This window comes from Streptomyces sp. NBC_00986 (assembly GCF_045162565.1).
GTDB lineage: Bacteria > Actinomycetota > Actinomycetes > Streptomycetales > Streptomycetaceae > Streptomyces.
Genome location: NZ_CP108733.1, coordinates 10,569,737 through 10,627,407, shown reverse-complemented (window position 1 = coordinate 10,627,407; position 57,671 = coordinate 10,569,737). Strand labels below are relative to the sequence as shown.

The 57,671-nt window shown below is 70.1% G+C and carries 44 protein-coding genes and 1 pseudogene (1 of these 45 cut by a window edge); 17 read left to right on the top strand and 28 right to left on the bottom strand.

Annotated features, from left to right (window positions below; genetic code table 11):
- The first annotated feature begins 12 nt into the window (after window positions 1-12).
- Both OG504_RS47880 and OG504_RS47875 read left to right on the top strand, forming a co-directional pair.
- Window positions 13-1,158: an aminoglycoside phosphotransferase family protein gene (locus OG504_RS47880; RefSeq protein WP_405995449.1), complete on the top strand. Its 1,146-nt coding sequence runs from the start codon at window positions 13-15 to the stop codon at window positions 1,156-1,158.
- 313 nt (window positions 1,159-1,471) lie between these two features.
- Window positions 1,472-3,442, top strand: a complete 1,971-nt coding sequence (locus tag OG504_RS47875) for an N-acetylmuramoyl-L-alanine amidase (protein WP_405995448.1) — start codon at window positions 1,472-1,474, stop codon at window positions 3,440-3,442.
- An 8-nt stretch (window positions 3,443-3,450) separates the two neighbouring features.
- Here OG504_RS47875 and OG504_RS47870 read toward each other — a convergent pair whose 3' ends face one another.
- Window positions 3,451-3,948, bottom strand: a complete 498-nt coding sequence (locus OG504_RS47870) for a hypothetical protein (RefSeq protein ID WP_033280692.1) — start codon at window positions 3,946-3,948, stop codon at window positions 3,451-3,453.
- 111 nt (window positions 3,949-4,059) lie between these two features.
- Window positions 4,060-6,972 carry an ATP-binding protein gene (locus OG504_RS47865; RefSeq protein WP_405995447.1) on the bottom strand — a complete coding sequence of 971 codons (2,913 nt, stop codon included), beginning with the start codon at window positions 6,970-6,972 and terminating at the stop codon, window positions 4,060-4,062.
- Between the two features lie 236 nt (window positions 6,973-7,208).
- Between OG504_RS47865 and OG504_RS47860 the strand changes: the two genes are divergently transcribed.
- Entirely contained in the window at window positions 7,209-7,862 is a 654-nt protein-coding gene (locus OG504_RS47860) for a pyridoxal 5'-phosphate synthase (protein WP_405995446.1), read from the top strand.
- Window positions 7,863-7,938: 76 nt separating this feature from the next.
- Here OG504_RS47860 and OG504_RS47855 read toward each other — a convergent pair whose 3' ends face one another.
- From OG504_RS47855 to OG504_RS47845, 3 genes are all read right to left on the bottom strand, one after another.
- Window positions 7,939-8,844, bottom strand: coding sequence for a universal stress protein (locus tag OG504_RS47855; RefSeq protein WP_405995445.1), 906 nt, complete (start codon window positions 8,842-8,844; stop codon window positions 7,939-7,941).
- Window positions 8,845-8,974: 130 nt separating this feature from the next.
- A complete protein-coding gene (locus OG504_RS47850) occupies window positions 8,975-9,376 on the bottom strand; it encodes a PPOX class F420-dependent oxidoreductase (protein ID WP_405995444.1) in 402 nt (133 codons plus the stop codon).
- 33 nt (window positions 9,377-9,409) lie between these two features.
- Window positions 9,410-10,012 (bottom strand): TetR/AcrR family transcriptional regulator, encoded by a 603-nt coding sequence (locus OG504_RS47845; RefSeq protein ID WP_405995443.1) that lies wholly within the window; start codon window positions 10,010-10,012, stop codon window positions 9,410-9,412.
- Between the two features lie 131 nt (window positions 10,013-10,143).
- Here OG504_RS47845 and OG504_RS47840 point away from each other — a divergent pair, with 131 nt between their 5' ends.
- Window positions 10,144-11,085: an oxidoreductase gene (locus tag OG504_RS47840; RefSeq protein WP_405995442.1), complete on the top strand. Its 942-nt coding sequence runs from the start codon at window positions 10,144-10,146 to the stop codon at window positions 11,083-11,085.
- A 140-nt stretch (window positions 11,086-11,225) separates the two neighbouring features.
- On the opposite strand, the gene OG504_RS47835 is transcribed toward OG504_RS47840, so the two are convergent.
- The 5 genes from OG504_RS47835 to OG504_RS47815 form a co-directional block, all read right to left on the bottom strand.
- Complete coding sequence (locus tag OG504_RS47835; RefSeq protein WP_019057879.1) at window positions 11,226-11,468, bottom strand: DUF397 domain-containing protein; 243 nt, start codon at window positions 11,466-11,468, stop codon at window positions 11,226-11,228.
- Window positions 11,469-11,550: 82 nt separating this feature from the next.
- Complete coding sequence (locus tag OG504_RS47830; protein ID WP_019057880.1) at window positions 11,551-12,717, bottom strand: thiolase domain-containing protein; 1,167 nt, start codon at window positions 12,715-12,717, stop codon at window positions 11,551-11,553.
- Window positions 12,714-13,778: a thiolase domain-containing protein gene (locus OG504_RS47825; protein ID WP_405995441.1), complete on the bottom strand. Its 1,065-nt coding sequence runs from the start codon at window positions 13,776-13,778 to the stop codon at window positions 12,714-12,716. Before OG504_RS47825 ends, OG504_RS47830 begins: the two co-directional genes overlap by 4 nt.
- Window positions 13,778-14,728 (bottom strand): Zn-ribbon domain-containing OB-fold protein, encoded by a 951-nt coding sequence (locus OG504_RS47820; protein ID WP_405995440.1) that lies wholly within the window; start codon window positions 14,726-14,728, stop codon window positions 13,778-13,780. Before OG504_RS47820 ends, OG504_RS47825 begins: the two co-directional genes overlap by 1 nt.
- 114 nt (window positions 14,729-14,842) lie before the next feature.
- Window positions 14,843-15,643: a crotonase/enoyl-CoA hydratase family protein gene (locus OG504_RS47815; RefSeq protein ID WP_405995439.1), complete on the bottom strand. Its 801-nt coding sequence runs from the start codon at window positions 15,641-15,643 to the stop codon at window positions 14,843-14,845.
- 167 nt (window positions 15,644-15,810) lie between these two features.
- Between OG504_RS47815 and OG504_RS47810 the strand changes: the two genes are divergently transcribed.
- Window positions 15,811-17,430, top strand: coding sequence for an acyl-CoA synthetase (locus tag OG504_RS47810; protein ID WP_405995438.1), 1,620 nt, complete (start codon window positions 15,811-15,813; stop codon window positions 17,428-17,430).
- 1,007 nt (window positions 17,431-18,437) lie between these two features.
- Entirely contained in the window at window positions 18,438-20,027 is a 1,590-nt protein-coding gene (locus tag OG504_RS47805) for a sulfatase (protein ID WP_405995437.1), read from the top strand.
- Here the strand turns inward: OG504_RS47805 and OG504_RS47800 are convergent.
- Together OG504_RS47800 and OG504_RS47795 are read right to left on the bottom strand one after the other, a co-directional pair.
- On the bottom strand, window positions 20,005-20,757 hold the full coding sequence (locus OG504_RS47800; RefSeq protein WP_405995436.1) for an alpha/beta fold hydrolase: 753 nt from the start codon (window positions 20,755-20,757) through the stop codon (window positions 20,005-20,007). The genes OG504_RS47805 and OG504_RS47800 overlap by 23 nt on opposite strands.
- A gap of 37 nt (window positions 20,758-20,794) precedes the next feature.
- Window positions 20,795-21,658, bottom strand: a complete 864-nt coding sequence (locus OG504_RS47795; protein WP_405995435.1) for an alpha/beta fold hydrolase — start codon at window positions 21,656-21,658, stop codon at window positions 20,795-20,797.
- 270 nt (window positions 21,659-21,928) lie between these two features.
- Here OG504_RS47795 and paaK point away from each other — a divergent pair, with 270 nt between their 5' ends.
- Complete coding sequence (paaK, locus tag OG504_RS47790) at window positions 21,929-23,227, top strand: phenylacetate--CoA ligase PaaK (protein WP_405995434.1); 1,299 nt, start codon at window positions 21,929-21,931, stop codon at window positions 23,225-23,227.
- 40 nt (window positions 23,228-23,267) lie between these two features.
- Here paaK and OG504_RS47785 read toward each other — a convergent pair whose 3' ends face one another.
- Complete coding sequence (locus OG504_RS47785; protein WP_405995433.1) at window positions 23,268-24,053, bottom strand: amidohydrolase family protein; 786 nt, start codon at window positions 24,051-24,053, stop codon at window positions 23,268-23,270.
- A gap of 105 nt (window positions 24,054-24,158) precedes the next feature.
- Between OG504_RS47785 and OG504_RS47780 the strand changes: the two genes are divergently transcribed.
- Complete coding sequence (locus tag OG504_RS47780) at window positions 24,159-24,566, top strand: MerR family transcriptional regulator (protein ID WP_405995432.1); 408 nt, start codon at window positions 24,159-24,161, stop codon at window positions 24,564-24,566.
- Window positions 24,567-24,572: 6 nt separating this feature from the next.
- Here the strand turns inward: OG504_RS47780 and OG504_RS47775 are convergent, their stop codons facing one another.
- The 6 genes from OG504_RS47775 to OG504_RS47750 form a co-directional block, all read right to left on the bottom strand.
- Window positions 24,573-26,069: an acyl-CoA synthetase gene (locus tag OG504_RS47775; protein WP_405995431.1), complete on the bottom strand. Its 1,497-nt coding sequence runs from the start codon at window positions 26,067-26,069 to the stop codon at window positions 24,573-24,575.
- Window positions 26,070-26,202: 133 nt separating this feature from the next.
- The gene (locus OG504_RS47770) at window positions 26,203-27,753 is read right to left on the bottom strand and encodes an acyl-CoA synthetase (RefSeq protein WP_405995430.1); all 1,551 of its coding nucleotides are present in this window, start codon (window positions 27,751-27,753) and stop codon (window positions 26,203-26,205) included.
- A gap of 131 nt (window positions 27,754-27,884) precedes the next feature.
- Window positions 27,885-28,997, bottom strand: a complete 1,113-nt coding sequence (locus tag OG504_RS47765) for an NAD(P)H-dependent flavin oxidoreductase (RefSeq protein ID WP_405995429.1) — start codon at window positions 28,995-28,997, stop codon at window positions 27,885-27,887.
- 54 nt (window positions 28,998-29,051) lie between these two features.
- Window positions 29,052-29,852 carry a class I SAM-dependent methyltransferase gene (locus tag OG504_RS47760; RefSeq protein ID WP_405995428.1) on the bottom strand — a complete coding sequence of 267 codons (801 nt, stop codon included), beginning with the start codon at window positions 29,850-29,852 and terminating at the stop codon, window positions 29,052-29,054.
- A gap of 44 nt (window positions 29,853-29,896) precedes the next feature.
- Window positions 29,897-31,471: a phytoene desaturase family protein gene (locus OG504_RS47755; RefSeq protein ID WP_405995427.1), complete on the bottom strand. Its 1,575-nt coding sequence runs from the start codon at window positions 31,469-31,471 to the stop codon at window positions 29,897-29,899.
- A gap of 401 nt (window positions 31,472-31,872) precedes the next feature.
- Window positions 31,873-34,134 carry a tetratricopeptide repeat protein gene (locus OG504_RS47750; RefSeq protein ID WP_405995426.1) on the bottom strand — a complete coding sequence of 754 codons (2,262 nt, stop codon included), beginning with the start codon at window positions 34,132-34,134 and terminating at the stop codon, window positions 31,873-31,875.
- Window positions 34,135-34,631: 497 nt separating this feature from the next.
- Between OG504_RS47750 and OG504_RS47745 the strand changes: the two genes are divergently transcribed.
- Together OG504_RS47745 and OG504_RS47740 are read left to right on the top strand one after the other, a co-directional pair.
- Window positions 34,632-34,994: a hypothetical protein gene (locus tag OG504_RS47745; protein WP_405995425.1), complete on the top strand. Its 363-nt coding sequence runs from the start codon at window positions 34,632-34,634 to the stop codon at window positions 34,992-34,994.
- Between the two features lie 516 nt (window positions 34,995-35,510).
- Complete coding sequence (locus tag OG504_RS47740) at window positions 35,511-36,377, top strand: hypothetical protein (protein WP_405996651.1); 867 nt, start codon at window positions 35,511-35,513, stop codon at window positions 36,375-36,377.
- A gap of 683 nt (window positions 36,378-37,060) precedes the next feature.
- Here OG504_RS47740 and OG504_RS47735 read toward each other — a convergent pair.
- Window positions 37,061-37,216, bottom strand: a pseudogene (locus OG504_RS47735) (helix-turn-helix domain-containing protein); the annotation flags it as partial.
- Window positions 37,217-37,302: 86 nt separating this feature from the next.
- Between OG504_RS47735 and OG504_RS47730 the strand changes: the two are divergent.
- The 4 genes from OG504_RS47730 to OG504_RS47715 all read left to right on the top strand — a co-directional run bounded on the left by OG504_RS47730 (window position 37,303) and on the right by OG504_RS47715 (window position 40,864).
- Entirely contained in the window at window positions 37,303-38,259 is a 957-nt protein-coding gene (locus OG504_RS47730; RefSeq protein WP_405995424.1) for an SDR family NAD(P)-dependent oxidoreductase, read from the top strand.
- Window positions 38,256-39,704 carry an aldehyde dehydrogenase gene (locus tag OG504_RS47725; RefSeq protein WP_405995423.1) on the top strand — a complete coding sequence of 483 codons (1,449 nt, stop codon included), beginning with the start codon at window positions 38,256-38,258 and terminating at the stop codon, window positions 39,702-39,704. The genes OG504_RS47730 and OG504_RS47725 overlap by 4 nt, the downstream gene beginning before the upstream one ends.
- A gap of 178 nt (window positions 39,705-39,882) precedes the next feature.
- On the top strand, window positions 39,883-40,176 hold the full coding sequence (locus OG504_RS47720; protein ID WP_405995422.1) for an aldo/keto reductase: 294 nt from the start codon (window positions 39,883-39,885) through the stop codon (window positions 40,174-40,176).
- A complete protein-coding gene (locus tag OG504_RS47715) occupies window positions 40,163-40,864 on the top strand; it encodes an aldo/keto reductase (protein WP_405995421.1) in 702 nt (233 codons plus the stop codon). The genes OG504_RS47720 and OG504_RS47715 overlap by 14 nt, the downstream gene beginning before the upstream one ends.
- A 117-nt stretch (window positions 40,865-40,981) precedes the next feature.
- Here OG504_RS47715 and OG504_RS47710 read toward each other — a convergent pair whose 3' ends face one another.
- Window positions 40,982-41,560, bottom strand: coding sequence for a hypothetical protein (locus OG504_RS47710; protein ID WP_405995420.1), 579 nt, complete (start codon window positions 41,558-41,560; stop codon window positions 40,982-40,984).
- A gap of 485 nt (window positions 41,561-42,045) precedes the next feature.
- Here OG504_RS47710 and OG504_RS47705 point away from each other — a divergent pair, with 485 nt between their 5' ends.
- Entirely contained in the window at window positions 42,046-43,437 is a 1,392-nt protein-coding gene (locus OG504_RS47705; RefSeq protein WP_405995419.1) for a hypothetical protein, read from the top strand.
- 1,338 nt (window positions 43,438-44,775) lie between these two features.
- Here OG504_RS47705 and OG504_RS47700 read toward each other — a convergent pair.
- The 5 genes from OG504_RS47700 to OG504_RS47680 form a co-directional block, all read right to left on the bottom strand.
- Window positions 44,776-47,091: a beta-glucosidase gene (locus OG504_RS47700; RefSeq protein ID WP_405995418.1), complete on the bottom strand. Its 2,316-nt coding sequence runs from the start codon at window positions 47,089-47,091 to the stop codon at window positions 44,776-44,778.
- Between the two features lie 229 nt (window positions 47,092-47,320).
- A complete protein-coding gene (locus OG504_RS47695) occupies window positions 47,321-48,139 on the bottom strand; it encodes a carbohydrate ABC transporter permease (protein ID WP_405855423.1) in 819 nt (272 codons plus the stop codon).
- The gene (locus tag OG504_RS47690) at window positions 48,136-49,068 is read right to left on the bottom strand and encodes a carbohydrate ABC transporter permease (protein ID WP_405995417.1); all 933 of its coding nucleotides are present in this window, start codon (window positions 49,066-49,068) and stop codon (window positions 48,136-48,138) included. The genes OG504_RS47695 and OG504_RS47690 overlap by 4 nt, the downstream gene beginning before the upstream one ends.
- 14 nt (window positions 49,069-49,082) lie before the next feature.
- Complete coding sequence (locus OG504_RS47685; RefSeq protein ID WP_405995416.1) at window positions 49,083-50,366, bottom strand: ABC transporter substrate-binding protein; 1,284 nt, start codon at window positions 50,364-50,366, stop codon at window positions 49,083-49,085.
- Window positions 50,367-50,635: 269 nt separating this feature from the next.
- Complete coding sequence (locus OG504_RS47680) at window positions 50,636-51,670, bottom strand: LacI family DNA-binding transcriptional regulator (RefSeq protein ID WP_405995415.1); 1,035 nt, start codon at window positions 51,668-51,670, stop codon at window positions 50,636-50,638.
- Between the two features lie 237 nt (window positions 51,671-51,907).
- Here OG504_RS47680 and OG504_RS47675 point away from each other — a divergent pair, with 237 nt between their 5' ends.
- Window positions 51,908-54,175 carry a glycosyl hydrolase family 95 catalytic domain-containing protein gene (locus OG504_RS47675; protein ID WP_405995414.1) on the top strand — a complete coding sequence of 756 codons (2,268 nt, stop codon included), beginning with the start codon at window positions 51,908-51,910 and terminating at the stop codon, window positions 54,173-54,175.
- A 78-nt stretch (window positions 54,176-54,253) separates the two neighbouring features.
- Here the strand turns inward: OG504_RS47675 and OG504_RS47670 are convergent, their stop codons facing one another.
- Window positions 54,254-55,294 (bottom strand): LacI family DNA-binding transcriptional regulator, encoded by a 1,041-nt coding sequence (locus OG504_RS47670; RefSeq protein ID WP_405995413.1) that lies wholly within the window; start codon window positions 55,292-55,294, stop codon window positions 54,254-54,256.
- 321 nt (window positions 55,295-55,615) lie between these two features.
- Entirely contained in the window at window positions 55,616-57,136 is a 1,521-nt protein-coding gene (locus OG504_RS47665) for a carboxylesterase/lipase family protein (protein ID WP_405995412.1), read from the bottom strand.
- Between the two features lie 264 nt (window positions 57,137-57,400).
- Here OG504_RS47665 and OG504_RS47660 point away from each other — a divergent pair, with 264 nt between their 5' ends.
- Window positions 57,401-57,671, top strand: the 5' portion of a protein-coding gene (locus OG504_RS47660; RefSeq protein WP_405995411.1) for a PadR family transcriptional regulator. The gene runs 260 nt beyond the window's last position; 271 of the gene's 531 nt are visible here — the first part of the coding sequence; the start codon lies at window positions 57,401-57,403; the stop codon falls past the right edge of the window.

Here is a 57,671-nt window from a genome sequence, read left to right as displayed (position 1 = left end):
TCTGTATCTCCCATGTACACAGCATCGTCCTCCGTGTCCGCCCCGCCCCGGTCGCTGCACCCCCGCCCGGGAGCCGGCGGCCCCTACCTCGACCCGGCGCGGCCGGCGGCCGCCCCCGTGCTCGGTGCGGGCAGGCCGCGGCGCGTTCCCGGGCTCGGCCCCCAACCCCTCAGCGGGAGACTCGACTTGTCCGGCCCTCAGGGCGCCCAGCTGCGTACGGCGATCGCGTCGGTGCACCGGATCTGCCCGGAGTTCGCTCCGGTGCAGGTGCTACGCCGCAACGGGCGCTCCGTGCTCCTGGTCGGAACGACCGGACGCAGCACCGCCGTAGCGAAGTGTTTACTGGACCACTCCCCCGCGTGGGCCGAGCGGATCCGGCACGAGATAGCCGCATACCGTTCGTTCGTCCGGCACCGCCCGCCGGTGCGGGTGCCGCGGCTGATCGCGGCGGACCCGGACAACTGCACGCTGGTCATCGAGCGGATGCCGGGCCGGGTGGCGGCGCTGCACCGGCACCCGGCGGAGGCCCCGCCGCGGGCGGACATCCGGGCGGCGCTCGGCTCGATCTGCCGGCTGAACGCCTGGCGGCCGCCGGCGGGCACGTTCGACGCCCCGCTGGACTACGCGGCCCGTATCTCCCGCTATCACGAGCTGGGGCTGCTCACCGACCGGGACATGGGAGACCTGCAGAAGCTGCTGCACGGCATCGCGCACTCGGCGGGCCGCGGCGGGATGGGCCAGTTCTGTCACGGTGACGCCCTGCTGTCCAACATCCTTCTCTCACCGGCCGGTCCAGTGCTGGTGGACTGGGAGCACGCGGGCTGGTACCTGCCGGGCTACGACCTGGCCACGCTGTGGGCGGTCCTCGGGGACGCGCCGGTGGCACGGCGGCAGATCAGCCAGATCGCGCAGTCGGCGGGACCGGCGTCGCGTGACGCGTTCCTGGTGAACCTGATGCTGGTGCTGACCCGGGAGATCCGTACCTACGAGATGGCCGTGCAGCGTTCGATGCACGACTCGACCCCGGCGGCACCGGGAGTGGTGGCCCACCCGGGTGCTGCGCCGTCCGGCGAGGAACAACGGCTGCTGCTGAGGCGGCTGCACGACGACTGCCAGATGGCCCGCCGGGCCGTGCGTGCGGCGGTCGGCACTCGCTGACGGGGACGAAGGTCCGCGGTACGCCCTGCAGCGGCGTACCGCGGACCTTCGTGTGTCCGGCCGACATATGGCGGACCCCTATGTGCCCGGCCTACATATATCTGCCCGGGCCCCGCCGCACTCCCCCATTGGTGTACTCCACTGACGCCCCGCAGGCCCGGACACCACCGCCACGAAACTCCCCGCATCCCCCGTTGACATGGGAAATCGCCTTCCTCTGGGCATGATTGACGGATCGTCGGCCAGCCGGTACCACTGACGCACGCCCGGCCCCGCGCGGTTCATGACAATCCCACCGTCCCAGGAGGCTGCATTGCGAGGATCCTCGACCGACCCCACCCGCTCTCCCGGACACAGACGCGCGCGCCGGTCCGCCGGCGCGCTCGCCACCGCCGCCCTGCTGCTTCCCCTGCTGGGCGCGGCCCCCTCGGAGAACGCCCCCGACTCCTCCACCGCCACCCTCCAGCGGGCGTTCGCGTCGGCGTCCGCCCAGTACCACGTGCCGCAGACGGTCCTGCTGGCCGTCTCCTACCTCCAGTCCCGCTGGGACACGCACGGCGGGGCGCCGAGCGTGACCGGCGGCTACGGCCCGATGCACCTCACGGACGCCCGCACCGCCCTCGCCGCGACGGAGCACCTGAGCGAGGGCACCGAGGACGCCCGCGGCGACAGCGCCCGGCCGGCCCTGCACCCCACCACGCAGATCCCGGCGGACTCCCAACTCCCGGCCCGGCTCAAGACGTTGACGAAGGCGGCCGAGCTGACCGGTCTTCCGGCAACCGACCTCCGTACCGACGAGACCGCCAATGTGGCCGGCGGCGCCGCACTGCTGGCCGACGCCCAGAAGAACCTCGGTGAGTCGCTCAGCGCGGACCCGGCTGGCTGGTACGGCGCGGTCGCGCGCTTCTCCGGCGCCGACGACACGGCGACGGCGGCCGCGTATGCCAACGATGTCTACGACGTCATCCACACCGGCGAGACGCGCACCACGGACGCCGGGCAGCAGGTCGCGCTGGCCGCCCAGCCGGACCTCGCGCCCGACACCGCGCAGCTGAAGGAGACCGGCCTGCGCACGGTCTCCGCCGACGGTACGGAGTGCCCGAAGAAGGTGTCCTGCGAGTGGATCCCGGCGCCGTACTCCCAGTTCGGGGACGACGACTACGGCAACCACGACCTGGGCGACCGGCCCGCGTCGCAGAGCATCAAGTACATCGTCATCCATGACACGGAAGGCCAGTGGGCCGGTGTCCTGAACCTGGTCCAGGACCCCACCTATGTGTCCTGGAACTACACGATCCGCTCCACCGACGGTCTCATCGCCCAGCATGTGAAGGCCAAGGACGTGGCCTGGCACGCGGGCAACTGGTACATCAACGCCAAGTCGATCGGCATCGAGCACGAGGGCTTCCTCGCGGCGCCGGACGCCTGGTACACGGAGGCGATGTACCGCTCGTCGGCGCGGCTGGTGTCGTACCTGACCAAGAAGTACGGCATCCCGCTGGACCGGCAGCACATCCTCGGCCACGACAACGTGCCGGGCCCGACCACGTCCACGGTCCCCGGGATGCACACCGACCCGGGCCCGTACTGGGACTGGGCGCACTACTTCGACCTGCTGGGCCACCCGGTCAAGCAGACCGCGAAGAAGGGCGGCGGCCTGGTCACGATCCGCCCCGACTACGCCCGCAACCAGCCGGTGTACACGGGCTGCGTCACCGCGGGCCAGCCGTGCGCGGTGCACGGGTCGAGCGAGGTCCGGCTGTACTCGGGGCCGGGTGAGACCTACCCCCTGATCAAGGACATCGGCCTCGGGACGACCCCGACCACCGGCGTCAACGACCTCTCCTCACGGGTGTCCACCGGGCAGCAGTACGCGGTGGCCGACCGTTCCGGGGACTGGACGGCGATCTGGTACCTGGGTCAGGAGGCCTGGTTCAAGAACCCGGCGAAGCACCCCACCGCGGTGAAGGCGGCGGGTCTGGTCGTGACGCCGAAGGAGGGCGTGGACAGCGTCCCGGTGTACGGCCGCGCCTACCCGGAGGCCTCGGCCTATCCGGCGGGAGTGCCCGCCCAGGCGATCTCCCCGCTGCCGTACAAGCTGCTCAAGGGCCAGAAATACGTGGTCGGTGACACGGTGCCCGGCGAGTACTACTACGCGGTCACCTTCACCACCGACTCGCACAAGGTCGTCGTAGGAAAGGATCTCTACTACGAGATCCAGTACGGCCACCGGGTTGAGTTCGTGCGCGCCGCCGACGTGACGGTGGAGCGGGCCAGCCGGTAGCCGGTGCCTCAGCCCTGCTGGAACAGTTCCGCCGGGAGCGGTTTCAGCAGGGCGTAGAGGTCGTCCGTGATGGGGCGGTCCCAGGCGGCGATGGTGACCAGGACGTTGTCGCTGCGGTCGAACTGGACGCAGGAGATCCGGCTCTCGGAGAGCTTGAGGCGGCGCACGATCAGCAGGTTGTCGCCCTGCATCACCGGCATGTCCTCGACGCCCACGACGGTCACCTCCTCGTCGTTCTCCAGCGCGAGGAGCAGTTGCGCGACCTCGAACGGGATCTCGTCCTCGGCGACGTCACGGGCGGGCGAGCCCTCCGGCAGGTTGCCGATGACCATCGCGGGGCCGCGGCCGCCGAAGAGGTCGTACCGCAGGAACACGCCCTGGCAGGTGCCGTCGGGCGCGGGCAGCAGACCGGCACCGAGGTTCCCGGGCCAGTCGCCCGGGTCCATGGCCAGCACATCGAATTCGGGGCCGGCGGGGGTGGCGCTGCGGCGGCGGAGGAACGACATGTCGCAATGGTACGGGGTGCCGTTCGGCGATGTGGCCGTGGCCGGGTGCCGGGTGCGGCTCGTCGTTCGGGTGCGGGTACGTCGTGGCTTGTCGCGCAGTTCCCCGCGCCCCTAGGGAGTTCGGCCCGCCGTTGGTTGAATCAGAGCCGTTTCCAGGCCTGCGCGGTCTGTGCCCAGTTTTCGGTGGGCCGCTGACAGGAGGCGTACCGCCGTTTGTTCGTCCGTGTGGAGTTCTACGGCTATCTCCGCGTCCGTGTGGCCTTCTGCGGCCAGGGTCGCGGCGGTGCGTTCTTGGGTCGTGAGGGTGTCGGTCTCTGTGCTGTGGAGGCGGCGGGGGCGTAGGCCCGCTGCCGCCAGTTCGGCTCGGGTGACGTCCGCGAGGCCGTCGGCGCCGCATTGGACGGCTGCGTCGAGGCCTCGGTAGAGGTGGTCGCCGGCTTCCTTGGACCTGCCCACGCGGCGGAGTTCGGTGCCCAGGGCGACGAGGGCGCAGGCCAACTCGTAGGCGGCCGGGGAGCGTTCGAGGTGGGTGACGGATTCTTCGAGGAGTTTGGCGCGGGCCGAGCCGGTGGAGACCTCGGCGGCGGTGCGCAGGGTCTGGCCGATGGCGGACGGGGTGCCGAACTGGCGGGCGCGGGCGACCGCTTCGTGGGCGGTGACGACGGCGCGCTCCGGAGTTTCGTGGCGTTCGGCGCGGGCGAGGTGGAGCTGCCAGGGGCACCAGGCTGGGTTGCGGATGCCGCGCGGGTCCAACCGGCGGCCGGCGGCGGCCAGTTCGGCTGCGGCCTCCTTGGCGAGGCCTCGGGCCAGGAGCAGTTCGCCGTAGACGGTCTGGGCGTCCGGGAAGACGACGGCGGCCGGGAAGGGTTCCTCGAAGGCGTGGTCCTCGGCGAGTTGTACGGCCTCGGCGACCCGGCCGCGGGCCAGGAGGACCTCGATGAGGATGCCGGTGCCGTACCAGTAGACGGGGGTACCGGGTCCGACGCGTTCGGCGAGGCGCAGGCCCGCGCGGGCGAAGTCCTCGGCCTCGGCGAGGCGGCCGCGCCGGTAGCGGAGGTAGCCGAGGAAGGTGTAGCCGAAGGACAAGTGGGCGCCGCGCCAGCCCTGTTGCTCGAAGTCGGCGATGCCGGTGGCGAAGAGTTCCTCCGCGCGGCCCGGTCGGTCGCAGTACATGAAGGTGAGGGCGACCAGCACCGGCACCTCGAAGCCGCGGTCGGCCTCGGCCCAGCCGAGCCCACCACTCAATGCGCGCTCGGCATGGTGAAGGGCCACATGTGCGGGTTCACCACGGAGTACGGCGTCCCAGGTGCGCAGGCCGATGATGTACCGCTCGGTGAGGTCGCGGCCCTTGAGACGGTCGGCGAGTTTGGTGAGGCGGCGGGAGCGCGCGGGGTGGTCGGGTTCGTCGGCGCGGAAGGCGTCCCACATGAACTGCTCGGAGAGCATGCGCAGTTTCACCCGGGCGTCGTCGGTCACGCGGATCTCACGGGCGAGGGTGTCGGAGGCCTCGGCGAGGCGGTCGCTGTGGGCGAGGACCTGGGAGAGCCGGTAGACGATGTGCTGCCGCAGGCCGGCGTCGCTGATCGGCTCTTCGAGGGCGGCCCGTAGATGGTTGACCGTTGTCGCCGGCTCGGTGAGCAGGGAGGCGCTGCCCAGTTCGTACAGGACGGCGGCCCGGTCGTCGAAGGGCGGGGGCTCGCGCAGAGCGCGGGCGAGATAGCTGCGGGCCGTGTCGGGGGCGCCCGCGCGCAGGGTCTCACCGGCGGCCGCGCGGAGTTGCTGGACCACCCAGTTGTCGCCGTCGGGGTGGGTCTCCATGAGGTGGCGGGCGGCGACGGAGGGACCCTGGCCCTCGTTGATGACGGACCAGGCGGCCTGGCCGTGCAGGGCCACGCGGACGCCGGCGGGGATGGCCCGGTAGACGGCGGTGGCGATGAGCGGGTGGACGAATTCGAGGGTGCCCGCGGTGGTCAACGTACCGGTGAGGATGCGGGCGCCGCGCAGTGCGTCGACGGCGTCGGCGGCCTCCTCGTGGCCGAGTCCGGCGACGGCTGCGGCGAGCATCGGATGGGGCTCGGTGCCGAGGACCGCGCAGGCCCAGGCGTAGCGGACGGTCGAGGTGCCGAGGCGTTCGAGGCGGGTGGTGAGGCCGCTGCCCTTGACGGCGGCGGCGAGGTCGCGCAGTTGGTAGGCCCCGGCCTCGGTGGGGGTCAGGCCACGGTCGTGGATCTTGGCGGTGAGTTCGACGGTCTCGAAGGGGTTCCCCGCGGTGACGGCCCAGCACTCGTGGCAGAACGCGTCGTCGGCGTGCTCGCCGAGCGTCTCCCGCACCAGGTCCGCCACGGCGGCGACGCTGAGCGGTTCGAGGTCGAGGGGGCGTCCGCCGGCCCGGCCGGGCAGTCCCCTCAACGACTCGGCGTGATCGGGGAGTTCGTCGGGCCGGTAGGCGACCACGACCAGCAGCGGGAGTTGTTCGGCGCGGGGCGCGAACGCGGCCAGCCAGCCCAGGGATTCGGGGTCGGCCCAGTGCGCGTCGTCGAGGACGAGGACCATCGGGGCACGCTTCACCGCGAGGTGGGTGAGCACCCAGTCGAGGCCGTCGCGCAGACCCTGCTGGTCCGGCGGGGAGCCTTCGGTGGGCGCGCACAGACCGAGGGCGGGGCCGACGATGTCGTACCAACTCCCCAGCGAGGTACGGAGATCGGCGTCGGCCGAGCCGGCGAACTGCGGTTGCAGCAGTTGGCGGGCGACGTGGAAGGCGACGCGCTGTTCCTGGTCGCCGCCCCGCGCGGAGAGCACGGTGCAGCCCTTGGTGGCGGCGCGACGGCGCGCTTCGGAGAGCAGGGTGGTCTTGCCGATGCCGGCCCGCCCCGCGAAGGCGAGCAGGGCGCCGCGCGGCCGGTCACCCGGCTCGCCGCCGTCCGTGCGCAGACCTGTCAGCTCGCCCAACGCCTCGTCCACGGCGGCGAGTTCACTCTCCCGTTCGAAGAGTGTCCTTCTGCTGCGTGCACTCCGCTGCCCCATGCCATACCCCCTGCCACGGTGGCGCGCCCGCGCGGGAGCGAACGCGCACCGTGAGCTACAGGGACCTCAGCGTACGCTTCCCGGAGGTCGCGCGACCCGGTAGTCGACGAAGGCGTACCGGCCGGTTCTCCTGGGTCGCCGGTGACGGCGGAGGCGCGGCCCCCGCTTGATCGAATCCCGCCCGAGACAGACGATGGGATCACTGCTCTGCCCCTCAGGCTCGGAGGCGAACGTCGATGAAGGATCTACGGCAACTGCTGCGCGACATCGAGGTATTCGCCGGTGAACTGCCGATCTTCGACCCCCTGTTGGCCCCGGACACCCCGTCCGAGCTGTTCACCGAGTGGCTGCTGGGGGCGCTGGAGGCCGGGGTGCGCGAGCCGCACGCGATGACGGTCTCGACAGCGGGCGCCGACGGCAATCCGACGGCAAGGACCTTGATCCTCAAGGGCGTTGGGCCCGACGGCTGGCGGTTCGCGTCGGACGGCGGCAGCGTCAAGGCCCGCGATCTCGCCCGACGGCCGTTCGCCGCCCTGACGTTCTACTGGTCGCCGCTCGCCCGCCAGATCCGCGTGCGCGGTCCCGTCGTGGCGGCGGGCGCCGAGGACAGCGCGGCGGACTTCCTGGCCCGGAGCACCGGCGCCCGCGCGGAGGCCCTCGTCGGCCGCCAGTCACAGCCCCTCGTGGACCTCGCCGAACGGGACGCGGCGGTGAAGGAGTCACTGGAGCGTCTTGAGGACGAGCCCGACCTCGTGGCCCCGGGCTGGACTCTGCACACCGTGCGGCCCGAGTCGGTCGAGTTCTGGCAGGGCGACAAGGAACGTCGGCACACGCGGCTCGTGTATGTCCGCGAGGGCGAGGGGTGGCGCAAGCAGTTGCTGTGGCCGTGATCGCCGACCTGCTTGCCGATACGGCACCTACGGCGTGACACCGCCGAGCAAGTCGCCGTAGAAACAAGGGACTTGCTCACTCCTCCAACGGCTTCGGCGGCACCACCGCCACCGGGCTCGTCGCGTGCAGCAGGACTGCCTGGGTGACCGAGCCGAGGAGTCGGGCCGGGGACAGCAGGCGGCGGCGGTGGCGGCCCACGACGACGAGGTCGGCGTCCTTGGAGGCGGCGACGAGGTGGCCGGCCGCGTCGCCCGGGGCGACGTACGGCTCGGTGGGGACGTCCGGGTGGTGTTCGCGGTGCGGGGCGAGGAGCGCCTCGGTGAGGGTGCGGGTCTCGTTCTCGATGGCGTCCTGGTCGATGACCGGCGGGACGAGTTCGCCGGGGGAGGCCCAGACCTGCGGCGGCCACGGGTAGGCGGCGACGACCTGGAGGCGGGCTCCGCGCAGGGCGGCCTCGGCGAAGGCGAAGGAGAGGGTGGTCTCGTCGGGGCTGTCCACGTGCAGACCGACGACCACGCGGGGTCCGGGTTCGGCCGGAATCCCGCCATGGACCTCGCGGCCAGGCTGGGGCACCACGACGACGGGGCAGTCGGCGTCGCGGGCGGCGGCCATGCCGTTCGAGCCGAGCAGCAGACTGGCGAAGCCGCCGCGGCCACGCGAGCCGAGCACCAACAGCTGCGCTGTGGAACCGAGTTCGGGCAGTACGGCGCCCGGTGCGCCCTGCAGCCCGAGGTACTCCATGACCGGCCGGTCGGCACGCCCTTCGACGTACGTACGGACCTGGTCGAGCACCTCGTCCTCGTCCGGCTCCGGTGGTCCGGCGACCAGGACGCCGGGCGGTGTCCACGCGGCGGCGTACTGCCACACGTGAACGACCCGCAACGGCGCCCCGCGTCCACGGGCCGCGTCGAGGGCCCAGTCCAGGGCGCGCAGGCTGTCGTCCGAACCGTCGACCGCCGCGATGACCGGCAGGGTGCTCATGGGGTTCCTCACCTCCGGAGTAACGGGACCTTCCCTCTCCGGGGCCAGCCTGGCTCAGGCACCGGCTCCGGAAGGGTTCTCACGGTCGCGTGTCCGGAAAATCGCGTGGGACACCCTTCCGGAGCGGCGGTTATTGCCGGACGGCGATGGCGACGAGTCGGCGTTCGCGGCGGAGGACCCGGTCGAGGAGGTGCACCAGGCGGTACATGAAGAAGCGTCGCCTCATCATCTCCTCGACGCGGGCGGTCTCCGCGGGATCCAGGAGCCGGGCGGTCGCCCGCACCGCGGGTACGCCGGCGGGGACGGTGCCCTTCATGTTGCAGGGGGCGATGGTCACTTGAGGGTTGTTGCGGATCCGCTTGACCTTCCCGGTGTCCGGCGGTGTCAGGGCGTAGAGGGTGCCGTCCCGTACGAGGCCGCCGACGGGGGTGGGGACGGCCTGGCCGTTGCGGCGGAAGGTGGTCAGGCTGACGTGACTGCCTCCGCCGATGCGGTCGAGGGCCTGGTCGAAGTCGCTGCGCGGGGTGGTCATGCGGGTCTCCAGAGCTAGCGGGCTTTCCGGGGGCTAGCGGGTTCTCCCGCCGGCGAGGGCACGGGCGGTCCGCGCGGCCTGTTCCTCGACGGAGGACCGGGTGTTCCAGGGGTCGGGCAGCATGTCCTGCTGCTGGAACAGGGCCAGACCGTGGGCTGCCGCGGCGATCTGGACGAGCAGGTCGAACGCCTCGTCCGGGTCGGGGGCGATCCGGCTGGTGACGGGCATCAGATCGTCGTGCAAAGCACCACCCGCCGCGGCCAGTTCGGGGTGCCGGCTCTTGTCGAGGCCCGCCAGGAAGGTGATGTCGAAGAGGGCGCGCTCCTCGGCGGCGAACCGTACATAGGCGGTCGCGAAGGCCGCCAACTGCTCGACCGGATCCGCGTGCGCGGCGAGCGCGGTGCGGTAGCGGCGCCGCTGCTCCTGGTAGCCCTTCAGAGCCAGCGAGGCCAGCAGTGCCTCCCGGTCGCTGAAGTGCTTGTAGGGGGCCGACACGCTCACCCCGGCCCTCCGGCAGGCCTCGGCGAGCGTGAACCCGTGCGGGCCGCGCTCGCCGACCAGGGCGAGGGCCGCCTCCTCCAGCGCGTTGCGCAGATCTCCGTGATGGGTGCCGGTGGGGCGCCGTTTGACTGCCATGGCACCAAGGTTAACACTATTCACCATAGGTAAATGGCGTTCACCTATGAGGACGAACAGACGGGCAGGCAGGCAGGCCACGGTCGCCCTCTCGCGGCCGCCGAGTCCCCGTACGACTTCTGGAGGAACCAATGACCGGATCAAAGCCCGCAGCGCACTGGACGGCCCGGGACATCCCCGACCAGCACGGCCGTACCGCCGTGATCACAGGTGCCAACACCGGCATCGGGTTCGAGACAGCCAAGGCCCTCGCCCTGCGCGGGGCAGCAGTCGTCCTGGCCGTTCGGGACACCGACAAGGGCAAGCGCGCGGCGGAGGAAATCACTCTCGCCGTGCCCACGGCGCGGGTGCACGTCCAGCGACTCGACCTGAGTTCACTCGCCTCGGTCCGCGAGACGGCTGGGGAACTACAAGATAGCCACGCCCGGATCGACATGCTGATCAACAACGCCGGCGTGATGTACACCCCGTACCGGACGACCTCGGACGGCTACGAGCTCCAGTTCGGAACCAACCACCTGGGCCACTTCGCCCTGACCGGGCTCCTGTTGGACCTGTTGCCGGCCTCGCCCGCCTCCCGCGTCGTCACGGTCAGCAGTGCGGGCCACCGCATGGGCGGCCCCATCGATCTCGACGATCTCGACTGGCGCAGGCGCCCGTACGACCGGACCGCCGCGTACGGGCACTCCAAGCTGGCCAACCTGCTGTTCACCTACGAGCTCGACCGCAGACTGCCGACCGGCGGGCCACTGGCCGTCGCCGCGCATCCCGGCGGCGCCGACACCGCCGGTTCCCGGAGCGCGATGTCGCACTCCTCCGCCCTCACCCGCGCGGCCTTCGCGGCGGTCCGGCCGCTGCTCCTGCAGTCCCCCGAGAGGGGAGCACTGCCTGTGCTGCGCGCCGCGACCGACCCGGACGTACGGGGCGGTGAGTACTACGGCCCCCGCGGATTCCAGCAGAGCAAGGGGTACCCCAAGGTGGTCCGCTCCAGCCCGCAGTCGTACGACACGTCGCTGCAACGCCGTCTGTGGGCGCTCTCCCAGGACATGACCGGCGTCGAGTTTCCCGCGTAGGGCCTCGCAGGCAGCGCATGGAAACCGACCGGGGACAGCCGCGTGCGGCACGCAGCCCGGCCGCCACCCTCACGAGTGAAGGCCGGGCTGAAGACGCCTGTGCGCACTTCCCCCGATGACTCGCCGGGGAACTCTCACCGTCAGGTGAGGTCGAACTCCCCTTCCCGCGCCCCCGACACGAACGCGCCCCATTCCGCGGGCGTGAAGATCAAGGAAGGGCTTTCCGGGCGGCCGCTGTTGCGCATCGCGATGAATCCCTCGACAAAAGCGATCTGGACATCCCCCAGTCCACGGCTGCCTGAGTGCCAATCGGCGTCACTGAGGTCCAGCTCCGGCTTGTCCCAGCCCGCAAGCGGGTGCTGCTGGATGGTGCTCTCGGCCACGTCCGTGCTCCTCCCGATTCGTCGTCCGCGGCCAGCCTAGCGATCGGTTTCTGATGCCAACAGGCCACGTGAGGGGGACCTTTCAGGAGGCGGGGGGTTCGCTGCCCACGAGCCACATCGAGAAGAACTGCGATCCGCCGCCATAGGCGTGCCCGAGAACCCGCCGAGCCCCCTCCACCTGGTGTTCTCCGGCCTGCCCGCGAACCTGGAGGGCGGCCTCCGCAAAGCGGATCATGCCCGAGGCGCCGATCGGATTGGTGGAAAGCACACCACCTGACATGTTCACGGGAAGATCGCCGTCCAGCTCGGTCACCCCGGATTCGGTGAGTTTCCACCCCTCCCCCTCCTCGGCGAATCCGAGATTCTCCAGCCACATGGGCTCGTACCAGGAGAACGGCACATACATCTCCACCGCGTCGATGTCCCGGCGCGGATCGGCGATGCCCGCCTGCCGGTACACATCGGCCGCGCAGTCCTTTCCGGCCTGCGGCGACACACAGTCCTTTCCGGCGAACAGTGTGGGTTCGCTACGCATGGCGCCCCCATGCATCCAGGCCGCCGGACGTGGTGCGCGAGCCGCTCCCGCCCGGTCGGTGAGTACCATCGCGCAGGCACCGTCCGAGGACGGACAGGTCTCCGAATACCGGATCGGGTCCCACAGCATCGGCGAGGCCTGGACCTTCTCCAGCGTGATGTCGTGCTCGTGGAGATGCGCGTACGGGTTCTTCAGCGCGTTGCGCCGATCCTTGTACGCCACCAGCGAGCCGACGGTGTCGGGCGCTCCGGTCCGCCGCATATAGGCACGCACATGCGGCGCGAAGAACCCGCCCGCACCGGCGAGCAACGGCTGCTGGAAGGGAATCGGCAGGGAAAGCCCCCACATGGCGTTCGACTCGGACTGCTTCTCGAAGGCCAGCGTGAGGACAGTGCCGTGCACCCGGGCGGCAACGAGATTCGCGGCGACCAGCGCGGTCGACCCGCCCACCGACCCGGCGGTGTGCACCCGCAGCATGGGCTTCCCCACGGCGCCCAGCGCGTCGGCGAGATAGAGCTCGGGCATCATGACGCCCTCGAAGAAGTCGGGCGCCTTCCCGATGACCACGGCGTCGATGTCGGCCCACGTCAACTCGGCGTCGTCCAGCGCCCGTTGAGCCGCCTCCCGCACCAGCCCGGCAATCGACACGTCCCGCCGCGCGGCGACATGCTTGGTCTGGCCGATCCCTACGACGGCCACGGGCTCCTTGCTCATCGCGGATCCCCTTCGAGTACGGCGACCAGGTTCTGTTGCAGACAGGGACCGGAGGTGGCGTGCGCGAGGGCCCGGTCGGACTCGCCCCGGTGAATACGGGCAGCGGCCTCGCCGATACGGATGAGCCCGGCGGCCATGACGGGATTGGCGGCGAGGGCACCCCCGGACGGATTGACGCGCACGTCGTCACCGAGGCGCAGCGCCTTGCGCAGGACGACCTCCTGCGCGGTGAACGGCGCATGCAACTCGGCGGTGTCGACGGCCCGTTCGAAAGCGCCGGCCTTCTCGGCGGCGAGCCGCGTGGACGGTGAGTCGGTCAACTCCCGTACGCCCAGCCCATGCGCTTCGATGCGGTGGTCAATCCCCCTGATCCAGGCGGGCCGTTGGCACAACTCACGGGCCCGGTCCCCGGCCGCGAGGATCACGGCGGCGGCGCCGTCACCGACCGGCGGACAGTCGCCGGTGCGCAGCGGTCGTACGACATAGTCGCCCTGCGGCACCGAACCCCTCACCTGCGCATGGGAGTTGGCGCTCGCGTCGGTCCGGCTGCGGGCCGCGACGGCGGCGAGGGCGGGTTCGTCGGTGTCGCCCGCGTCGATGAGGGCCTGGGCCTGGAGGGCGGCCAGGGCGACGGAGTCCGGCCAGAGGGGGGCGACGTAGTACGGGTCCAACTGCCGGGTCAGGACGTCGCGTACGGAGCCGGGGGACGACTTGCCGTACGAGTAGACGAGCGCGGTGTCGGCGTCGCCGGTGAGCAATTTGACCCAGGCCTCGTAGAGCGCCCAGGCGCCGTCCATCTCCACGTGCGACTCGGAGATCGGCGGCCAGGCGCCGACGCCGTCGAGGGCGAGGGTGAAGGAGAAGGCGCGGCCGGCGAGGTAGTCGCTGGAGCCGGAGCAGGTGAAGTCGATGTCGGCGGTCTTGAGGCCGGTCTGTTCGAGGACCCCGTGCAGGACCGGCATCAGCATCTCCACCTCGGAGAGCTCGTCGGTGGTGCGCCGGTGGTCGGTCTGCGCGAAGGCGACGACGGCGATCTCCCGCATCGCAGCAGCTCCTTGCATCACAGCAGCTCCTTGTAGACGTCGTAGTCCGCGTCGGGTTCGCCGGTCGGCCGGTAGTGGTCCGGATAGCGCCCGCCCTCGCTCCACACCGCCTCGACACGCAACCCCATGCGCACCTGGTCGTACGGGATCCCGCCGATGCGTCCGTGCAGCGCGAGGTCGGCGCCGTCCAGGGCGATGTGCGCGTAGACGTACGGCACCTCGATGTCGAGGTTCTTCGCCTTGATGTTGACGATGCAGAACGTGGTGACGGTGCCGCGCGGCCCCACTTCGACGTGCTCCGATGTGGCGACCCCACATGTGGGGCACGCACCCCTCGGCGGGACGTACACCTTGTGGCAGGAGGGGCAGCGTTCGCCGACGGTGCGTTGCCCGGAGAGCGCACGGATGTAGTCGGTCTGGGCACGCCCGGGCGAGTAGACGTAGTCCAGGCGGGCGGGGGCCACGATGCCGGTGACCATGTCCTCGAACTCACCACTGTGGGCGGAGGGTTGATGCCCCTCTTGGCCTTCGCTCTCGTACGGCTCGAAGCAGGCGATGTCGGTGATGGCGCCGGTACGTTCCTCGGCCCAGCGAACACGCACGCGCATACCGGTGCGGACGGCGTCGGGGCCGGAGGCGTCGAGGGCATGCAGGAGGGCGGTGTCCGCACCGTCGAGGCGAACCAGCACCCAGGCGAAGGGGGTGTCGAGCGGCTGGCCGCGCCGGGGGTCATGGTTCCAGGCCCAGGTGGTGACCGTACCGATCGCGCCGACCTCGACGAGATCGCGGATCTCCTCGGCGGTAACGGGGTCGTACTCGACGGGAGGGACAAGGGTCCGGCCATCGCTGGTCTTCACCCCGAGGACTACGCGCTCGCGCAGCCCGGTGAGGAACGCGCTCTGAACGGGGCCAAGGGATCGGGTGAAGGGAAATTCGAGGACGAGGGGAGCTTTAAGCACTTCAGTCACGACACTCTCCTAACTGAACAGTTGGGCCCCCGCATCCCCACCCGGGGGCGCGGGGAACTGCGCGACCAGCCACAACGAACCCGCAGACATGAACTAACCGACCCAACGGAGCACCTACGCCCGCCGATAAACAGCCGCCCGCTTCTCCGCAAAGGCACGGGCCCCTTCCTTCGCATCGGCGGTATCGAAGATCGGCCAGCCGCGCTTGAGTTCGGCGGCAAGCCCCTCCGTCTCGGTCATCTCGGCGCTCTCATACACCGACGCCTTGACCGCCTCGACCGCCAACGGCCCACACCCATTCACGAGTTCGGCAATCTCCAGGGCCTTGTCGAGAGCTGCGCCGTCGGGAACGACATGTCCGACCAGACCGACGTCCGCCGCCTCCCGCGCGCTGTACGGCCGCCCGGTGAGCAACATCTCCAGCGCATGCGTACGCGGAATCTGCCGCTGAAGCCGCACAGTTGACCCCCCGATCGGGAACAACCCACGCTTCACCTCGAACAACCCAAAGGTCGCCGACTCCCCCGCGACCCGAATATCGGTGCCCTGCAAGATCTCCGTACCGCCGGCCACGCAGTACCCCTCAACCGCGGCGATCACCGGCTTCCGCGGCCGGTGATGCCGCAGCATCGCCTTCCAGTGCAGATCCGGATCAGCCGTGAGCCGATCCCGATACCGCTGCCCTTCCATCCCCTTGCCGGCCAGCGCCTTGAGGTCCATGCCCGCGCAGAACGCACCCCCCGCCCCGGTCAGCACGATCGAGCGAATCGCGTCGTCCGCGTCTGCCTCGACCCAGCCGTCGTACAGCCCGACCAGCATCGGCAACGAGAGCGCGTTCTTGGCCTCGGGCCTGTTGAGCGTGAGCACCAGCGTGGCGCCCTCGCGCCGCACGGTCAGGTGTTCCGTACCGCTCATGGTCGTCCTCCCGTCGCCGTACCGCCTCCGGAACGAGAACAGGTTGCAGGAGCCGCCCTGCCAGTACAAGGGGTTTCTGACACTCAGTCAGATTTCTTCTGCGCGGACCCTTCACAGTTGCCGCGCCCTTTGCTCTGATGACCGGCGAACCGACGTCAGGAGGAGTGGTGGAGTACAACATTGCCGACCTGTTCGAGTCGGTCGTCGACGTGGTCCCGGACCGCGAGGCGCTCGTGTACATCGACCACCCGGGCACGGGCGCGGAACGCCGCCTGACCTACGCGGAGTTGGACACGGCCGCGAACCGTGTCGCCCATCACCTGATCGACACCGGGATACGCCCGGGTGAGCATCTCGGGCTCCATCTCTACAACGGCGTCGAGTACTTGCAGACGGTGCTGGGCTGCCTCAAGGCGCGGGTCGTACCGGTCAACGTCAACTACCGCTACGTAGAAGAGGAGTTGGTGTACCTCTACCGGGACGCCGATCTCGTGGCGCTGGTCTTCGACACGGAGTTCACCGAGCGGGTGGCGGCCGCACTGCCGCGTGCGGAGCAACTCCGGCACCTGGTACGGGTGGGAGCGGCGCCGGAGGACGGGCCGGACGTGTCCGCCGTGGACTTCACGGACGCCGAAGCCGCCGGGTCTCCCGAGCGCGGGTTCCCGGCGCGGTCGGCGGACGACCAGTTCATCATCTACACCGGCGGCACGACCGGGATGCCCAAGGGTGTGATGTGGCGCCAGGAGGACCTGTTCTTCTCGGGGCTCGGTGGCGGCGCGCCGACCGGTGAGCCGGTCAAGACACCCGAGGAGTTGGCCGAGCGGGTCGCGGCCGGCGGGGCGGGGATCACGTTCTTCCCCACTCCCCCGCTGATGCACGGCACCTCCACGCTGACTGCGTTCATCGGCTTCAACTTCGGTCAACGCATCGTGATCCACCGGAAGTTCGTGCCGGAGGAGGTGCTGCGGACCATCGAGAAGGAGAAGGTCACCAGCATGTCCCTGGTCGGCGACGCGATGCTGCGCCCGCTGATCGACGCGCTCAACGGGCCCATGAAAGGCACCGATTGCTCGTCCATGTTCAGCGTGTCGTCCTCGGGCGCGATCATGTCGGAGACGGTGCGCAGGCAGTTCCAGGAGCTGCTCCCGAACACGATGCTGCTGAACAACTACGGTTCGTCCGAGTCGGGCTTCAACGGCACGGCGACGGCCGACTCCGGGGCCGGGAAGTCGTTCCGCATCCGCGTCAACTCCCGTACCCAGGTGGTAGATCCGGCTACGCACGAGCCGGTCGCCGTCGGTGAGATCGGCCGGGTCGCCCAGTGCGGTCACGTACCGCTCGGCTACTACAACGACGTGAGGAAAACCGCCGAGACCTTCTTCGAGAAGAACGGCCAGCGGTGGGTCCTGCTCGGCGACATGGCGACCGTGGACGAGGAGGGCGTCGTCACGGTCCTCGGCCGTGGCTCGCAGTGCATCAACACCGGTGGGGAGAAGGTGTATCCGGAGGAGGTCGAGCAGGCGCTGAAGTCGCATCCGGACGTCTACGACGCACTGGTGGCCGGGGTGCCGGACGCGAAGTGGGGCAACCATGTCGCCGCCGTCGTACAACTGCGCCCGGGTGCGGAACGGCCGTCGCTGGACGAGATCCAGACGCACTGTCGCACCCATCTCGCCGGCTACAAGATCCCGCGCCAGTTGGTGATCGCGGACTCCATCCAGCGGTCGCCGAGCGGCAAGGCGGACTACCGGTGGGCGCGGGAGGTGGCGGTCTCCGCAGATCAGTGAGTCAACAGTGGGTCAACGCGCAGGCCGGATTGAACTGACGGTAGCGTGCGGCCGTACTGGTGGTGACGGATGTGGTGGCCCGGGCCAGGTCCGCCATGCCGTCACCGGGCTCAGCACGGAAGGACGTTCGGGTGCCGCTCTTCACTCGCTCTCACCCATCGGCGCAGCAGAAAGCCACCGGGGAGACCGACCCGACAGCGGCGACGGAGGCCGCGGAATCGCCCGAACCACAGGAGCCACCCGAGCCACGCACATCGGTCGAGGCAACCGAGGCAACCGAGGCACGGGAATCGACTGACGCGACCGGGTCGACGGAGTCGGCTGAGGCGACCGACCCGGGTGAAACGGCCGACGCGACCGAGGCAGCTGCCCGAGCCGATGCGGCTGACTCGGCTGACCTGGCCGACGCGACCAACGCGGCTGGCTCCGCCGACGCGGACAGTTCGTCCGACGCCCCCGAGTCGGCCAAGCCCGCCGAGCCTGCTGAATCCGCCGCGTCCGCAGGGTCCGACGAGCCCGCTGAGCACGCACGGTCCGCTAAGCCGGCCGACTCCGCCCAGCGCGCCGAGCCCGTACAGCCCAGCGAGGTCGCAGAGTCCGTCGAGCACGCTGACTCCACCGCGCCTGCCGAACCCGGCGAGTCCGCAGCGCCCGCGGAGTCCACGACGCCCAGCGAATCCTCACATTCCGGCAACTCCGCGGAATCCGCAGACCTCGCAGAGTCCGCCGAACCCGGCGAGAGCGCAAAGACCGGCGGCCCAGCAGAATCCTCCGCGCCCGGCGATTCTGCGGAGTCCGCTGCACCCGCCGAGTCCGCTGACCCCGCAGAGTCCACCGCACCCGCCGAGACCAGTGACTCTGCAAAGTCCGCTGCGTCCGCTGAGCCCGCGGAGTCCGCCGCGCCCACCGACCCAACCGACCCCACCGAGCGATCGTCCCAACTCCCCCTCCGTGCCGGTCTGTTCGGCTGGCGCCGCCGTTACCCCCGCACCGCACGTGCCGTAGGGGTGGGTACCAGCGTGCTGGCCGGAACGCTGCTGCTCGTCGCGCTGGTCGTGCCCGACCGGCTCGACCGGATGACGTTCCAGTCGTTCCTCCGGCTGCCCGTGGAGCTGATCGTCCTCGCGGTCGTGCTTCTCGCGCTGCCGTCGCGGGCCCGGCGGATCACCGCCGTCGTGCTGGGTGCGTTCGTCGGGCTGTCCACCGTCCTGAAGTGCCTCGACATGGGCTTCTACGAGACCCTGGCGCGGCCGTTCGACCTGGTCTTCGACTGGGTCCTGCTGAGCGACGCGGCGGACTGGATGAAGGACTCGTTCGGTCACTCGGGCGAGGTGCTCGCGATCATCGGCGTGATCGTCCTGCTCATCGCCGTGCTCGCGGGCAGCGCGCTCGCGATGGTGCGGCTGGCGGATGTGATGGCCAGGCACCGCCCCACGGCCGTACGCACCACACTTGTCCTCGGTGTCGTGTGGATCATGTGCTTCACCCTGAGCGTGCAGGTCGGCGGTGTCACGCTCGCCACCAAGGGCTACAGCCAGTTCCTCACCAACCGTGTGAAGTACGTCCGCGAGGGTCTCGGTGACGCCGACGTCTTCAAGAAGCAGCTCACCGTCGACGCCTTCGCGAAGACCCCGCCCAACCAACTGCTCACCGGACTCCGCGGCAAGGACGTGCTGTTCACCTTCATCGAGAGCTACGGCCGGGTCGCCCTCGACGACCCGACGATGGCACCGGAGATGGACAAGACGCTCACGGCGGGCGACGCCCGGCTCAAGGCGGCCGGCTTCTCGTCGCGCAGCGCGTGGCTCAGGTCGCCCGTGACCGGCGCCGGCAGCTGGCTCGCCCACTCGACGTTCCTGTCCGGCCTGTGGATCAAGAACCAGCAGCGGTACCGGACGGTTACCACGAGCACCCGCGCGACCCTCACCAGCTACTTCCAGAAGACCGGCGCCTGGCGCACGGTCGGCATCGTCCCCGGTGTGCGCAAGTCCTGGCCCGAGGGCAAGTACTTCGGCCTCGACAACATCTACGACTCCACGCACCTCGGCTACAACGGCCCGTACTTCAGCTGGACGCCGGTGCCGGACCAGTTCAGCCTGGAGTCCTTCGAGAAGCTGGAGTACGGCAAGAAGAACCGCGACCCGATCATGGCGGAGATCATCCTGGCCTCCAGCCACAACCCCTGGTCGCCCATCGCCCACACGATCCCCTGGAACCAGCTCGGCGACGGCACGATCTTCAACCAGATCAAGAAGGAGGGCACGAACCCGACGGAGGTCTGGAAGAGCGCGAAGCGCGTGCGGACCGAGTACCGCAAGGCCATCCAGTACTCCGTGGACAGCCTGACCCAGTGGGTCCAGCGCTACGGCAACAAGAACACCGTGCTCGTCTTCCTCGGCGACCACCAGCCCGTCCCGACGGTCACCGGGGGCACCGCCGACCGGGACGTGCCGATCACCATCGTGGCCCACGACCCGAAGGTGCTGGACAAGATCTCCAGTTGGGGCTGGACGGACGGCCTCAAGCCCGCCGACAGCGCACCGGTGCTGGGCATGGACAAGTTCCGGGACCGCTTCATGACGGCCTACGCGAAGTGACCTGCTCCCCAACCAGGAACGCCACCACGACGGCGAGGAACTCCTCCGGCCGGTTCTCGTGCACGAGATGTCCGGCGTCGACGGTCACCAGCCGCGCGTCGGGGATCCGTTCGGCGACCACGACGACCCGGTCCTGAGGAACTCCACTGGTGGGACCACCCGCAATCACCAGCGTGGGCATGGTGATCCGCCCCATGTGGTCCCACCACATGGGGTCGGGGTCGTTCGCTCTGGCGTCGGTGGCCTCGATCATGGCCCAGTCGAACGACAGCTCCCCCGCAGGTCGTTCGGTGGGCGGCCGGGGCGGGTCGAAGGCGATGGGCGCGGGCACATCCTCCAGAACGAGCCGCCGTACGACGTCGGGCGCCTCCTGCGCGAGCAGATACGCGACGATGCCGCCGAGGGAGTGCCCGATGACGTCGACGCGTTCGACACCGAGGGCGGTGAGAAGGGCGAGCATGTCGTCCCGCATCGACTCGTAGGCGTACGCCTCCGCCGTGGCCCCCGGTTCGGTACCGGGCCAGTCGCTGGTTCCGTGGCCGCGCAGGTCGGGGGCGTACACGCGGTACGGGACGGCTCCGGTGGCGAGCCGCTCGGCGATCGGCGTCCAGTCGGTCCCGTCTGCGCCCCGGCTGTGGAGCAGGAGGACGGGCGGCGCCCCTTCGGGGCCCCAGGCGCGGTAGGCGAGGGTGATGCCGTTCGCCTTGACGGTGCGGATCTCGGTGTCCATACCGGGAACGTAGCCGGTGGGCCGCCGGGCCATCCGCCTACTCTGCCGAGGGCAGAGACCCGCCGCTCCCCTCGAGGAACGCGGTGACACGGCGCACGAACCACTCCGGGTCGTCGAGCCACGGGTAGTGCCCGGCGCCCGGCTGGACCGCCGACTCGGCGTTGCGGAAGACGTCGGCGGCGCGGCGGGCGAGGCCGGGCCGGGGGCCGCCGTCCAGCTCGCCCGCGAGGACCAGGACGGGTGCGGGCAGGTCCGCGAGGGCGGCCCGGGTGGCGGGCGGGTCGAAGGCGCCTTCGGAGAAGTACAGGTCGGCGGCCTCGTCGTTGCACTGCTCGTCGGCGAGCGCGGAGTGTCTCTCGGCGGCGGCATCCCAACGGCCGTAGAAGAAGGGCTCGAAGACCGGGTCGAAGTCCTCCGTGCCCGCGAGCCATGCCTCGAACGCCGGGTACGCGGCCTCGAACCACGGCTCGCCCTTCCGCAGCCGCGCGGCAGCGAGCCGGTCCTCGACCGTGGCCGGCATGTCCAGCGCCCACGGGGTGGCGGTGATGAGCGCCAGCCGTGCCACTCGCTCGGGGTACCGGGCCGCGTACAGCATCGCGAGACTGCCGCCCGCCGAGTGCGCGAGCAGGTCCATGTGGTCCAACGCCATGTGGGCACGCAACACTTCGACGTCATCGACCAACCGGTCGCAGCGGTACGACCTCCGGCGGGCCGGCACCGCGGAGTCGCCGGTGCCCCGGAGGTCGAGCAGGATCAGCCGACGGTGTGCGGCCAGTCCGCCCAGGTCGCCGAGGTAGGCGGAGGCCTGCATGGGCCCTCCGGGCAGGACGACCAGCGGCTCGCCCTCGCCCCGGACGTGGTAGGCGAGTTCGGTGCCGTCGGTGGCGGTGAAGGTCGGCATGCGGCTGATCCTCACCGCCAACCGCGCCCCGACGCAAGGCAGTTCCTCACGTCCTCGGAGGGCGATGGGGCGACAGGTCAGCGCCGCGTCGACGATCTGCCCGGTGGAGGCGTCCGCGATCCGGCGCGTGGCCATGCTGCCGGGCGACGCGTCGAGAAAGTGGGGGCAGACCTCTTGCCCCGGTGGGCGGTTGGCTGGATTACTGATCCCACACACATCGACCGAATGATCGGTCGCCCGAAATAGCATGATTTACGGAGGAGTGCGCCGATGGCGGACGCGGCGGAGCTGCTCGACTCGGGGGAACAGCTCGACCAACACGCACTCAGGACACTGCAGTTGGAGCGGCTACGGGCCTCCCTCCGGCACGCCTACGCGAACGTGCCCTTCTACCGTCGGTCCTTCGACTCGGCCGGAATCCACCCGGACGACTGCCGTGCGCTCTCCGACCTCGCCCTCTTCCCGTTCACCACCAAGCTGGACCTGCGCGACAACTACCCGTACGGCATGTTCGCCGTCCCCGAGGACCGTATCCGCCGCATCCACGCGTCGAGCGGCACCACCGGACGCCCCACAGTGGTCGGCTACACAGAGAACGACCTTTCCATGTGGGCGGACGTGGTGGCTCGTTCCATCCGCGCGGCAGGCGGACGGCCCGGCGACAAGGTGCATGTGGCGTACGGCTATGGGCTGTTCACCGGTGGTCTGGGCGCCCACTATGGTGCCGAGCGACTGGGTTGTACGGTCATCCCCGCGTCCGGCGGTATGACGGCCCGCCAGGTGCAGATCATCCAGGACTTCAAGCCCGAGATCATCATGGTCACCCCGTCCTACATGCTCACCCTCCTCGACGAGTTCGAGCGGCAAGGGGTGGATCCGCGCGGTACCTCCCTGCGGGTCGGCATCTTCGGGGCGGAACCCTGGGCCGAGCAGATGCGGCTGGAGATCGAGGCGCGGTTCGCGATCGACGCGGTCGACATCTACGGGCTGTCGGAGGTGATCGGTCCGGGTGTCGCGCAGGAGTGCGTGGAGACGAAGGACGGGCTGCACATCTGGGAGGACCACTTCTTCCCCGAGGTCGTCGATCCGATCACGGGTGAAGTCCTACCGGAAGGCGAGAAGGGCGAGTTGGTGTTCACCTCCCTCACCAAGGAGGCCATGCCGGTGATCCGTTACCGCACCCGGGACCTGACCCGCCTCCTCCCCGGCACCGCCCGACCGGCCTTCCGGCGCATGGAGAAGGTCACCGGCCGCAGTGACGACATGGTGATCCTGCGCGGGGTGAACCTCTTCCCCACTCAGATCGAGGAGATCGTCCTGCGCACCGCGGGTGTCGCACCCCACTTCCAGCTCCGGCTCACCCGTGAGGGCCGCCTCGACGCCCTCACGGTACGGGCCGAGGCGCGCCCCGACGCCGGCCCCGAGACCCGGGACGCGGCGGCCCGCGCCATCACCACGGCCGTGAAGGACGGCATCGGCGTCTCCGTGGCGGTCGAGATCGTGGAACCGGAGTCACTGGAGCGCAGCGTGGGCAAGATCCGGCGCATCGTGGACCTGCGAACGCCCTGAGGCGACTCTCCCGCCCCAAGTCCCCGCCGGAAACGTGCAGTTACCCCAGCCGCAGCAACTCCGCCAGGTTCCCGCCCAGCACCCGGTCACGCACCTCGCCCGGAGACGTGACCCGTTCCACCGTCGTGCGCGCGACGACCGGGTCTCCGTAGGGCGCGTCGGAGCCGAAGAAGGTGCGGGTGGGGAGTTCACGGATGGCGAGGCGGACGGCGAAGACGATGTTCGCGGTGGCGAGTTCGAGGTGGAGGTTGGGGGTGGCGCGGGCGAGTTCGATGGCCACCATCCAGTGGGCTCCGGCCAGTTGGCTGATGACCAGCGGCACCTTCGGGTGGCGGGCGGCCAGTTCGGCGAGTGTGCGGACGTCCGCCGCAGTCGTGGGCGCGGCACCGTGCACGACCACGGGGAGTCCGGTGTGGTCGCGCGCCGCACGGAGCACCGGTTCGACGAGGGCCGCCCGGTCCGGGGGCAGGGTGAGTTCCCCGATGCCGTACAGCCCGCGGCCGGTCACGTCGCGCTCCACCCGGGCCGCCGTCTCGGCGTCGGGGCGGCCGAGGGGGACGGAGCCGAAGCCGAGGAAGCGGTCGGGGTGTGCGGCGAGGGCACCGTCCAACTCCCGTAGCGCCAGGGCGAATCCGTCGTCGTCGGAACCACCGGCCAACGCCCGTTCCAGGGCGCCCATTTCGTGGTGGAGGGAGTCCAGGTCGGTGGCCCGTTCCGGGTGCGCTCGGGTGGGGAACAGTACCGTGCGGCGCACGCCCGCGGCGTCGAGCGACGACAGGTGGGCATCGAGCGGGTCGTGGACATGGCTGTGGGCGTCGAGAATCATGTGCGCTCCCTGAGCGGGCCGGCCGCCCGGCGGAATGCGGGCGGCGGGAGCCAGTGTTGATCCCTGACACCGTTGGAAGGTCAAGTCGGAAAGGGGTTCGCGCCGGTGCTGATCGGGGAGCTGGCCGAGCGGACGGGTACCAGCGAGCGACTGCTGCGCCATTACGAACGGGCGGAGCTGCTACGACCCGCACGGCTTCCCAACGGCTATAGGGAGTACGCCGATTCGGACACCGCCGCCGTGCTGCGCATCCGCGCGCTCCTCGCTGCCGGGCTGCCCACCCGGGTCATCCGGCACGTACTGCCCTGCACCACGGACGGGGCCGCAGTGCAGCCCTGCCCGGGTGTACTCGACGCTCTGCGTGCCCAGTTGAACGACCTCGACCGCCGAGCCGCCGACCTCGCCGCGGCACGCGAGGTGTTGAAGGACACGATCGCGGGAGCGGAGGCCCGCACGGCCCCGACACCCACCCCGGCCTCGGGTCCCGGGGAGAACGTTCGGGCTCCCGGGTGAGACCGCTCAGTCGCCGAGCCGCTCCCGCAACTCCCGCTTGAGGATCTTTCCGCTGGCGTTGCGCGGCAGCTCGTCCACGAACACGACCCGCTTCGGCGCCTTGAAGTGGGGGAGCTTCTCCCGTGCGTGGTCAATGAGTTGGGCCTCGGTGACCTCGCCGCGCGGGACGACGACCGCGGTGACGGCCTCGATCCAGCGGTCGTCGGGGAGGCCGATCACGGCGACCTCGGCGACGCCCTCGTGGGTGTAGAGCACGTCCTCGACCTGGCGTGAAGCGACCAGTACGCCACCGGAGTTGATGACGTCCTTCACCCGGTCGACGACGGTGAAGAAGCCGTGCGGGTCCCGTACCGCCAAGTCGCCGGAGTGGAACCAGCCGTCACGGAAAGCGGCGGCGGTCTCCTCGGGCTTGTCCCAGTAGCCCTCGCACAACTGCGGTGAGCGGTAGACGACTTCGCCGGACGTTCCGTCGGGTACGTCCTTGCCGTCCTCGTCGACCACACGCGCGTCCACGAACAGGACGGGACGGCCGCAGGAGTCCAGTCGCCCCTTGTGCTCATCGGGGCCCAGGACCATGGACAGCGGGCCGATCTCGCTCTGCCCGAAGCAGTTGTAGAACGCCAGCTTGGAGAGCCGTTCGCGCAGCCGCTCCAGGACGGGCACCGGCATGATCGACGCGCCGTAGTACGCCTTGCGCAGCCCGCTCAGGTCACGGGTCGCGAAGTCGGGCCGGTTCGCCAGGCCGATCCACACGGTGGGCGGGGCGAACAGACTGTCCACGCGCCCGGCCTCGATCAGGCCGAAGAGCCGGTCCCCGTCGGGCGCGTCGAGGATGATGTTCGTCGCCCCGACAGCGAGGTACGGCAGCAGGAAGACGTGCATCTGCGCCGAGTGGTACAGCGGCAACGAGTGCGCCGGCCGGTCCCCCGCGCTCAGGTCCAGAGCGGTGATCGCGCTCAAGTACTCGTGCACCAGGGCCCGGTGACTCATCATCGCGCCCTTGGGCAGCGCGGTCGTACCCGAGGTGTAGAGCAACTGCACCAGGTCGTCGGTGCGCGGCTCGGGCCCGTCGTACGGCGACGCCGACGCGAGCCGGTCCAGCAGCGAGCCGTCCGCGTCCCGCAGGAACAACGTCCTTACGCCGTCGGGGAGTTGACCGGCGAGGTCCGGGTCGGTGAGCACCAGCGTGCTGCCGGACTGGCCGACGATGTACGCCAGGTCGTCGCCGGTGAGGTTCTGGTTGACCGGCACGTGCACCAAGCCCGCGCGGGCGCAGGCCAGGAAGCCGATCAGATAGGCGTCGGAGTTGTGGCCGTAGGAGCCGACCCGGTCGCCCGGCGCCAGGCCCTGGTCGAGGAGCACGCTCGCCGCACGGGAGACGGCGTCGTCGAGTTCCTCGTACGTCCAGGAGCGCTCGCCGTAGTCCACCGCCACCCGTGCGGGAGTGCGCCGGGCGCTGCGTCGCAGTACCCCGTCAACCGTGCTGCCGTGTCCGGGCGTCATGACACATGATCCTCGGGCCGCCACCCGGGCAGGTCAAGCGGGCTGGTCGGGGTGGTCGGGTGGGCCCGCCCCACATGGGCCGAGACCACATGAGTCGGGACCACACCCTTCCCCCTCCCAAGTGCCTAAGCACTTACACGGGCCGCGTCCGCCCCTCCCAGTACGGATCCCGCAGCCGCCGCTTGTACAGCTTGCCGTTGGGGTCGCGGGGCATCTCGGTGATGAAGTCGATGCTCTTGGGCCGTTTGTAGCCGGCTAGTTGCTCGGCGCAGTGGTCGAGGAGGGCGGTGGCGAGGGCCGGTCCCGGCTCGTGGCCGGGGGACGGTTCGACGACGGCCTTGACCTCCTCGCCCCACTCGTCGTGCGGGATGCCGAAGGCGGCGGCGTCGGCGACGGCGGGGTGGGCGAGGAGCGCGGACTCGATCTCGGCCGGGTAGATGTTGACGCCACCCGAGATGATCATGTCGATCTTGCGGTCGCGCAGGAAGAGATAGCCGTCCTCGTCGAGGAAACCGAGGTCGCCGACGGTGAAGAAGTCACCGATGCGGTTCTTCTTCGTCTTGGCCTCGTCCTTGTGGTAGGCGAAGCCGCCGGTGCTCATCTTCATGTACACCGTGCCGAGTTCACCGGGCGGGAGCCGGTTGCCGTCGTCGTCGAAGACCGCGAGTTCACTGATGGGCCAGGCCTTGCCGACCGTGCCGGGCTTCTTCAGCCAGTCCTCGGCGGTCGCGAAGGCACCGCCGCCCTCGCTGGCCGCGTAGTACTCCTCCACACTGTGGCCCCACCAGTCGATCATCGCCCGCTTCACATGGTCGGGGCACGGGGCGGCGCCGTGGATGGCGTGCCGCATGGACGAGACGTCGTAGCGCGCCCGTACGTCCTCCGGTAGGGCGAGGAGGCGGTGGAACTGGGTCGGGACCATGTGGGTGTGGGTGCATTTCTCGCGGTCGATGAGGCGGAGCATCTCCTCCGGGGTCCACTTGTCCATCAGGACCAGGCGGTGCCCTATGTGCAGGCTCGCGCCCGCGAACTGGAGGACGGCCGTGTGGTAGAGCGGTGAGCAGACCAGGTGCACGTTGTCGTCGAACGGCCTGATGCCGAAGATGCCGAGGAACCCGCCGAGGTACGCCGACTCGGGCGGCCTGCCCGGCAGGGGGCGGCGGATGCCGCGGGGGCGGCCGGTGGTGCCCGAGGTGTAGTTCATGACCCAGCCGAGGGTGCGGTCCTCGGGCGCCGACTCCGGTTGTCCGTCGAGGAGTTCGGCGTACGGCCGGAAGCTGTCGACCGTGCCGACCGCGTACCGGTGGGTGGCGGGCAGGCCGGCCTCGTCGGCGGCCTGGCGGGCGGGCTCGGCGAAGCGTTCGTGCGCGATGAGCACCTTGGCGCCGGAGTCGGCGACGATCCAGGCGATCTCTGGTGCGACGAAGTGGTGGTTGACGGGGACGAGGTAGAACCCGGCCTGGGTGGCGGCCAGATGGGCCGTGAAGAACTCCACGCCGTTGGGCAGCACGACCGCGAAGGCGTCGCCGCGTTCGAGCCCGGCGGCGCGCAGACCGTGGACGAGCTGGTTGGCGGCGGCGTGCAGCCGACCGGCCGTCCACACCTCGCCGTCGGGAGCGACCAGGACCTCACGGTCGGGGTCCTGAGCGGCCTGGGCCCAGAAACCGGCGGGGGGTGTGCTCACGCCCTGTGTGGCAGCGCCCTGTGTGGCAGCGCCCTGTGTGGCAGCGCCCTGTGTCGTCTCCCCACGTGTGGTCTCACCTTGTGTGCCCGCACCACCTGTGGTGGCGCCCTGTGTGCCTGTGTCCTCTGTGCTCACGACTGGCCGCTCCTTCCGGCGATGCGGTTGATGCGGTCGACGGCGTGCTCGAAACCGCGGGTGAGGTCGTCGAAGACGGCCTGGACACTGCGTTCGCTGTTCATGCGGCCGACGATCTGGCCGACGGGGGTGCCGAGCAGTGGTTCGACCTCGTACTTCTGGATGCGGGACACCGCCTCGGCGACCAACAGGCCCTGCAGCGGCATCGGGAGAGTGCCCGGGCCGTCCGGGTCGTCCCAGGCGTCGGTCCACTCGGTGCGCAGTTGGCGGGCCGGTTTCCCGGTCAGGGCGCGGGAGCGGACGGTGTCGCCGGACCCGGCGGCGAGCAGTTTGCGGGTCACGCCGGGCGAGTGCATATCGGCTTCTGTGGTGGTCAGCCACAGGGAGCCCAGCCACACGCCTTGGGCACCGAGGCTGAGCGCGGCGGCCACCTGCTGTCCGCTGCCGATGCCACCGGCGGCCAGCACAGGCAGTGGATCGACCGCGTCGACGACCTCGGGCGTGAGCACCATGGAGGCGATCTCGCCGGTGTGGCCGCCCGCCTCGTAGCCCTGGGCCACGACGATGTCGATGCCGCCCTCCGCGTGCTTGAGGGCATGCCGGGCGCTGCCCGCGAGCGCGGCGACGAGGACGTCGCGGTCATGGGCGCGGGCGACGACATCGGCGGGCGGGGAGCCGAGGGCGTTGGCGAGCAGCTTGATCGGGTAGTCGAAGGCGACGTCGAGCTGGTTGCGGGCGACCTGTTCCATCCACCCGGTGATGCGCCAGCCGGACACGTCGCCCTCGGCGAGTTCGGGCACGCCGTACTTGGCCAGGGTCTCGGTGACGAACCGCCGGTGCCCCTCCGGGATCATCGCCTCGACCTCGGCCTCGGTGACACCCTCGACCTTCTTCGCCGGCATGACGACGTCCAGGCCGTACGGCATCCCCTCGACGTGCGCCTCCAGCCAGTCGAGGTCGCGCTTGAGGTCGTCGGGGGCGGTGTAGCGGACCGCGCCGAGCACTCCGAAACCGCCGGCCCGGCTGATGGCCGCGGCGACGGCGGGGAACGGCGTGAAGCCGAAAATGGCGTGCTCGACTCCCAGTTTCTTGCTCAACTCCGTCTGCATGGGCGCAGAATGCCGCAGTCCTCCGGACGACGGAAGACCTTTTCTGATGCTCCGTCAGATTTTCCTGGAGTCACGGGCCGACCGAGGCGGCCGAGCCGTGAGCACCGGCTGGTAGAAGCCGCTGTCCCCCGGCTCGTGCCAACTGACCTCCGTGAAGCCCGCGTCGGCCACCGCGGCGCCCAACTCCGCACGCGTCAAAGCCCAGTACGAGGTGCGCCGGACCCGCACCGCCCAGCCACTGCCCTCACCGGGCACGAGCTGGAAGGGCTCCAGGTCGTAGCGTTCACCGTCCTCGCGCCAATGCCACAACTGGAAGGTGATCACCCGGCCTTGGGCGGTCGTCGACACCTGCGGGGGCGCGGACGGGGGACGGGCGGCGCGGATCCTGTCGTAGTCCCGGACGCTCAGCACAAGGAGCCCGTCGTCGCGCAGGACCCGGCGCATGCCGACCAGGGCCGTGCGCACGTCGTCGGCGGTGAGCAGATGCGGCAGCGAGTTGTCGGCGCAGACGACGACGTCGAAGGCGGCTGTCCGGTACGGCAGCGCACGCATGTCCGCCACGGTCACCGGAAGCCCGACACCCCGGCTCGCGGCCTCCGCGGCGGCCCGCGCGACGGCGGCCGGGCTCAGATCACTGCCGACCACGCGGTGTCCGACCCCGGCCAGCCCGATCGCCTGTGTGCCGATCCCACACGAACAGTCCAGTAACTGGTGTGGCCCCGCACCCAACCGAGCCCGGACGACTCCGTCCAGCGCCGCCGCCTGACGGGCCATGCTCGCGTCCCAGTCCGGGAAGATCAGGTGGTAGTCGGCGGCGAGTGCGTCGTAGAAGTCCCCGACCGATGACACGTCCACCTACTCCTTCCTCTCCGGCAGGGCATCAGCGCACCCCATGCCCCTCAGCGCTCCCCCGCCTCCAGCACCGCCATCGCCGCGTTGTGCCCCGGCACCCCGCTCACGCCCCCGCCCCGCACCGCGCCCGCCCCGCACAACAGGACGTTCGCGTGCCGGGTCTCGACGCCCCAACGGCCGGTGTCGTCCTGGGCGTAGGGCCAGGACAACTCTCGATGGAAGATGTTGCCGCCGGGGAGCCTGAGGTCGCGTTCCAGGTCGAGCGGGGTCTTCGCCTCGATGCAGGGGCGGCCGTCCGCGTCAGTGGCCAGGCAGTCGGCGAGGGGTTCGGCGAGGTGGTGGTCCAACTGGGCCAGCGTCGCCTTCAACAGCTCGTCGCGTACGGCGTCGTTGTCCCGTTCGAACAGCCGCGCCGGGGTGTGCAGACCGAAGAGCGTAAGCGTCTGGTAGCCGTCTTCGACGAGGTCCCGGCCGAGGATGCTCGGGTCGGTGAGCGAGTGGCAGTAGATCTCCGAGGGCGGCGCGGCGGGCAGCGAACCGGACGCGGCCTGGGCGTGCGCGACGGCCAGTTGGTCGTAACCCTCGGCGATGTGGAAGGTGCCGGCGAACGCCTCGCGCGGGTCGACCGAGGTGTCGCGGAGCCGGGGCAGCCGCTTGAGCAGCATGTTCACCTTGAGCTGGGCGCCCTCGGCGGGCGCGGGCGGCTCGTCGCCGGTGAGGGCGGCCAGTTGCTGCGGCGAGGCGCCGACGAGGACGTGCCGGGCGGCTACCGTTCCCTCTCCCTCGGCGGTCCGGTAGGTGATCTCGGCGGCGCGTCCGTCCGTGTCGATCCGTACGGCCTCGTGCCCGGTGGCGAGTACGGCGCCGGCCTCGCGCGCGGTGGCGGCGAGGGCGTCGGTCAGGGCGCCCATGCCGCCGACGGGGACGTCCCAGGCGCCGGTTCCGCCGCCGATGACGTGGTAGAGGAAGCAGCGGTTCTGGGCGAGCGTGGGGTCGTGGGCGTCGGCGAAGGTGCCGATGAGGGCGTCGGTGAGGACCACGCCCCGGACCAGGTCGTCGGTGAAGTTCTCCTCGATCGCGACACCGATCGGCTCCTCGAAGAGCATCCGCCAGGCGTCCTCGTCGTCCACGCGGCGGCGCAACTCGTCGCGGGTGGGCAGCGGTTCGGTGAGCGTGGGGAAGACCCGCTGCGCGAGGCGGCCTGTCATGCCGTAGAGCCGCTGCCAGGCCGCGTACTCGCGGTCGCCGCCGGTCAGCCGGGCGAAGGCGTCCCGAGTGCGGCGCTCGCCGCCGCCGACGAGGAGGCCGGTGGGACGTCCGTCGCGTTCGACGGGGGTGTACGACGAGATGGTGCGCCCTCGGATGCGGAAGTCGAGGCCGAGGTCCCGCACGATCTTCTTGGGCAACAGGCTGACCAGGTACGAGTACCGGGACAACCGCGCGTCGACCCCGGCGAACGGGCGCGTCGACACGGCCGCGCCGCCGGTGCCGCCGAGGCGTTCCAGGACGAGCACGGAGCGCCCGGCCCGGGCCAGGTAGGCGGCGGCGACCAGGCCGTTGTGTCCACCGCCGACGATGACGGCGTCGTACGTCCGGTGTCCGGGTCCCTCGTGTGCAGGCATGGTTCTTCGTAACACGAGGTGATCTAGGTCGGCCAGGGGTGGGCGGGTTGTGCTCGGTGGCCGTGAGCGGATGTGGACCGGGCCGGGGGCAGGCGCCGTGGTTCCATCTGTGGCCGGATGAGGGGCGCGTAGGTTGTGCCTCCTTGGGCTGTTTCGCGGGTGACGCGCCGTGGGGGCTGGTCGCGCAGTTCCCCGCGCCTCTTTCGGGCGTTGGCCCTTGGGGGTTGGCCCAGGGGCGTTGGTCTACGGCCGTGGCGCGGCCGTCCGCGAACACGGCCGGGGGGAGGCGGGCGGTGCCGGGCACCTGCGGGAGGACGCAGACAGGGGCGAAGGCAGACGCCGCCGTTCCGGTCGGCAGACGGGGTTGTTCGCGTCCACGGACGGAGTTGGCGGCGCGGCTCTCAGTGGCCGCCCGCCGCACGCCCCTGTCTGAGTACCGCCACCCGGCGGTACAGCTCGACCGCCTCGGCGTTGCGGCCGAGTTGTTCCAGGCAGTGGGCCTCGTCGTTGCGGCTGGCGAGGGTGTCGAGGTGGTCCGGGCCGAGGACGCGCTCGCGGGCGGCGGCGACCCGGCGGTACTCGGTGAGGGCGTCGGCCCAGCGGCCCAGCCAGCCCAGGCCCACGGCGACCTCGCGGCGGCTGACCAGGGTGTCGGTGTGGTCGGCGCCTAGGACGCGCTCGCGGATGGCGCACACGTCGCGGGACTCGGCGAGGGCCTCCTCCCAGCGGCCGAGGCGTCCGAGGTTGACGCCTAGGCCGTGGCGGGCGCGGAGGGTCTCGGGGTGGGCGGGGCCGTGGACGCGGGTGCGGTCGTCGATCAGGTCGCGGTAGAGCTTGAGGGCGTCGGCGCTGCGGCCGAGCCGGCCGAGGCTGATGCCGACCTCGTACCGGGCGGCGAGCGTGTCGGCGTGGTCCGGGCCGAGTGCCTGGGCGCGGGCCTCGGCGACCTCGCCATAGGTCTGCAGGGCCTCGGGCCAGCGGCCCAACTGGCCGAGCGCGTAAGCGACTTCGTACCGGGTCACCAGGGTGTCGGGATGGCCGGGGCCCAGCACGCGGGCGCGCGCGGCGGCGACCTCGCAGGCCATGCGGTACGAGTCCTCCAGGCGGCCCAACCGACTGAGGTTGAAGGCGAGGTTGTGACGGCAGCGCAGGGTGTCCGGATGGTCGGGGCCCATCTCGCGTTCCCGGGCGGCGAGTACGGACGTGTACACCTGGTGTGCGTCGAAGTGGCGGCCCAACTGGCCCAGCACGTACGCCATTTCCTGCCGGGCGGCGAACGTGTCGGCATGGTCGGCGCCCAACGCCCCTTCCCTGGCGCGGGCGACGTGCGTGTATTCGTGCAGGGCGTCGGCGGCGCGGCCGGTGCGGCTGAGGGTGAAGCCGAGTTCGTACCGGCTGGCGAGGGTGTCGGGGTGATCCGGTCCGAGGAGGTGGGTGCGTTCGGCGGCGACCGCGCGGTGCACCTCGCCGGCCTCGGCCCAGCGGCCCAACCTCCCCAGGCTCAGGCCCGCGTTGTGGCGTCCGGCCAGGGCGTCGAGGGTCTCCTGGGACGGTGCGGACGGTGACCCCGGCGCGGGTTCCTCGGCGTGGCCGGCGGTCGGGCGGGCGATCCACTCGCCGGTGAGTCCGGCTCCGGCGTCCGGCGGGGTGGTGCGCAGTCCGGCGCCGGTCGCCTTGTGCCCGGTGGTCATCCCGCGCGTCCAGGACGGCAGGCGCGCTTCACGGGAGGCGGGCTCGGACGCCGGTTCCGACACCGCTTCGGACGGGCGCAGTCGGGGCTGCGGGGTCACAACGGTCGGTACGTACAAGGGTGTCGTACGGCCCATGGTGATCCGGCGCCCCAACTCCCGGGCGTCGTGCGGACGTTGCTCCGGGAGCTTGGCCAGCAGGTCGAGGATGACCTTCTCCAGGTACTCGGGCACCTCGGCACGCTCGGCACGGGGCGGACGGGGCGGGGTGTCGCGGTGGCCGATGAGGATCGCCCAGGCGTCGCCGAGGTCGAACGGCGGTGCCCCGGTGGCGAGTTCGTACAGCACGCAGCCGAAGGAGTAGAGGTCGCTGCGCTGGTCGACCTCGGTGCCGCTGATCTGTTCCGGCGACATGTAGTGCGGGGTTCCCATCGCGATGCCGGTGCCGGTCAGCCGGGAGGTGAACCCGATGTCGGCGCCGAGGCGGGCGATGCCGAAGTCACAGATCTTCACCGTGCCGTCGGTCAGCCGCATGATGTTCGCGGGCTTCAAGTCCCGGTGCACAATGCCCTGTTGGTGGGTGTAGGCGAGGGCGGAGGCGACCTGCTCGGCGATGTCGACGACGTCACCGACGGGCAGCGGCCGCTGCCCGTTGTCCTCCAGGAGCTGGCTGAGATTGCGGCCGTCGAGCAGCTCCATCACCAGGTACAGAACACCGTCGGACTCACCGAAGTCGTGGACGACGGTCACCCCGCGGTGCTGCAACGCGGCGGCCACCCGGGCCTCACGCCGGAACCGCTCACGCAGGACGCGGGTGAACGACTGATCGTGGTGCGGGTTCAGCGGCTTGAGGCACTTCACGGCGACCTGCCGTCCCAGCGACTCGTCCCGCGCGCGCCACACCTCGCCCATGCCACCACGCCCGATCAGATCGAGCAGGCGGTAGCGACCCTGGATCAGTCTGCTGTCCCCCATCTCCCGCGTTCGCCCCCGTCGGTGTTCGTCCCGCCCTCCCCTGGCTCGTCCAGTATGGCGAGCGATCGCCCGACTTTGTACGGGGGTGGGGCGTGCCGTCACATGGCTCGGAGAATATGCCGGGCCGGGGGCCGCTCCCCCACACGTACGGGAAAGCAGCGCAACAGGGGGCCTGTGGCACGCGATTGCCGGGTGACGGTGGCGGGCGCGGGGGTCGGCCCGTCGTGGCCCGAGGGCCTCACTGCCGTAGAGCTGATGGGCGTACGACGGCAGGAAGACGTACGACTGGTGCGCCACGCGCCACCGTTGCGCCACGCGCGCCGGGATAGGGGGCGCCCTTTACCCACCAGGTCCGCGGTCACACTTCTCGCAACCCGCGGCGACTTGCTCATCATGGTGGAACCAGCACCGAACATCGCCCCTGGTGGCGGAGGCGATCGATCGGCCACTAAAGTCGCAACCGTCCCATAACGGGTGGTTCTGATCGAGGGATGTCCATGACCGAGTCCATCGCTCACATCGTCGCCGCGCACCTGACCATCTGGAACTCGCCTGCAGGTGAGGAGCGGAGCCGTTCGATCGCCTCCACGTACGCCGACGACGTGCTCGTCGCCGAGGCGGACGCGGTGTATCACGGCCCCGAAGGGGCGGAGAAGGCCATCGACGCACTGCAGGCCGCCGTGCCCGGGACCCGGCTCGATCTGGACAGCCCCATTCAGACCACTCAGGACCTGTCGACGTACACCTGGACCCTGGGACCGGCCGGCGGGGCACCCGTGGCCACCGGCCGGGATGTCATCACCGTCCGGGACGGCGTCGTGAAGAGCGTGTACGTCCTCATCGACGCCCCTCAGCAGTGACGCGCGGCACGCTCACGCGATAGACCCCTGGCCTCCGCATCCTTCCTGCCAGTTCCAGAAGGCTTGTTGGCACTCTTGTACACCACAGGTCACAGGGGGTGCCGTGCGCCGATCCGCGATGCCTCACACCCGCGGCCGGACAACGGCCTACTGCAGGGCGTGGCACCCGATACCGATCGGCACGTCCGGATCGGCCTGTCCAAGTCGGCAGGGCAATCCCGGGCGCGGATGTCCTCGACGACCTCCTTGCCCCGTCCGGCGCTGCGACCCGAGACGACGACGCGCACCCCCTCCGCGGCGAACTCCTCCGCGATGACCCTCCGATGTTGCCGGTCGCTCCGGTCACCAGGGCGAATTGCCGCTGCGCGACGAGGCGGAGCAGGCACCGGAGCACCACGCGGCCGCCGGTTGCGGCGGCGCACGGCCAGGTAGTCGTCCGCGTGCTCCTTGGACACAGCACGGAGCTCGATGTCGACTCACTCGACATGTCGACCGACTCGACATACGATCGCCGGCATGACCGAACCGAACGAAGCAGCACGCATCGCCGCACTGGGCGAGCTCATCACCTGGGCCGAGCGTCGAGAACGACTCAGCGAGGACCGGGCCGACGCTGTGGCCGCCGCCTGGCGCACCGGCACCCGCAACGTCGCCGAGCTGGCCCGCCTCGCCCGTGTCAGCCGCGACACCGTCTACGCCGATCTGGCCGCCCGGGCCATCGATGTCAGCTCCCGCGATCAAGCGTCCGCAGGCCCCCAGCAGGGCCGCGGCACTCCCCTGCGAGGTGACTCGGTACGCACCGTCGCCAGGATCGCCGACGCGGTCGCCTTGCCCGCGTTCGCCCACGCCCCGGACGATCCGCTTGTGCGCGCGACACTCGCCGCGTCGCGCGCCCTGGAGACCGTGGCCGACGTGCTGGAACCACCGTCGCACCAAGGACCTGGCTGGACACCCCGAGAGACGCTGCCCGGCCTGGCGGACGAGGGTGAAAAGCTCGCGCACCACAGCCGACGGGCCTTGGCCGCCCTCGCCGATCCAGCCGAACTCACGGCGATCTCCGACAGCTACCGACAAGCCGTCCTGCACACCGGTCGGCACGCGGTGGCCGACGGAGCGATCGTCAGTCTCACTCTGCCGACAGGCGGAGTCATCACGCTCCAGGTGGGATGCGACGAAACCGGCTGGACCCGCCTGACGAGCGACAGCCCCCTCTTGGTCGAGGGTGTCGACAGCCTCGACCATCTGGAGGCGCAAGCAGCCCTACAGACCCTGGCCCGCATCGCCACCCGCCACCTCGCACAGGCCGCCCTTACTGAACACCGCAAGGACGCGCAGCCCGGAACCCCGCCTCGTACCCGCACCATCCCGAGCAACGAGAACTGACACCACCCGTTCCGTACGAAGCCGACTACGCCGCGGTGATCCGAAATCGTCAGGGCCGAAGTCACCGCCACGGCAAGGACTGTGATCACGACGGTCGCCAGGGCAATGAGTATGCGGCCTTGAACAGCGGGCCGAATCCACTCGATGTCCGGGAGTGAACCTGTAGCGGCTGCGGAGCGGTCCGCGACGGAGACCACAACGCGGCAATCACCGTGAAGACGGCCGCCGGACTGGCGGTGACAGCCTCTGAAGCGAGGGTCGGACCACGAGCAACCGTGGCACCCCGCGAAGAAACAGGAAACACCGCGCTCAACCTCAGACGGCCGGCCATCCACGAACTCACGGCGGTGTGCGGAAGCGCGTGCCGGGACGTGGGCCATGTTGTCGATCATGCTGCCCAGCAGTGCCTTCGCCCACCCCGGGGGCAGGCCCTGCCGGATCAGCCTCTCGTCAGCCGTTCGCCGGGGAAACGCCTCCAGCCGCTCACGCTGCGCCTCGGCCCGGTCGTCGGCCTCGGGGTCCCCCTTCGTCATCCGCCGGATGTCCAACGGCCGGCGCCGACCGACCGGGATGACCGACTCGACGTATCCGTGCAGTGCGATCGTGACCGGAGCCTCCGTCAGGCGTGCCGCGTCCAGGACCGCCTCGGAGACGTCGAGCTTCGCCGCGTAGACGGCGGACAGAAGCGCTTCCCTGTTCGCGAACCGGCGATAGACCGTGCGCCGGTCGACGCCCGCCTCAGCGGCGATCGCGGCCATGGTCGTTGCCGGGTCCTGCGCGAGCAGCCGTGCCCCCGCGCGCAGGACTGCGTCCAGGTTGCGGGCTGCGTCGGCTCTCATGGCGGCGGCCAGTCGCCCACCCCTGTACCGACACCCCAACATTGCACCTGTTGCAGTAAGTGGCACATCAATGTAGCGTTTATGGGGTGAGGGAGACATGGTTCATCGCTGGTGCCGCCGGAGGTCTCGGACGGCACCTGGTCGGCACCGCCCTGGCGGCCGGGCATGACGTCGTGGCCGCCGACATCGATGCCGGCGGACTCTCCGAGCTCAAGGCACCCGCACTCACCGGCAGTTCCACGGGAAGCCTGGTCACCACAGAGGTGGACCTGACCGACCGCCTCACCGTCGACCGGGCAGTGCAGCAAGCCGTCACCGTCTTCGGCAGGCTCGACGTGGTGATCAACAGCGCCGGTTACCGCGGTGTCGGATCGGTCGAGGACATGGGCGAGGGAGAGTGGCGCCACACGATCGAGACCAACCTCTACGGCAGCATCCACCTGGTCCGCGCCGCCTTGCCGGTTCTTCGTCCGCGCCGATCCGGGCACTTCATCCAGATCTCCACGATCGGGGGACGGCGGGCACAGCCCGGGCTGGCCGCCTACCAGACAGCGGCCTGGGCGGTCGGCGGGTTCTTCGAGATCCTCGCCCGCGAGCTCGCTCCCATCGGGATTCACGCGACCGTGCTGGAGCCGGGGGGAATCCGGACGGCGAGGGCGGACAGGCCGCTGCCGACCGAGGGCCGGCAGGAGGAGTACGAGCCGACCGTCGGGCGCTTCGCCCGCACCTACCAGCGCAACCCGGATGTGCAGCGCGGTGACCCGGCGAAGATCGCCGAAGCCGTCCTGCGCCTGACCGCCGAGCCCAACCCGCCGGCCCGCCTGCTGCTCGGCTCGGACGCGGTGTGGCTGGCACCGCGGATCGCGGCGGCACGAGCGGCCGAGGACGCCACCTGGCGCGACCTGAGCCTGTCCACCGACCGTGCCGGGCTGCCCGACTTCACCGGCACGGAGGTTGCCCGCATGGTCCGCCCCTACCAGCCCATGACCGGCGGCACCCGCCCCGCACACACGACGGAACAGAGAAAGAGGACGGCACCATGATCGTGCGCGACAAGCTCTACACAGGCGGTCTCTGGACCGACCCGAGCGACCCCACCCCGCTGGACATTCGTTCCCCCCACGACCAGTCGCTCGTCGGCCGGTCGGTCCAGGCCGTGCCGGCCGACGTCGACCGCGCGGTCGCGGCGGCACGGAAGGCCTTCGACGAGGGACCCTGGCGCCTGACGACCCCGGAACAGCGCCAGGACCTCATCGTGCGCTTCAACAAGCTGCGCGAGGCGCGTGCCGAGGAGATCGCGAGGCTCATCACCAGCGAGCGCGGCAATCCGATGTGGTTCAACAGGGCGGGCCAGGGCGGACTGACGCGGCAGGCGCTCGGTTACCTCAAGGCCGCCCGCGAGTTCGGCTGGGAGGAAACGCTCGACTCGTCCGTCCCCGACGCCACGTTCCGCAGTGTCGTACGGCGCGAGGCCATCGGAGTCGTGGCCGCCGTCATCCCGTGGAACTCGCCGTTCTCGGCGGCGCTGGCGAAGATGATCCCGGCACTGCTCGCGGGCAACACCGTGGTCCTGAAGGCCTCGCCGGAGAACTCCCTGAGCATGATGCTGCTGGCGGACCTCTTCGACGAACTGGGGCTGCCCGAGGGCGTGGTCAGCATCCTGCCGGCCGGCAAGGAGACCAGCGAGTATCTGGTCGCGCATCCCGGCATCGACAAGGTGGCCTTCACCGGTTCGACCGGCGCCGGCCGCTCCATCGCGGCCGTCGCGGGCCGCCAACTCAAGCGGGTCAGCCTGGAGTTGGGCGGAAAGTCCGCAGCGATCATCCTGCCCGACGCGGATCTGAACGCGACTGTGCCCGCGTTGCGGTTCTCCTCGCTCGCGAACAACGGCGAGGCGTGCATTGCGCAGACCCGCGTCCTGGCGCCACGCAGCCGGTACGAAGAGGTCGTCACGGCCCTCAAGGACCTGCTCGACGGGCTGAAGGTCGGCGATCCGTCCGAGGAGGACACCTTCATCGGTCCGCTGGTCAGGCCCGAACAGCAGGAGCGCGTGCGGTCCTACATCCGGCTCGGCATCGAGGAGGGCGCGCGGCTGGTCACCGGAGGGGCCGAGTCGCCGGCCGGCCTTGAGCAGGGCAACTACATCAAGCCGACCCTGTTCGCCGACGTCGACAACGACATGCGGATCGCGCGAGAGGAGATCTTCGGTCCCGTCCTGGTGGTGATCCCCTTCGAGGACGAGGACGACGCCGTGCGCATCGCCAACGACTCCGAGTACGGCCTCAGCGGCGGCGTGTGGACGGCCGACGTGGAGCACGGCCTGGAGATCGCCCGCCGGATCCGGACCGGCACCTTCACCGTCAACGGCGCACCCATCGGCTTCGACGGCCCGTTCGGAGGCTACAAGACGAGCGGCACCGGGCGGGAGTACGGAGCCGTCGGCCTGGCCGAGTACGTCGAGCACAAGACGATCACGGTGCCGTCCTGATGTCCGCCGCGGTCGGCACGGCCCCCGCGTCGGGCACCGCTCTCGCAGACAGCGCGGAAGGAATCTCCTGACGGGAACGAAAGCCGCCCCGCAGCAGGCTCCGGCTCCGGCTCGAACACGGGCACGCCTCACCCTGGGCCACTCCGACATCGGCATCTTCCCGATCGGCCTCGGGTGCATGGCAATGTCGCAGCACTACGGCACCGCCGATCCGGACGAGTCGGTCGCGACCATGCACGCCGCCATCGACGCCGACGTCGACTTCTTCGACACCTCCGACATCTACGGCGCCGCGGGCGCGGTCACCGGACAGGCCCAGGCCGGGTTCGGGCACAACGAGGTGCTGATCGGCCGGGCCGTCGGCGGTCGCCGCGACGAGGTGGTGATCGCGACCAAGTTCGGCACCCCGTCCCGCGCCCGCCGGGGGCGTCGAACTCGACGGGCGCCCGGAGTACGTCGTGCAGGCGTGTGAGGCGTGTGAGGCGTGTGAGGCGTGTGAGGCGAGCCTGCGGAGGCTGAGGACGGATCACATCGATCTCTGCTACCAGCACCGGCCGGACCCCGAAGTGCCGATCGAGGAGACCGTCGGCACGATGGCCGGGTTGATCGAGGCCGGCAAGGTCCGGGCGATCGGACTGAGCGCCGTCGGCGCGGACACCCTGCACCGGGCCGCGGCCACCGCTCCGATCTCGACCCTGCAAAGCGAATACTCGCTGTGGGCACGCGAGTTGGAGGGCGAGGTACTGCCTGCCTGCCGGCAGTTGGGCATCACTCTCGTGCCCTACTGCCCGCTCGGCCGGGCAGCGCTGACCGGCCGTCTGGGCGCCGACACCGACTTCGGTGCCGACGATTTCCGTACCACCCTGCCGAAGTTCACCGGCGACAACTACAGCCACAACCTCCGGCTCGTCGACGAACTCAGGGAGTTCAGTCACCGACGCGGGCACACGGCGGGCCAGGTCGCACTGGCCTGGCTGCTCGGCCGGTCGCACACCGTCGCCCCGATTCCGGGTGCCAAGCGCGCCGTCCACGTACGGGAGAACGCCGCTGCGTCGTCAGTGCCACTCAGCGCCGACGACGTCGCTGTCCTCGACGAGATGTCCGCCCCGGACCGGGTCCGCGGTGAGCAGTACGGCCACCTCGACATCCGCACCCGCTGACCCCGACCCACAAGGTCGGCAAGGAAGACGACGGCTCGCCACGAGGATCGACGAATCCCACAGAACCCGCTGAGCGGACCGAACGGCGTCCCTCACCGGGATCAGGAAGCCGGTCAGTCAGAGCACACAGCCCCGGAGCATCGACCCCGGCGGGACCTGGTCCTTCTCCACACCACGCAGCAGCAGAGCGATGCGCTCCCCACCCGCGATACGGGCGAACTCCACCGACACCTCCGACACAACCAACAACTCATCACGTGATTGGAGTTCTGCAGGCAGACCGCTCCGATCAATCGCCCCAGTGAAGTCACCAACGACCCCTACCCCGCGACCGGTGATCCCGAAGGACTCCGCGACCCGGAACGTCCAGGGCCGCTCCGCTCCGGGTGCGGTCGCAAGGATCTCCACCTCCGCGACCGGGCGCGGCCCCTCCGTAATGATCAGGCGAGTGCCCGGTCCCCACGCGAAGGGCACCCCGACACCGTTCAACCACCGAGCATGCACCGCACCCTCGCCAAGCCCGACCCCAGGCCCAGCAGGGACATCATCGAACGCGATACTCCAAAGATCATCGACCGTCCCGGACGAAGCAAATGCCGTCGGCGCATAACGACCGCCCGGATGCGGCTTCCTCCGCCCACCGTCCTCAGCGGCGAACCACCGCATCCAGCCGCTCATCTCCACGCCGTTGTCCACACCGACATCATCGCCCCTGGCGCCCGGCCCAAAGATCGACGCTGTCCGCCGAGCCGTCTTGTGACAACAAGACTGCCTTGGTGACAACCAACATGCTTCGGCTCAGGATCGCGATGACTGCAGGTTACGGCCGGCGCCAACCAGCCCTCTTTTGCGCCAACTAAGAATCCTCGTCACAGTCCTGCCCCCTCCGGAGTCGGAGCCACCGCACACTCCCGGCGGTCCACGGCTGGTTCGCTGCCGCGCAGCGCCCAACGCATGAGCGCCCTGGGAGACGACTTGGCCACTAGTGACTCCCCCGCGGTGCTGTGCCAGTACGGGCCCGCGGATGTCCCGGCCCCTCAGCGTCATCGACCTGATGGAAGGCCTGCGTCGGACCCTGGGATGCGGCAAGGCCAGCGGCCGGCATCGCACCCCTGACCCGCACGCACTCCGCTCGTATCGGCCAATTGTCCCTTGCCGGACGGTGTGGAAGCATCCTGACCATGCGATGGGGACGCACGTCACGGGACCAGAACTCCAACGACGCACGCAGGTCGCAGGTGGCACTGCTGGAGGAGCAGGCGCTCAGCATGTTCCAGCAGGGCCGCACGGCTGAGGCTGTGCCGCTGCAGGAACGGGCCGTCGAACTCGTCCATGCCGTCATCGCCACGCAGGGCGGGGCCACCCCCGACGACCTGGTGATGCTGGGCTCGCTGCAGTACGGGCTGGGTTCGAGCCTGCGCGCGGTGGACCGTCCCGACGACGCACTGACCGCGCTCGATGCGGCCGAGGAGGCCTACGGCGATGTGCTCGACACCGGCAGGCGGGACATGGTGCAGCGGATCACGGATGTCCAGGTGCGTCGGGCCAGAACGTTCCAGGAACTGGGCCGGGTGACCGACTCGATCCTCGAAATGGACGAGGTGGTCCGGGCAGCGGTGCTGGCGGGACCGGACGGCGATGTGTTCGAGTTCGAGCTGGGCCTCAGCCGGCTGCTGTACACCAACGCCCTGGTGCTGAACCAGTACGGCGACCCGGATCTGATCCTGAGTTCGGCGGACGCCGTGGTGCGGCTGATCACCTCGAACGGCTTGAAGGTCAACACGCTCGAGGGGGGAGATCGCGCCTACTACATCGATATGCTGCGCTGCGCCGCCACGATCGCCATGCGCGGTCACGCCGAGCAGGGGCGGGCCGAGATAGCCGCGTCGGCCGGGCGGATCGCGGTCGATACCTGGGCCGAGGTCGAGCGGTCGGAGTTTCCGCAGTTGATCCGCGAGATGGGCGAGATGCCGTCCATGTACCGCAACTCGATCGTTCGGGCGGCGGCGTGCTATGGCCAGCTCACCGAAGCACTCGGGCAGCGGGAACTCTCGCAGCGCTACCGCGACTTCGCGCGCGGCCTGGACGCCGACGTCGCCGGCCGGGCCGAGCAGAACTGGCTCGGGATCGGGATCGGGTCGACAACCATGGGCACGGCACTGCACCGGGCGCGCAACCTGCTGGGCGTCGGGCAGGTGCCGGACGAGATCATGCTGCTCGGCGGCCCGGACAACGCACGGACCAGGTTCACCACCACCCAGCGCTGCCCGCGCTCGCAGTGGGCCGCCTCGGCCGGGCAGCTGGCCCGCATCGTGGCACCACTGGCGCAGCATCCACAACTGGTCGCCACACTCGGGATGGAAGCGCACCTCCTGTACGCGTCCTCACTGGCCGTCGCCGAGGACGCCACGGCGTGGCACGTGGCCAACTCACGCCCTTGGATGTACCTGCTCCGAGACCTGGTCAAGGCGTTCGAGCAGGCAGGCGACCAGGCAATCTGCCAGGACCTGGAGCGTTGGACGGACGTCACCTGCGAGGTCATCAACCCCTTCCACGACCCCCACGGCCACTGACCGAAACCGGCTTCCCCGAGGACCGCGTCCGGCAGTTCTCACCAGCGGGGACCCCGAGCAGCAGGGCCCAGGTGGACAGCACGCTGGAGAGCGATGCAAACGGAGCAACGCCCCCCGGGGGGTACGCATCAGCTGGTTCCAGGAATCATGGCCAGGTTCCAACTACCTTGGCTCGGCTCGACCTCTGGGAAGCGACCGCGATCTTGGTGCCAACCATCCCTCTTTTGTGCCAACCAAGAATCCTCGTCACAGAAAGTGTGACCACAGGCGCTAGGTGTCTCCGGAGCACATCACCGACCTGCACCTTTGCCAACCAGCCTCAGTACCGGGTTGGGCTGTCTACCGAGGTCTCTCGGCACATTGGTACAGCTTCACAAGCCTCCCTGCCCCTGCACCGCGAGAGACGTCTTCACCTCCACCAACTGCCTGAAACGGCACCTCCCCAGCCACGCCGTCGCCCCTGGCTCCTTCGCGGACCGCCTCCGGATCATTGGGCCGCACCGTGAGCATCCCGGCATGATGAGAGGCATTGCAGAGATCCAAAATCCTTTAAGATGATCTTGGAAATTCCCACCGCACTCTTTGCGTGTAAGGCGGAGTCGTGGCTCCCCAGCCCCTGCTGCTCCATCACGCGCCAGTCGGCGCATCGAGCGCTGCTGTCCCCTGGTCGGACACATCGACGTTGCACGACCTCGCCCGAATGCACGCCATCTCCGCTGATGCCGTCGCTCACCTGGCCATGCCATCGGATTGGAGCGCCCGGTGGACCACCGCCTGGCGTTTCGGGCGTACGTTGGTCGGCTGCGCCGTCAGGGATCTGAGCGAGATCGACGTACTCTCGAGTGTTCCTGTGCGCCGCTTCACTTGGCGTACCGATCAACGGGGAGAGGAGCCGGACTCCGTTTCCCTCAACGCATCAACGAATACGCCGATGGCCTGGCCGAGGCGCGCGATGAGGGGCAGGGTAGTTGAGCGGCCAGCCCTCGATAGCGGTAGCGGTAGCGGATCACTGAAGCTCAGTCCGGCGTCCAGCAGAGCTCTGCGTGAGACGTCTGGGGCCTGGGCGGACAGCCGGTCCTTTGCGGGTGAGTCGCCAAGCGGGATGCCGATCATTTCCCGGCGGATCACGGTCTCCGAGTCAGCGAGGCTGGTCTCGTAGTCCCGCGCCGGACGCCAGTGTGCGGTCAGCCGCAATACCAATGACGCACCCCTTCGCGGATCACGCCAGATCGCCTCACATACATCCCCGCAGCCCGTTGTGAGCCGCTGAAGATGGCATGCAAAGGAGGCTCCCCGCACCTGACACGGGGAGCCTCCTGGCCGGCGGAGTACCTGAGGTCAGGCCGGGACCACCCTGACGGGGGTGGTCATGGTGCGGGTGCGATCGACGATGCGCTCATCTCCTTGCAGGGTCACCTGGACGGGAACGCCGCGGTCGCCCGCCGACCGGGCGACGGTGAGCGTGAGGTCACCGGGTTCGACGCGTCGGCGAAGGTCTCTCCCGGTGAAGGCGGCCATGTCCGTGTGGACCTCGAACTCGACGACACGGGTCTCACCGGCGGCGAGGTCGACGCGGGTGAACGCGATGAGCTGGCGGACCGGACGGGTGACCGAGGCGACCGGGTCGGTGAGGTAGAGCTGGGGGACACAAGTGCCCGCGCGCTCACCGGTGTTGGAGACCCTGGCCCGCAACGTGATCGTCGCGTCGACGGACACGACGGCTTGGTCGACGGACGCGCTCTCGATCTCGAAGGTCGTGTACGACAGGCCGTGCCCGAACGGGAACGCGGGTGTGGGGTCGATGTTGCTCACGCCGTCGCTCTTGAGGGCGAGGGGAGGCGCCAGGTAGGTGCCCGGCTGGCCCGCCTCGTCGCCCGGGATCTGGACCGGAAGGCGCCCGGAGGGGTTGATCCGGCCCGAGAGGACACCGGCGATCGCGGCCGCCCCTTCCTCACCGGGGAAGAACGCCTGGACGGTGGCGCCAGCCCGCCGGGCGTGCCGGCCGATGGCGTACGGACGGCCCGAGAGGACGACGAGGACGGCTTGGTTCGCCGCGTCGAGGACGGCCTCCACCAGTTCGTCCTGGACACCGGGGAGTGTCAACACGCTGACGTCGCAGCCCTCGCCGGAGGAACCGTGTCCGAACATCCCGGAGCGGTCACCGACGACGAGGACCGTCACGTCGGCCGCGGCGGCGGCAGCCACCGCGGCGGCGATGCCACTGCGGTCGTCCCCGATGACCTGGCAACCGGTCTCGTGGCGGATCTCGGCGTCGGGGAACTCGCGCCGGAAGGCGTCGAGCACCGTGGGCGCCTCGACGCCCAGGGGGGTGTCGGGGTGGTGGGGCAGTACGTGGTTGGGGAACGAGTAGCAGCCGAACAGGCACCGGACGTCGTCGGCCGTGGGACCGATGACGGCTACGGAGCGCGTGCCGGCGAGCGGCAGGAGGTCCGAGGAGTTGTCGAGCAGGACCACGGACTCCTCGGCCAACTCGCGGGCGACGGAGCGGTTTCGGGCCGAGTCGAAGTCCGCGGGAGCGGTGTACTGCCCGGGCTTCCAGTCGGGATCGAGCAGGCCGAGTTCGGCCTTCTGGGTCAGGACCCGCAGTACGGCGCGGTCAACGAGCTCCGCCGGCAGGCCGTCGTCCAGGAGTGGCTGCCCGTATGCGGTGGTGTGGGGCAGTTCGACGTCGATCCCGGCCCGGAGCGCGGCGCGTGCCGCGCCCGGGATGTCGGCCGCCACGTGATGCAGGGAGGCGAGGAACGCGATCGCCCAGTAGTCGGACACCACCGTGCCCTCGAATCCCCAGCTCTCCCGCAGCAGCCGGGTCAGGAGTTCCTCGCTGGCACCACAGGGCACGCCGTCTATGTCGTTGTAGGCGTTCATGACCGAGCCGACCCGGCCCTTCACCACGGCCTTCTCGAACGGCACGAGGATCAGGTCGGCGAGTTCGCGGGGACCGACGGCGGCGGGGGCGTGGTTGCGGGCGGCCCTCGACGCGGAGTAGCCGGCGAAGTGCTTCAGCGTGGCGACGACGCCGGCCGACTGCAGCCCCTGCACGTAGGACAGGCCGAGTTCCGAAACGAGGTAGGGGTCCTCGCCGAGGGTCTCCTCCACTCGGCCCCAGCGGTAGTCGCGTACGACGTCCACGACGGGTGACAGTCCCTGATGGACGCCGACAGCCGCCATGTCCGAGCCGGTGGCCGCCGCCATACGGTGGACGAGGGCGGGGTTGAAGGTGGCCGCCCAGGCGAGCGGTGTGGGATAGACCGTGGCCTGCCAGGCGGTGAACCCGGTGAGGCACTCCTCGTGCGCGATGGCCGGGATACCGAAGCGGTTCGCCGCCGTCACCCGCTCCTGGAACTCCGCGAGGCGCTTGCGGCCCGCCTCCGGGTCGACCGGCGCCGTACCGAACACCCGGGTCAGATGCCCGATACCGTCGACGATCGCTTCGTCGAAGCTCTCGGCGCCGCGGAAGGTGTCCTGCATCGGGGCCACATCGCCGGACTCGTCGTGGCCGGGCCAGGTGCTGCCGAGTTGTGCCACCTTCTCGGCCCTGGTCATGGTGTCGAGGAGGGCCCGCGCGCGAACGGACGCCGGCAGGGCGGGATCGTTCCACAGCCCGGTCGTCGGGCGCTCGTCGCTGATCGTCAAGGTCTCATCCGTTCTGTTGCGGGGGGGGTGCGCGAGAGCGCGCGAAAGGTCCAAGGGGCCGAGGAGGTACCGCCGACCGGGAAGAGAGTGGGCCCGGGCGCCGGTCCGGCGGTCATGGGGAGGCAGACACGCCGGACTGCGTCGCACGGGGGGAGTCGGCGCCTTTCGGCGTCCGGGCCCCGAACAAGGTGGCGTCCCGCTTCGGCGAATCCGGCGGGACTCGGCACCGTTACTTGCCGCCGGCTCCCATCAGACCCGCGACGAGGGCGCGGCGTGCGAAGAGGTAGACGACGAGGATGGGGACCGCGGACATCAGCACCGCGGCCAGCAGGGCCGGCACGTTCGACCCGTACTCGGAGACGAAGTTGTACAGGCCCAGCGTCACCACCTTGTTGTCGTTCGACTGGGTCATGATCAGCGGGAACAGGAAGCCGTTCCACGCCTGCAGGGCCGTGAAGACGCACGTGGTCGCGATGGCCGACTTCGACATCGGGACGACCAGCGTCAGCAGGGTCCGTGCGGGGCTCGCGCCGTCCAGTGCCATGGCCTCGTACAGCTCGTTGGAGATGTCCCGCATCCCCCCGCTGAGGACCAGCACGCTCACCGGCAGCGCGAACGCGGCGGTGGGCAGGATGATGCCCCACAGGGTGTCGTAGAAGCCGAGGTTGTTGATGATCAGGAAGAGCGGGATGATCACCGCCTGCGAGGGGATCGCCAGGCCCAGCAGGAACAGGCGGAACACGCCCTTGGTCAGCCAGCCCCGCCCGCGCACCACGGCGTAGCTGATCGGGACCGCGAGCGCCAGCACGATGGCGACCGTGGCCACCGCGACGACGACGGTGTTCCAGATGTACTGCAGGAAGCCGCTGTCCAGGACCGTGCGGAAGTTGTCCAGGGTCACGGTGTCGGGGATCGAGACGGGGCCCTTGTCGGTGTACGTCGTCTGCGGCTGTACCGCCGTGTTCACCAGCGCGTACAGCGGGACGCCGATGATCAACAGCCAGACCAGGGTGGCAGCGCCGGCGAGGTAGTTCGGGCGCGTCCTCACAGCCCCTCCATCGTGCTCGTCATCTTGTCGTACCCACTGAGCTTCGTGAGGAGGACGGAGGCGGCGGTGGCGAGCAGCAGCAGGAAGCTGGCGATGGCGCTCGCATAGCCGTAGTCGTAGGTCCGGAAGGCCGTCTGGTACATGGAGAACGGCAGGGTCGAGGTGTCCGTGCCGGGTCCGCCGTTGGTCAGCAGCAGGACGATGTCGAAGGCCGTGAGCCCGCCGACGACCATGAAGATGGTCGAGGTGATCATCGTGTTGCGCAGCTGCGGCAGGGTGATGTGGACGAACTGCCGGACCCGTCCCGCGCCGTCGATCGAGGCAGCCTGATAGAGCGTGTGCGGGATGGCCCGGGCGGCGCCCTGGTAGAGCAGGCTGTGGAAGGGGACGAACTGCCAGGTGGTCACGAGGACCAGGCAGGCGATCGCGCCCTGCTGGGTGCCCATCGGATCGGAACCGAAGAGCCATTCGAACTTGGACGGCAGACCGAAGTTCGGGTCCAGCAGCTGGCGCCACATGACGGCCGTTGCCGCCGTGGACAGCAGCAGCGGCAGGAAGAACAGCGCCGACAGGACCGCCCGGTTGCGCTGGGGACCGGCCGCCCAGACGCCCAGCAGGATGCTGACCGGCGCCTGCACCACGATGTTGCCGATCAGCAGGGCCCCTGTGACCACGGTGGACTGCCAGACCTGACTGTCGCCGAAGAACCGCGACCAGTTCTCCATGCCGGTGAACTGCGGTGGGTTCAGGCCGTCCCAGTGCGTGAAGGAGAGGTAGAGCACGCCCACCATCGGCGCGACGGCGAAGACGAGGAAGAACAGCAGCCCGGGAACCGCCCAGGCCACGCCGGGGCGCTCCAGGGTGGGCGGAGCGGCCCGGTCACGAACCCGTTGCTGGTGCACGGGACGCGAAGTCGTTGCGGAGACCACGTGGACGCGCCTTCCTACTTCTTGATCGCCAGAACCGCGCTGACGAACTGCTCCGGCGAACTCTGCCCGTTGAACAGCTTCTGGATCTCGGTCAGCAGCGGCGTGCCGAGGGTGAGGCCGAGCGCCTGGTCCCATGACTGGGTGAAGGAGGGTGCCTTCTGCACCAGGTCGTACTGGAACTTGGCGTACGCCGGGTCGGCCGCCTTGGTGAGGTACTGCGCGGCGTTGGAGGTGACCGGCACCTCACCCTTCTCGACCAGCCCCTGCACATAGCTGTCGCTGTAGGTGGTCTGCAGGAAGTCCGTCGCGGTCTGCTTGGCGGCGGAAGTGGTCACCGAGAGGTAGTTCGTGGGGTTGCCGACCACGTTGGCGGCATCGCCCTTGCCCCCCTCCACAGAGGGGAAGGCCACGTATCCCAGGCCGTTCTTCGCGAAGTCGGGGGCCTCGGCCAGCTGGGTCGCGTACTCCCACGAGCCCATCAGCACCATCGCCGCCTTGCCCTTGTTGAGCAGCGTGGAGGTGCCGCCTGCGCCGTAGTTGACCGATCCGAACTTCTTGCCGAACGCGCCGCTGTCCACCAGCTCCTTGATCATCTGCGCGGTCTTGAGGACGGCGGGGTCCTTCCACTGCGACCAGTCGCCGCCCTGGATCTTGTCGAACAGCTTCGGCCCCGCGAGGCGGTCGACGAGGTACTCGACCCACATCAGCTCGGTCCACGAGGAACTGGCGTTGCCGGCGAGCGCGAAGGGGGTGATCCCCTTGCCTTTGAAGACCTTGACCAGGTTCTGCAGCTCGGCGTAGGTCGTCGGCGGCTGAACGCCCGCGTCGGCGAAGAGCTTCTTGTTGTAGAAGAGGAACACCGGCTGGGTGCCCCGGCAGGGGATGGCGACCAGCTTGCCGCCGACCTTGCCCGCGGCCAGGGCCGACGGCAGGAAGTGCGACTCCAGGGCCGTGTCCAGCGTGACCAGCTTCCCGGCCGTGACGTAGTCGTTGAGGCTGCCGCCGCCCCAGCTGAAGAACACCCCGGGCATCTTGGCCGAGCCCATCGCGGTCCGCAGCTTGTCCTTGTACCCGTCCGTGGCGATGACGGTCATGCTGACCTTGCCCTTGCCGGCGGAGTTGAAGGTGTCCACCGCCGACTTCTGGACCGAGTTGGTCGGGTCCTGCAGCGTCCAGAAGTCGACGTTGCCCGTGGGCGAGGACGTGGAGCTGCCCGACGAACCACATCCGGCCACGGTGACGCTCAGCGTGGTCGCCGCCGTAGCGGTGAGGAACCATCTCCGGGACACACTGTTCATCGTTGAACACCTTTCGAGTCGGCAGGATCCCCTTCGCGGGTGCACTGCACCCGGCAGGCCGTCCCGGGCCTGCCCGCGCTGAGGGATCTGGGTCGATGGCCATGACCGTCAGGCGCTGTTGCGCAAGTGTTGCGGTTCCGTTGCTCCTGCGGTTGAGCTGGCGTCGGTCACGTTAAGCGGCGCTATTCGGCCGCGGCAATATCGGAGCGAAATCACTTCCGAAAGACTTTCGCTGCCCGAGGGCTTGCGGAACCGGCTCGGGTTCGTCCCTATTTCCCGGTTTCGGGCGGCGCCGTGGACATGCGCACGACGAGTTCGGTCGCGAGTTCCCTGCGCGTCGTCGCGGGAGGCCTGCCGTCGGCGAGGTTCAGCAGGACACGCGTGGCTTCCTGGCCCAGTTCCCTGAACGGCTGCCTCACCGCACTCAGCGGCGGCGAGGCCATGGCGGCCACGAGGGTGTCGTCGAACGACATCACCGACAGCCCGCGCGGTACGGCGATGCCCAGTTGCCGGGCGGCTTCCATTGCGCCGAGTGCCTGGACGTCACTGGCGGCGAAGAGAGCCGTCGGCCTCTCGTCCCGCTCCAGCACACTGCGGGCGGCGCGCAGTGCCTCGCCGTAGTCGAAGTCCGTAGAGCGCACGAGCGTGGCGTCGTAAGGGATGCCGGCCTCCGTCAGGGCGGCCCGGTAGCCGTGCAGGCGCGCGGACCCGGCCAAGGAGTGCGACCGGCCGGCCAGCATGCCGATGCGGCGGTGTCCGAGGTCGATCAGGTGCTGGACAGCGGTCGTCGCGCCGTGCCAGTTCGCCACCCCGACACTGGGGATGTCCGCGGACGGCGCGTTCAGGGGATCGACGAGCACCACCGGAATCCGCTGCTCCAGGATCCGGCGCTCGTCCCGCTCGACGAGAGTGGAGATGACGATGACGACCCCGAGTGCGTCCAGTTTCTGAGACTCCGCCAACCACTGTGCGATGGAGCGCCGACTGGTCGTGCCGACGGTCGTGTGGACACCGATCTCGGCCGCCGACTCCACGATGCCGCGGACCACTTCCAGGGTGTACGGTCCCGCCAGGTCGCGGAACACCGCAAGGATCTGGCGTCGCCGACGAGCTTCGACCTCCCACGTGCGGACAAACCCACGTTCGGCCAGCAGCGCCTCGATGCGGGCGCGTGTCGCCTGGGACACGTCACGCCGCCTGTGGACAACCTTGGAGACGGTCGCCGGCGAGACGCCGACCTCGTCGGCTATCGAGGCGAGAAGCCCGTACTGGGCGTTCCGGCGGGAGCTGGTTGGGCCCGTCACTGCGGTGTGGACCTCCCGTACCCCGTCCGTTGGCCTGATCTGAGCGGATGTTGAGTGAACGTACACGCCGGTTCGATCACGGCAGGCCGGGAAAGAGCACCGAAAGCCGCGCACACCTGCGGAAACACGGGGACTCAAGGGCTTCGAAAGTCTTTCGCGACCCGATCGGCCGCCTCTTGTAGGCTCCCCCGCAGCCTGTTCGAGCCGCTCAGGCACGTTACTTCCGGGAGGCCGGGAATGCCGGTGCACAGCGTCCACGACACACAACCCGCCGACCGCTGGGAGGACGCTTTCCTCTCGGGCAACGGCGAGTACGGAATCATGGTGTTCGGGCACCCCCACCGGGAGCGGATCGTCCACAACCACCACCGTTACGTGCTGCCCAACGAGTCCCTCGGGATGCGGCCGCCGGCCGTCGCCGACCGTCTCGAACGGGTCCGCGACCTGGCCCTCGCCGGGGAACGGGAGCAGGCACAGCGCGAGTTCTCCGACGGCAGGGGGATGGCCTGGACACAGTCCTTCCATCCGGGGCACATGCTGCATGTGGACACGACAGCCGGGGACGGCCCTGTCGAGCACTACCGCCGAGTCACCGACTTCACCACCGGCGAGGTGAGCGTCACCTGGTCCGACGGGGAACGGGAGTGGGTACGGCGCGCGTTCGTGTCCCGCACCGACGCCGTCGCGGTCGTCGAGATCAACGGTCCGCGGCTCGACCTGGCCATACGGCTGTCCGGCGAGCTGGCCGGCCGCCCCGCCGAGGTGACCTTCACGACGTCCGCTGAGGTCACCGGGGACGGCGAGGTGTCGCTCGCCGTCGTGGGCGAGTATCCGCCCGGTCCCGGCGCGGCGGGATTCACCGGCGTGACCCGGGCCGTGGTCACGGGCGGCCGGGTCACAGCGGAAGGGGACACGGTCCGTGTCGAAGGAGCGACGCGTGTCGTTCTGCTGACCCGGATGGACCGGTCGGCGCCCCTCCCCCGCATCGACGCGCTCCGCGCGGGCCTGGCCGAACTGCCCGCCGAATACGACGAGTTGCTCGCCCGGCACGCGCCCGTCCACGGCGAACTCTACGGCCGCGCCGAACTCGACCTGGGTGTGCCCGACAGCGACCGCGGCCTCCCCGTGGGCGAGCTGATCGCCCGCGCCGACACCAAGACGCTGGACGGCGCGCTGATCGAGGCGCTGTTCCACTCCGGCCGCTACCTGCTGCTCAGCTCCAGCGGGGTCCTGCCGCCCCGGCTGACCGGCCTGTGGCTCGGCGAATGGGGCGCCGCCTGGTCCGGCGACTACACCACCGACGCCAACATCAACCTCCAGATGGCCGGGGCGGTCCTCACCGGCATGCCCGAACTCATCGCGCCGTACGCCGCTTTGATCGACAGTCAGATCGACGACTGGCGCACCAACGCCCGCACGATCTACGGCACCCGCGGGATCCTGGCCCCCAGCCGGACGGACGGCGAACACGGGCTGCTCTTCCACCTGGACGACGACTGGCCGTGGACCATGTGGCTGGCGGGCGCGGACTGGCTGCTGTTCCCGCTGTACGAGTACTGGCAGGCGACCGGCGACGACGACTTCCTCGCCCGCACCCTCGCCCCCTGGCTCGTCGAGGCCGCCGCCTTCTTCGAGGACTTCCTCACCCGCGAGGACGAAGACGGACACGTCGTCCTGGTCCCCTCCTACTCCCCCGAGGTCGGCCCTCGCGACGGGCGGGGCATGTCCGGGGTGAACGCCACCATGGACCTGGCCGCGGCCCGGCACGCCCTCGCCACCGCCGCCGACGTCTGCACCCGCCTCGGCATCGAGCAGTCCGCGATCGGCCGCTGGCGCGCGCTGGCGGAGCGGCTGCCGCCCTACCGCGTCGACGGGCAGGGGGCGCTCGCCGAGTGGGCGTGGCCGGGACTGGAGACCGCCGACGCGCACCGTCACATCAGCCACCTCTACCCGGTGTGGCCGCTGCACGACATCACCCCGGACGACACCCCCGACCTGGCCGCCGCGGCTCGCGAAGCCCTGGTGCGACGGGGTGACGAGAACCTCTCCGCGCACGGCAGCCTGCACCGCGCCCTGGTCGCCGCACGCCTGAAGGACAGCGGGACGGCGAAGGAGAACGTCCTCAAGATCGTGGGCCACAACATGGTCTTCCGGTCGCTGATGACCTCGCACAACCCCGATCTGGAGATCTACAACGCGGACGCCGCCCACTGTCTGCCGGCCGTGGTCGTGGAGATGCTGCTCGACTCCCGGCCCGGGGTCGTGGAACTCCTGCCGGCCCGGCCCCCGGAGTGGCGGTCCGGCAGCCTGCGCGGCCTCGCCACGCACGCCGGGGTCGGCGTCGACGAGCTGACGTGGGATGTGTCCGAGGGCCTCACGAAGGTGGTGCTCACCTCGCCAGTCGAGCGGGACATCGTCCTCGTGTGCCGTGACAGCTCGGACCAGCGGCAGACCGTACACCTGCTGCCGCACGTCCCCACCACGGTGACCGTCCCGCTCGCCTGAGGCCTCAGGGGCGGGCAGACCCGGGACGCCAGCCCTCGGGGCAACCGAACCGGTGTGTGGTGTGCGCCCGGCAATCGCTCACTGTGTGTCGACTCGCCTGCGCACCGACGTCGAGGTGCGCAGCACGAGCTCCGTCGCCAACTCGATCCGGGACGACGCGGGCGGTCGGCCCTCCGCGAGTTGCACGAGCACCCTGGTGGCCTCGGCGCCCAGTTCCTCGAACGGCTGGCGCACCGCGCTCAGTGGCGGACAGGCCATGGCCGCCACGAGGGTGTCGTCGAAGGACATGACCGCCAGGTCCTCCGGAACGCTGAACCCGTGCTGACGGGCCGCTTCCAGGACGCCGAGCGCCTGCGCGTCACTTGCCGCGAAGACGGCGGTGGGTGGACTCGCGGAGCGCAGGATCTGCAGGCTGGCGAGCAGCCCTTCTTCGAAGTCGAAGTCGGTCGAGCGCACGATCGCCGGGTCGTACGCGATCCCCGCCTCCTCCAGAGCGGCCCGGTAGCCGTGCAGCCGCGCCGCCCCGGCCAGCGAGTGCGAACGGCCCGCGACCATGCCGATCCTGGTGTGCCCGAGGCCCAGCAGGTGTTGCACCGCTTCCCTGGCCCCGCTCCAGTTCGTCACCCCGATGCTCGGAATGTCGTGGGTCGGTGCGCTCAGCGGGTCGATCAGCACCACGGGAAGCCGTCGCTCGACGATCCGGCGCTGGTCTTCCTCGGCCAGCATGGAGATCACGATGATCAGGCCCGCCGCGTCGAGTGCCACGCACTCCTCGAGCCACTGGGAGATCGAACGGTGACCGGTCGTCCCGGTCACCACGTCCAGGCCCAGTTCGTCCGCCGCGTCCACGATCCCGCGGACGACTTCCAGTGTGTACGGCCCCGACAGGTCACGGAACACCGCGATGATCTGACGCGACGCCGCGGGATCGGGTTCTCCCGGGCGGACATACCCGTGGCGTGTCAGCAGGTCCTCGACCCGGGCTCGCGTCGCCGCTCCGACGTCGGCACGCCGGTGCACGACCTTCGACACGGTGCTGAGCGACACTCCCGCCTCGCCGGCGATGCTGGTGAGCAGACCGTACTGCGCATCCCCGCGCGTGCCGCCCCGAACTGTCACTCGTACGCCTCGCCTTTGAGCTGCCACTCGAAACTCCGCCGCAAGCCAACAGGACGAAAGGCCCGGTGACAAGGCTGCTGCGTCGGATGACCCCGACCGCACCTGTCCGCGCGACCTCTACGCGCCGTGGTCCGGGAGCAGCACGCGGTGCGCCGGTGACACGTCCCCGCGAGTGAGCCTGAGTACAGGCCCGGACCGGCACCGCTCCGGCCACTCCCCTCTCGTTCAGCGACGGGAGGGTGGCAACGGTGAGCGACGGCCGGGACGGCCGACCAGTGATCAGCCGGCCGGCCATGGAGCGGAGGTGCGGAGGTGGCGGGGCTACGCCGTCGTCAGGGGCAGCGCGGCGAAGGTGTGCTGTTCCCAGAGCCGACGCGCGGCCTCCTCCGGGTACGCGGTCACCATCGGTTCGGTGTCGAGGAGTTGGACGAGGCGGCGCTCGGGATCGTACGCGGGCCAGCCCGGGTCACCCGTGGCGGCGAAGGCGGTCCACGCGGAGCGGAAGCGGGCGGAGAGCGCCTCGGTCTCCGGCGAGGGGACGGGACCGGTCAGCATGGCGCCGAGACCGCCGTAGACACCGAAGGTCAACGGGACGTCGAGCCCGTGACAGGCGCCCAGGGCGCCGCCGTTGGCGGGCGCGGCCCAGGTGAGTTCGTACACGTGCGCCCGGCCGCCGCCTGCCACCTGCGCCTCCGCCAGGTGCAGCGACGGCATCCGGAACAACCAGTCCGACTGCACCAGTTCGAACAGGTACTCAGCCGAGGCGTCCGGAAACGCGCCACGGTAGGCCGACTCACTCTCCGGCCCCGGTCCGAACAGGCTCAGCGCCATCGAGGCCAGCCCCTCGTCCACCTGGCCGAGCAGCCCGCCCAGCATCAGGAACAGGCGGTATTCGTCCCGGTTGTGCCCGGCGATCAGCTCCACGTCCCGCGCGGCGCCGCTCGCGAGGGCCTGCCACGGCGTGGTGGGCAGGACATCGCCGTCGACGACGGGCGAGAACGGGGTCGGAGTCAGAGCGACCGGCCCCCAGCGCTCCACGTACCCGCGCATCCGGCCGGTCAGTTCGGCTCCCGCCTCGGGCAGCTTGCGCGGATCCACACCGGACAGGTCGGCGACCGTCGGGCGCAGCCCCAACCCGCCGGCCAGTACCTCGGCGATGTCACCGGCCAACGCGGAGGAGAAGAACGTGCCAGGCACACTTTGGGTGATCGCCCGTCGGAACAGACCCCGCGCCCGCGGCATGGCCATCAGGGCGGCGATGGACCCGGCACCCGCGGACTCGCCGAAGACGGTGACCTGCTCGGGGTCGCCACCGAATGCGGCGATGTTCTCGCGCACCCACTCCAGGGCAGCGACCTGGTCGAGCAGACCACGGTTCGCGGGCGCGCCCTCGATCAGGGCGAACCCCTCGATGCCGACTCGGTAGTTGAGCGTGACCACGACCAACTCGCCGTCACGCGAGAGACGACTGCCGTCATAGGCCGGGTCGTCGGCGGAGCCGAACTTGTACGCGCCACCGTAGATCCACACCATCACCGGCCGCCGCGCGGCCCGGTCCGACTCCGGCGTCCACACGTTGACCGTCAGCCAGTCGTCACCGGCCGGAAGACCGGCGGGAGCCTCGGGCTCGGGACCCGCCTGCTCCTGCGGAGGCGGCGGACCGAACGCGAATGCCTCCCGCACACCGTCCCAGCCGTCCACGGGTCGCGGCGCCGCGAAGCGCGCCGCGCCCACCGGCGGCTGCGCGAACGGGATACCCCGGAACACCTCCAGGCCCCCCTCGCGACGACCGCGAACCGCGCCCGCCACCGTCCTGGCCTCGGGAAACTCGCTACTGCTCATCGACGACTCCTCAAAGGACCGACCACCGGGCAGACGGTCCGCACGCGGGATTCACCCGGGTTACCGAACGGGACACGCGGCCACCCCAGATCATGGTGAACCATATTTCACTAGGCGAACCCATTTGTCGACGAGTTCACACCCCGAAGCCCCCGTGGAGACTGTCGCAGGCAGGCAGACTTCCGAAGCCTGACGGCCTAGGCCGACCAAAACATCGATTCGATGTATATATCGATTCGATGACACATGTGAGAAAATGGCCGCATGCTGGAACTCGCCATACTGGGCTTCCTGGCCGAGAGCCCCCTACCGGGTCATGAGCTGCGCCGACGCGTTTCGGACCTGACCGGCTACACCCGGCCGGTCAGTGACGGCACCCTCTACCCGGCCATCAACCGCCTCGCGAAGGCGGGCCTGCTGGAACGGCAGGCCGATCCGCGCGCGGGTGCGGGCCGCTACATGCTCAGCCTGACCGAGGCCGGCCGCGCCGACATGCTGGAGCGCCTGCGCAAGCCGGCCGACCACGAGATCACCG

Coding starts and splice junctions, on each gene's coding strand:
- OG504_RS47855 (WP_405995445.1), bottom strand. CDS start 8,844: ATGAGCACCCTGCCGGTCATCGCGGCGGTCGACGGTTCGGACGACAGC.
- OG504_RS47720 (WP_405995422.1), top strand. CDS start 39,883: ATGGCAATGTCGCAGCACTACGGCACCGCCGATCCGGACGAGTCGGTC.
- OG504_RS47675 (WP_405995414.1), top strand. CDS start 51,908: ATGCCGGTGCACAGCGTCCACGACACACAACCCGCCGACCGCTGGGAG.
- OG504_RS47775 (WP_405995431.1), bottom strand. CDS start 26,069: ATGACGCCCGGACACGGCAGCACGGTTGACGGGGTACTGCGACGCAGC.
- paaK (WP_405995434.1), top strand. CDS start 21,929: ATGGCGGACGCGGCGGAGCTGCTCGACTCGGGGGAACAGCTCGACCAA.
- OG504_RS47845 (WP_405995443.1), bottom strand. CDS start 10,012: ATGGCAGTCAAACGGCGCCCCACCGGCACCCATCACGGAGATCTGCGC.
- OG504_RS47755 (WP_405995427.1), bottom strand. CDS start 31,471: ATGCCTGCACACGAGGGACCCGGACACCGGACGTACGACGCCGTCATC.
- OG504_RS47685 (WP_405995416.1), bottom strand. CDS start 50,366: ATGAACAGTGTGTCCCGGAGATGGTTCCTCACCGCTACGGCGGCGACC.
- OG504_RS47765 (WP_405995429.1), bottom strand. CDS start 28,997: ATGCAGACGGAGTTGAGCAAGAAACTGGGAGTCGAGCACGCCATTTTC.
- OG504_RS47800 (WP_405995436.1), bottom strand. CDS start 20,757: ATGGACACCGAGATCCGCACCGTCAAGGCGAACGGCATCACCCTCGCC.
- OG504_RS47825 (WP_405995441.1), bottom strand. CDS start 13,778: ATGCAAGGAGCTGCTGCGATGCGGGAGATCGCCGTCGTCGCCTTCGCG.
- OG504_RS47750 (WP_405995426.1), bottom strand. CDS start 34,134: ATGGGGGACAGCAGACTGATCCAGGGTCGCTACCGCCTGCTCGATCTG.
- OG504_RS47745 (WP_405995425.1), top strand. CDS start 34,632: ATGACCGAGTCCATCGCTCACATCGTCGCCGCGCACCTGACCATCTGG.
- OG504_RS47665 (WP_405995412.1), bottom strand. CDS start 57,136: ATGAGCAGTAGCGAGTTTCCCGAGGCCAGGACGGTGGCGGGCGCGGTT.
- OG504_RS47795 (WP_405995435.1), bottom strand. CDS start 21,658: ATGCCGACCTTCACCGCCACCGACGGCACCGAACTCGCCTACCACGTC.
- OG504_RS47830 (WP_019057880.1), bottom strand. CDS start 12,717: ATGAGCAAGGAGCCCGTGGCCGTCGTAGGGATCGGCCAGACCAAGCAT.
- OG504_RS47860 (WP_405995446.1), top strand. CDS start 7,209: ATGAAGGATCTACGGCAACTGCTGCGCGACATCGAGGTATTCGCCGGT.
- OG504_RS47705 (WP_405995419.1), top strand. CDS start 42,046: ATGCGATGGGGACGCACGTCACGGGACCAGAACTCCAACGACGCACGC.
- OG504_RS47865 (WP_405995447.1), bottom strand. CDS start 6,972: ATGGGGCAGCGGAGTGCACGCAGCAGAAGGACACTCTTCGAACGGGAG.
- OG504_RS47840 (WP_405995442.1), top strand. CDS start 10,144: ATGACCGGATCAAAGCCCGCAGCGCACTGGACGGCCCGGGACATCCCC.
- OG504_RS47850 (WP_405995444.1), bottom strand. CDS start 9,376: ATGACCACCCCGCGCAGCGACTTCGACCAGGCCCTCGACCGCATCGGC.
- OG504_RS47725 (WP_405995423.1), top strand. CDS start 38,256: ATGATCGTGCGCGACAAGCTCTACACAGGCGGTCTCTGGACCGACCCG.
- OG504_RS47740 (WP_405996651.1), top strand. CDS start 35,511: ATGACCGAACCGAACGAAGCAGCACGCATCGCCGCACTGGGCGAGCTC.
- OG504_RS47870 (WP_033280692.1), bottom strand. CDS start 3,948: ATGTCGTTCCTCCGCCGCCGCAGCGCCACCCCCGCCGGCCCCGAATTC.
- OG504_RS47815 (WP_405995439.1), bottom strand. CDS start 15,643: ATGAGCGGTACGGAACACCTGACCGTGCGGCGCGAGGGCGCCACGCTG.
- OG504_RS47880 (WP_405995449.1), top strand. CDS start 13: ATGTACACAGCATCGTCCTCCGTGTCCGCCCCGCCCCGGTCGCTGCAC.
- OG504_RS47785 (WP_405995433.1), bottom strand. CDS start 24,053: ATGATTCTCGACGCCCACAGCCATGTCCACGACCCGCTCGATGCCCAC.